The sequence below is a fragment of the Streptococcus cristatus genome (assembly GCF_003943815.1).
GTDB classification, from domain to species: Bacteria; Bacillota; Bacilli; order Lactobacillales; family Streptococcaceae; genus Streptococcus; species Streptococcus cristatus_F.
On the sequence record NZ_RJNA01000008.1, the window covers coordinates 1 to 57,671 of the forward strand.

54 protein-coding genes, 5 tRNA genes, 3 pseudogenes and 1 riboswitch (1 of these 63 running past the window's edge) are annotated in these 57,671 nt (G+C 42.0%); of the genes and pseudogenes, 48 read left to right on the forward strand and 14 right to left on the reverse strand.

Annotation, left to right across the window (positions count from 1 at the left end):
• From D8872_RS06250 to ldcB, 8 genes are all read left to right on the forward strand, one after another.
• Positions 1–62 (forward strand) — tRNA-Thr (locus D8872_RS06250).
• Positions 63–83: 21 nt separating this feature from the next.
• Positions 84–155: transfer RNA gene (locus tag D8872_RS06255), tRNA-Gly, on the forward strand.
• A 5-nt stretch (positions 156–160) separates the two neighbouring features.
• Positions 161–246: transfer RNA gene (locus D8872_RS06260), tRNA-Leu, on the forward strand.
• Between the two features lie 18 nt (positions 247–264).
• A tRNA-Arg gene (locus D8872_RS06265) sits at positions 265–338 on the forward strand.
• Positions 339–380: 42 nt separating this feature from the next.
• Positions 381–454, forward strand: a tRNA-Pro gene (locus D8872_RS06270).
• A 311-nt stretch (positions 455–765) separates the two neighbouring features.
• On the forward strand, positions 766–1,860 hold the full coding sequence (locus tag D8872_RS06275) for a DUF6574 domain-containing protein (protein ID WP_260471680.1): 1,095 nt from the start codon (positions 766–768) through the stop codon (positions 1,858–1,860).
• Between the two features lie 18 nt (positions 1,861–1,878).
• On the forward strand, positions 1,879–3,603 hold the full coding sequence (locus D8872_RS06280) for a TcaA second domain-containing protein (protein WP_125390328.1): 1,725 nt from the start codon (positions 1,879–1,881) through the stop codon (positions 3,601–3,603).
• Between the two features lie 9 nt (positions 3,604–3,612).
• Positions 3,613–4,398 carry an LD-carboxypeptidase LdcB/DacB gene (ldcB, locus tag D8872_RS06285; RefSeq protein ID WP_125390329.1) on the forward strand — a complete coding sequence of 262 codons (786 nt, stop codon included), beginning with the start codon at positions 3,613–3,615 and terminating at the stop codon, positions 4,396–4,398.
• Between the two features lie 202 nt (positions 4,399–4,600).
• Here ldcB and D8872_RS06290 read toward each other — a convergent pair whose 3' ends face one another.
• Positions 4,601–5,392: a peptidylprolyl isomerase gene (locus tag D8872_RS06290; protein WP_125390330.1), complete on the reverse strand. Its 792-nt coding sequence runs from the start codon at positions 5,390–5,392 to the stop codon at positions 4,601–4,603.
• 55 nt (positions 5,393–5,447) lie between these two features.
• The gene (locus D8872_RS06295) at positions 5,448–5,867 is read right to left on the reverse strand and encodes an NUDIX hydrolase (protein WP_125390331.1); all 420 of its coding nucleotides are present in this window, start codon (positions 5,865–5,867) and stop codon (positions 5,448–5,450) included.
• A gap of 352 nt (positions 5,868–6,219) precedes the next feature.
• Between D8872_RS06295 and D8872_RS11275 the strand changes: the two genes are divergently transcribed.
• From D8872_RS11275 to gloA2, 4 genes and pseudogenes are all read left to right on the forward strand, one after another.
• On the forward strand, positions 6,220–6,303 hold the full coding sequence (locus D8872_RS11275; protein ID WP_514133001.1) for a hypothetical protein: 84 nt from the start codon (positions 6,220–6,222) through the stop codon (positions 6,301–6,303).
• Between the two features lie 131 nt (positions 6,304–6,434).
• Positions 6,435–6,631 (forward strand): annotated as a pseudogene (locus D8872_RS06305) (PspC domain-containing protein).
• A gap of 71 nt (positions 6,632–6,702) precedes the next feature.
• Positions 6,703–9,000: a DNA translocase FtsK gene (locus D8872_RS06310; protein ID WP_125390332.1), complete on the forward strand. Its 2,298-nt coding sequence runs from the start codon at positions 6,703–6,705 to the stop codon at positions 8,998–9,000.
• A gap of 106 nt (positions 9,001–9,106) precedes the next feature.
• The gene (gene gloA2 / locus D8872_RS06315; protein WP_125390333.1) at positions 9,107–9,493 is read left to right on the forward strand and encodes an SMU1112c/YaeR family gloxylase I-like metalloprotein; all 387 of its coding nucleotides are present in this window, start codon (positions 9,107–9,109) and stop codon (positions 9,491–9,493) included.
• A gap of 103 nt (positions 9,494–9,596) precedes the next feature.
• On the opposite strand, the gene D8872_RS06320 is transcribed toward gloA2, so the two are convergent.
• The gene (locus D8872_RS06320; RefSeq protein ID WP_125390334.1) at positions 9,597–9,944 is read right to left on the reverse strand and encodes a DUF3397 domain-containing protein; all 348 of its coding nucleotides are present in this window, start codon (positions 9,942–9,944) and stop codon (positions 9,597–9,599) included.
• 149 nt (positions 9,945–10,093) lie between these two features.
• Between D8872_RS06320 and rplK the strand changes: the two genes are divergently transcribed.
• The 8 genes from rplK to D8872_RS06360 all read left to right on the forward strand — a co-directional run bounded on the left by rplK (position 10,094) and on the right by D8872_RS06360 (position 16,660).
• On the forward strand, positions 10,094–10,519 hold the full coding sequence (gene rplK, locus D8872_RS06325; RefSeq protein ID WP_001085808.1) for a 50S ribosomal protein L11: 426 nt from the start codon (positions 10,094–10,096) through the stop codon (positions 10,517–10,519).
• Positions 10,520–10,616: 97 nt separating this feature from the next.
• Positions 10,617–11,306 carry a 50S ribosomal protein L1 gene (rplA, locus tag D8872_RS06330; protein ID WP_001085675.1) on the forward strand — a complete coding sequence of 230 codons (690 nt, stop codon included), beginning with the start codon at positions 10,617–10,619 and terminating at the stop codon, positions 11,304–11,306.
• A 128-nt stretch (positions 11,307–11,434) separates the two neighbouring features.
• Positions 11,435–12,886, forward strand: coding sequence for an APC family permease (locus D8872_RS06335; protein ID WP_125390335.1), 1,452 nt, complete (start codon positions 11,435–11,437; stop codon positions 12,884–12,886).
• Between the two features lie 332 nt (positions 12,887–13,218).
• Positions 13,219–14,154, forward strand: coding sequence for a manganese-dependent inorganic pyrophosphatase (locus D8872_RS06340; RefSeq protein WP_125390336.1), 936 nt, complete (start codon positions 13,219–13,221; stop codon positions 14,152–14,154).
• A gap of 53 nt (positions 14,155–14,207) precedes the next feature.
• Complete coding sequence (locus tag D8872_RS06345) at positions 14,208–14,534, forward strand: DUF2568 domain-containing protein (protein WP_125390337.1); 327 nt, start codon at positions 14,208–14,210, stop codon at positions 14,532–14,534.
• A 122-nt stretch (positions 14,535–14,656) separates the two neighbouring features.
• The gene (locus D8872_RS06350; protein ID WP_125390338.1) at positions 14,657–15,169 is read left to right on the forward strand and encodes a YiiX/YebB-like N1pC/P60 family cysteine hydrolase; all 513 of its coding nucleotides are present in this window, start codon (positions 14,657–14,659) and stop codon (positions 15,167–15,169) included.
• Positions 15,162–15,815: a DUF1803 domain-containing protein gene (locus D8872_RS06355; protein ID WP_125390339.1), complete on the forward strand. Its 654-nt coding sequence runs from the start codon at positions 15,162–15,164 to the stop codon at positions 15,813–15,815. The genes D8872_RS06350 and D8872_RS06355 overlap by 8 nt, the downstream gene beginning before the upstream one ends.
• A 95-nt stretch (positions 15,816–15,910) precedes the next feature.
• A complete protein-coding gene (locus D8872_RS06360) occupies positions 15,911–16,660 on the forward strand; it encodes a CPBP family intramembrane glutamic endopeptidase (RefSeq protein WP_125390340.1) in 750 nt (249 codons plus the stop codon).
• 23 nt (positions 16,661–16,683) lie between these two features.
• Here D8872_RS06360 and D8872_RS06365 read toward each other — a convergent pair whose 3' ends face one another.
• Positions 16,684–18,129: a UDP-N-acetylmuramoyl-L-alanyl-D-glutamate--L-lysine ligase gene (locus tag D8872_RS06365; RefSeq protein ID WP_125390341.1), complete on the reverse strand. Its 1,446-nt coding sequence runs from the start codon at positions 18,127–18,129 to the stop codon at positions 16,684–16,686.
• 86 nt (positions 18,130–18,215) lie between these two features.
• Here D8872_RS06365 and D8872_RS06370 point away from each other — a divergent pair, with 86 nt between their 5' ends.
• From D8872_RS06370 to mgtA, 5 genes are all read left to right on the forward strand, one after another.
• Positions 18,216–19,844: a putative polysaccharide biosynthesis protein gene (locus D8872_RS06370; protein WP_125390342.1), complete on the forward strand. Its 1,629-nt coding sequence runs from the start codon at positions 18,216–18,218 to the stop codon at positions 19,842–19,844.
• A gap of 148 nt (positions 19,845–19,992) precedes the next feature.
• Positions 19,993–21,087, forward strand: a complete 1,095-nt coding sequence (locus tag D8872_RS06375; RefSeq protein ID WP_125390343.1) for a cystathionine gamma-synthase — start codon at positions 19,993–19,995, stop codon at positions 21,085–21,087.
• A 1-nt stretch (position 21,088) separates the two neighbouring features.
• Positions 21,089–22,255 (forward strand): MalY/PatB family protein, encoded by a 1,167-nt coding sequence (locus D8872_RS06380; RefSeq protein ID WP_125390344.1) that lies wholly within the window; start codon positions 21,089–21,091, stop codon positions 22,253–22,255.
• 52 nt (positions 22,256–22,307) lie between these two features.
• Positions 22,308–22,463: riboswitch (M-box (ykoK) riboswitch) on the forward strand.
• A 147-nt stretch (positions 22,464–22,610) separates the two neighbouring features.
• On the forward strand, positions 22,611–23,222 hold the full coding sequence (locus D8872_RS06385) for a glutathione S-transferase family protein (protein WP_125390345.1): 612 nt from the start codon (positions 22,611–22,613) through the stop codon (positions 23,220–23,222).
• A 157-nt stretch (positions 23,223–23,379) separates the two neighbouring features.
• Positions 23,380–26,040, forward strand: coding sequence for a magnesium-translocating P-type ATPase (gene mgtA, locus D8872_RS06390; protein WP_125390346.1), 2,661 nt, complete (start codon positions 23,380–23,382; stop codon positions 26,038–26,040).
• Between the two features lie 69 nt (positions 26,041–26,109).
• Here the strand turns inward: mgtA and zwf are convergent, their stop codons facing one another.
• From zwf to D8872_RS06415, 5 genes are all read right to left on the reverse strand, one after another.
• Entirely contained in the window at positions 26,110–27,573 is a 1,464-nt protein-coding gene (gene zwf / locus D8872_RS06395) for a glucose-6-phosphate dehydrogenase (protein WP_125390347.1), read from the reverse strand.
• A 121-nt stretch (positions 27,574–27,694) separates the two neighbouring features.
• Positions 27,695–29,059 (reverse strand): MFS transporter, encoded by a 1,365-nt coding sequence (locus D8872_RS06400; protein WP_125390348.1) that lies wholly within the window; start codon positions 29,057–29,059, stop codon positions 27,695–27,697.
• 192 nt (positions 29,060–29,251) lie between these two features.
• Positions 29,252–30,067, reverse strand: coding sequence for a TIGR03943 family putative permease subunit (locus D8872_RS06405; protein WP_125390349.1), 816 nt, complete (start codon positions 30,065–30,067; stop codon positions 29,252–29,254).
• Complete coding sequence (locus D8872_RS06410) at positions 30,064–30,969, reverse strand: permease (RefSeq protein WP_125390350.1); 906 nt, start codon at positions 30,967–30,969, stop codon at positions 30,064–30,066. Before D8872_RS06410 ends, D8872_RS06405 begins: the two co-directional genes overlap by 4 nt.
• Positions 30,966–31,103 carry an SPJ_0845 family protein gene (locus tag D8872_RS06415; protein ID WP_125390351.1) on the reverse strand — a complete coding sequence of 46 codons (138 nt, stop codon included), beginning with the start codon at positions 31,101–31,103 and terminating at the stop codon, positions 30,966–30,968. The genes D8872_RS06410 and D8872_RS06415 overlap by 4 nt, the downstream gene beginning before the upstream one ends.
• 171 nt (positions 31,104–31,274) lie before the next feature.
• Here D8872_RS06415 and D8872_RS06420 point away from each other — a divergent pair, with 171 nt between their 5' ends.
• The 9 genes from D8872_RS06420 (at position 31,275) to D8872_RS06460 (ending at position 38,494) form a co-directional block, all read left to right on the forward strand.
• Positions 31,275–33,407: a Tex family protein gene (locus D8872_RS06420; protein ID WP_125390352.1), complete on the forward strand. Its 2,133-nt coding sequence runs from the start codon at positions 31,275–31,277 to the stop codon at positions 33,405–33,407.
• A complete protein-coding gene (locus tag D8872_RS06425; protein WP_125390353.1) occupies positions 33,394–33,843 on the forward strand; it encodes a SprT family protein in 450 nt (149 codons plus the stop codon). Before D8872_RS06420 ends, D8872_RS06425 begins: the two co-directional genes overlap by 14 nt.
• Before the next feature lie 102 nt (positions 33,844–33,945).
• Positions 33,946–34,218: a PspC domain-containing protein gene (locus tag D8872_RS06430; protein ID WP_015605217.1), complete on the forward strand. Its 273-nt coding sequence runs from the start codon at positions 33,946–33,948 to the stop codon at positions 34,216–34,218.
• Positions 34,219–34,358: 140 nt separating this feature from the next.
• Positions 34,359–34,850 carry an NUDIX hydrolase gene (locus tag D8872_RS06435; protein WP_125390354.1) on the forward strand — a complete coding sequence of 164 codons (492 nt, stop codon included), beginning with the start codon at positions 34,359–34,361 and terminating at the stop codon, positions 34,848–34,850.
• A gap of 143 nt (positions 34,851–34,993) precedes the next feature.
• Complete coding sequence (gene hprK / locus D8872_RS06440; RefSeq protein WP_015605214.1) at positions 34,994–35,929, forward strand: HPr(Ser) kinase/phosphatase; 936 nt, start codon at positions 34,994–34,996, stop codon at positions 35,927–35,929.
• Positions 35,922–36,701 (forward strand): prolipoprotein diacylglyceryl transferase, encoded by a 780-nt coding sequence (lgt, locus tag D8872_RS06445; protein ID WP_061910101.1) that lies wholly within the window; start codon positions 35,922–35,924, stop codon positions 36,699–36,701. The genes hprK and lgt overlap by 8 nt, the downstream gene beginning before the upstream one ends.
• Before the next feature lie 12 nt (positions 36,702–36,713).
• A complete protein-coding gene (locus tag D8872_RS06450; RefSeq protein WP_015605212.1) occupies positions 36,714–37,109 on the forward strand; it encodes a DUF948 domain-containing protein in 396 nt (131 codons plus the stop codon).
• 15 nt (positions 37,110–37,124) lie between these two features.
• Complete coding sequence (locus D8872_RS06455) at positions 37,125–37,568, forward strand: YtxH domain-containing protein (protein WP_061423198.1); 444 nt, start codon at positions 37,125–37,127, stop codon at positions 37,566–37,568.
• Between the two features lie 83 nt (positions 37,569–37,651).
• Complete coding sequence (locus D8872_RS06460; RefSeq protein ID WP_125390355.1) at positions 37,652–38,494, forward strand: C39 family peptidase; 843 nt, start codon at positions 37,652–37,654, stop codon at positions 38,492–38,494.
• Positions 38,495–38,545: 51 nt separating this feature from the next.
• On the opposite strand, the gene D8872_RS06465 is transcribed toward D8872_RS06460, so the two are convergent.
• Positions 38,546–38,833, reverse strand: coding sequence for a DUF3270 family protein (locus D8872_RS06465; RefSeq protein WP_125390356.1), 288 nt, complete (start codon positions 38,831–38,833; stop codon positions 38,546–38,548).
• 129 nt (positions 38,834–38,962) lie between these two features.
• On the opposite strand from D8872_RS06465, the gene D8872_RS06470 reads away from it, so the two are divergent.
• A complete protein-coding gene (locus D8872_RS06470; RefSeq protein WP_125390357.1) occupies positions 38,963–39,892 on the forward strand; it encodes a peptidase U32 family protein in 930 nt (309 codons plus the stop codon).
• A 131-nt stretch (positions 39,893–40,023) separates the two neighbouring features.
• On the opposite strand, the gene D8872_RS06475 is transcribed toward D8872_RS06470, so the two are convergent.
• Positions 40,024–40,587, reverse strand: coding sequence for a TetR/AcrR family transcriptional regulator (locus D8872_RS06475; protein ID WP_045501055.1), 564 nt, complete (start codon positions 40,585–40,587; stop codon positions 40,024–40,026).
• A gap of 139 nt (positions 40,588–40,726) precedes the next feature.
• On the opposite strand from D8872_RS06475, the gene D8872_RS06480 reads away from it, so the two are divergent.
• The 8 genes from D8872_RS06480 to D8872_RS06515 all read left to right on the forward strand — a co-directional run bounded on the left by D8872_RS06480 (position 40,727) and on the right by D8872_RS06515 (position 49,379).
• Positions 40,727–41,428 (forward strand): ABC transporter ATP-binding protein, encoded by a 702-nt coding sequence (locus D8872_RS06480; protein ID WP_125390358.1) that lies wholly within the window; start codon positions 40,727–40,729, stop codon positions 41,426–41,428.
• Between the two features lies 1 nt (position 41,429).
• Entirely contained in the window at positions 41,430–44,153 is a 2,724-nt protein-coding gene (locus tag D8872_RS06485; RefSeq protein WP_125390359.1) for an ABC transporter permease, read from the forward strand.
• 99 nt (positions 44,154–44,252) lie between these two features.
• The gene (locus D8872_RS06490) at positions 44,253–45,101 is read left to right on the forward strand and encodes a metallophosphoesterase family protein (protein ID WP_125390396.1); all 849 of its coding nucleotides are present in this window, start codon (positions 44,253–44,255) and stop codon (positions 45,099–45,101) included.
• A gap of 56 nt (positions 45,102–45,157) precedes the next feature.
• Positions 45,158–45,607: an Rrf2 family transcriptional regulator gene (locus tag D8872_RS06495; protein ID WP_048763305.1), complete on the forward strand. Its 450-nt coding sequence runs from the start codon at positions 45,158–45,160 to the stop codon at positions 45,605–45,607.
• Positions 45,608–45,836: 229 nt separating this feature from the next.
• The gene (locus D8872_RS06500; protein WP_125390360.1) at positions 45,837–46,694 is read left to right on the forward strand and encodes a VOC family protein; all 858 of its coding nucleotides are present in this window, start codon (positions 45,837–45,839) and stop codon (positions 46,692–46,694) included.
• Between the two features lie 35 nt (positions 46,695–46,729).
• Positions 46,730–47,236, forward strand: a complete 507-nt coding sequence (locus D8872_RS06505; RefSeq protein WP_125390361.1) for a methylated-DNA--[protein]-cysteine S-methyltransferase — start codon at positions 46,730–46,732, stop codon at positions 47,234–47,236.
• Between the two features lie 99 nt (positions 47,237–47,335).
• Positions 47,336–48,844: a type I restriction-modification system subunit M gene (locus tag D8872_RS06510; protein WP_125390397.1), complete on the forward strand. Its 1,509-nt coding sequence runs from the start codon at positions 47,336–47,338 to the stop codon at positions 48,842–48,844.
• A complete protein-coding gene (locus tag D8872_RS06515; protein ID WP_260471681.1) occupies positions 48,831–49,379 on the forward strand; it encodes a restriction endonuclease subunit S in 549 nt (182 codons plus the stop codon). The genes D8872_RS06510 and D8872_RS06515 overlap by 14 nt, the downstream gene beginning before the upstream one ends.
• Here D8872_RS06515 and D8872_RS06520 read toward each other — a convergent pair.
• Complete coding sequence (locus tag D8872_RS06520; protein ID WP_125390363.1) at positions 49,376–50,035, reverse strand: restriction endonuclease subunit S; 660 nt, start codon at positions 50,033–50,035, stop codon at positions 49,376–49,378. The genes D8872_RS06515 and D8872_RS06520 overlap by 4 nt on opposite strands.
• 49 nt (positions 50,036–50,084) lie before the next feature.
• On the opposite strand from D8872_RS06520, the gene xerA reads away from it, so the two are divergent.
• The 5 genes and pseudogenes from xerA (at position 50,085) to D8872_RS06540 (ending at position 55,983) form a co-directional block, all read left to right on the forward strand.
• Positions 50,085–51,071 carry a site-specific tyrosine recombinase/integron integrase gene (gene xerA / locus D8872_RS06525; RefSeq protein WP_002912918.1) on the forward strand — a complete coding sequence of 329 codons (987 nt, stop codon included), beginning with the start codon at positions 50,085–50,087 and terminating at the stop codon, positions 51,069–51,071.
• Between the two features lie 13 nt (positions 51,072–51,084).
• A pseudogene (locus D8872_RS11130) lies at positions 51,085–51,618 on the forward strand (restriction endonuclease subunit S); the annotation flags it as partial.
• 15 nt (positions 51,619–51,633) lie between these two features.
• Complete coding sequence (locus tag D8872_RS11135; protein ID WP_312023921.1) at positions 51,634–52,248, forward strand: restriction endonuclease subunit S; 615 nt, start codon at positions 51,634–51,636, stop codon at positions 52,246–52,248.
• Positions 52,249–52,359: 111 nt separating this feature from the next.
• Positions 52,360–52,836: pseudogene (locus D8872_RS11240) on the forward strand (hypothetical protein).
• A 33-nt stretch (positions 52,837–52,869) separates the two neighbouring features.
• Positions 52,870–55,983, forward strand: a complete 3,114-nt coding sequence (locus D8872_RS06540; RefSeq protein WP_125390365.1) for a type I restriction endonuclease subunit R — start codon at positions 52,870–52,872, stop codon at positions 55,981–55,983.
• 148 nt (positions 55,984–56,131) lie between these two features.
• On the opposite strand, the gene D8872_RS06550 is transcribed toward D8872_RS06540, so the two are convergent.
• Together D8872_RS06550 and D8872_RS06555 are read right to left on the reverse strand one after the other, a co-directional pair.
• Positions 56,132–56,824 (reverse strand): alpha/beta hydrolase-fold protein, encoded by a 693-nt coding sequence (locus tag D8872_RS06550; RefSeq protein WP_125390366.1) that lies wholly within the window; start codon positions 56,822–56,824, stop codon positions 56,132–56,134.
• Positions 56,805–57,671, reverse strand: partial view of an ABC transporter substrate-binding protein gene (locus tag D8872_RS06555; RefSeq protein ID WP_125390367.1) — the 3' portion only. 162 nt of this gene lie beyond the right edge of the window; the window shows 867 of its 1,029 coding nt (coding positions 163–1,029); its start codon lies beyond the right edge, outside the window — the gene reads right to left on this strand; it ends in the stop codon at positions 56,805–56,807. Before D8872_RS06555 ends, D8872_RS06550 begins: the two co-directional genes overlap by 20 nt.

Sequence of the window (57,671 nt, forward strand, 5' to 3'; positions counted from 1 at the left end):
AGCTCAGTTGGTAGAGCATCTGATTTGTAATCAGAGGGTCGCGTGTTCAAGTCATGTAGCCGGCATTTTTTTTGGATAGAGATGCGAACGTAGTTCAGTGGTAGAACACCACCTTGCCAAGGTGGGGGTCGCGGGTTCGAATCCCGTCGTTCGCTTTGAGGCCGGGGTGGCGGAACTGGCAGACGCACAGGACTTAAAATCCTGCGATTGGTAACGATCGTACCGGTTCGATTCCGGTCCTCGGCATAGTGGATATGCGACAGGGCACCCTTAGCTCAACTGGATAGAGTACCTGACTACGAATCAGGCGGTTAGAGGTTCGACTCCTCTAGGGTGCATGAAGGGAAACGAGGTTCTATGACTCCGTTTTTACTTATGATCGGGAAGTAGCTCAGCTTGGTAGAGTACTTGGTTTGGGACCAAGGTGTCGCAGGTTCGAATCCTGTCTTCCCGATATGCTAATTCATAGAAGACAACGGCTATATGCTGTTGTTTTTTTATATTTTATGGGTCCTGGTTTTTTGCTTTTCTATAATGTCTCTATAATTTATAAGTTTTCGTAAATTAGATAGTATCCATATGGGATCTGGTCTTTTTACTTTTTACTAAAGTATTTTGCTTACTTCATATTTTTGGGTGTTTATGCGTGCCTATTGCCTTGATTGAATTTTTACTTAATTTTTTGTATACTAATATGTGGATAATCATTTATTGATGGGAGATTTTTATATGTTAAAGCAAGATTGACTCGAGTATTTTGAAGCTGTGAATGGCCATTCAGCAACGGATGCGGAAATTACTCAAGCTTTGCTGGCTGGTGAATTTGTGGAACCTGAGGTGACAAGTACGAACCAAGTTGGAAGTGAAACTGGCTCAATCATATCAGACTCTGTTCCAGCACAAGGAGGAGCTTCAAACGGTGAATATTATGCTCAGCAGCAAAATAGTTTTCAGGAACAGAATGGGCAAACTCCGTTCACTCAGCCAACTGGGCAGCAATATCAAGAGCTTCCTCAGCAACAGCAAAACCTAAATCAATTTGCTAATCAAACACAATCGTTTGCTCAGCAGGGCTATCCTTATCAACAGCCAAATGGTGGGCAACCTAACCAGTTTGTTAGTCAGCCTCAATCTTCTGGTTCGCAAGGCTTTAATCAGCAAGCTTATCAAAATAATCCGCAAGGCCGGTTCAATGCGCAGAATTTCCAGCAAGGTCCACAGGCCTACTATAGTCAGCAACAGCCGGCGCAACCAAGTGAATTTTCTAAAACAATGAAAGGTTTCTGGGCTTGGCTTGTTTCTGCTTGGAAGTCGCCAACTTCAGAGGTTGAAAGTAGTAAATTGAATGGCTATCTTTCCCTAGGATTGACTGTTTTCTTTGCGGCTATTGTGGTGAATTATAATTTTTATAATATTATTTCTTCGGTGAGTTTTGGCTTTTACAGTGGTCCGACTTTTGATTTTAGGCTTTTCTTGGTCTCACTGATAGCAGCAGCCCTCGTTCTTTTCTCCATTATTTTAGGAGGCTTTGCTGTAAAACGCATGGTCTATAAGGATGGAAGCTTTAGCTTTAATAAGGCATTTGACTGGTATGGCAGACTCTATGCGATTGTCTTACCTTTTGTGGCTCTTTCTGCTTTATTTAGCTTACTTGGGATTATGTCTGTTTCCCTCTTCCTAGCATGGATTGGCTTAGTGTTAATTGGGGTTGGTGCAACCTTTGCTTTGATTTATTCAAAATCTAGCACGTCTATGGATCCTTTTTATAAATATTTACTGGCAATTATTGTCAATGGTGTGATTACATTTATCTTTACTTTCATCGCTTTCTCATTACTGATGAGTCTTATGATGATGTAAAGTTCTGGGAGGTGATTTATGGTAACGAAAGAAAAGTGGGTTGAGCTTTTTGAGCAAGTGATTGGTAGAAAGCCAACCGCAGATGAGTTTTTAGAAGGAAAACGTTCTGATTTTGATCCCAGAAAGATTATTTCTATTGCGGCTCCAGCAGGACAAAGTAACGATGGGCCAGCTGAAGAGAAGCAAAGCTCGGTGACTCAGGAACAAAATTTTGGGCAAGAGGAGCAAGCTGTAGAGTTTCTCAAAGAAGAATTTGTTGAGGTTTCTCCTAAAGAAGAAAAGCAAGAGATTTCAGAATCGGATCAATACCAAGAGCAACGGGAGAATTGGCTGCAAGCTTTCGAGACGCATATTGGCAGAAAGCCGACTAAAGAGGAATTTTTAGAAGCACGAAATCAAGGTTTTGCTAATTTGCCTATTCGCTCTGAATTATTGGATTCGGAATTACCACAGAAAGCAATAAAAAAAGCAGAAAAAAGAATGTCGAAGAAGAAAGTCATGCTGATTGCTCTCCCTCTGATTTTGCTTTCTGTTTTGGTGGCAGCCTTTCTATATCTGAGCTCGGTGACAGGTGTTAAAGTTGTTACGGATGATTTTGCAAAAGCAGTTATTAAAAAGGATTATGATGGAATCGCAAACCTGCTCTCTTCTAGTTCAGATAAGTGGACACGTGCAGACGCGAGGGCTTTGGTCGAGCACTTAGAGAGTCAAGAAATCAATATTGAGACCGAGCTGGACAACATTGCTAAGTCAAAGGGTAAATCAGCCTATATTGATGACAATCAGAATAAGCTTTTAGGTGTAACTGAAAAAAGCAAGAAATTTGGGATTTTCCAGGAATATCAAATAGTGGCCTATCCAGTAGAGGTTAAGGTTAACACGGACTTAGACAATGCGAGCATCAAAGCAGGAGATAAGAAAAGCCTTACTTTGAGTAAGAATGCTGAAACGAATATTGGTAAATATCATTTTATCAAGCAGGAATTTACCCTGAAAGGGAAGACGGAAGTCGGAGAAATTGAGAGCAAGATTCAGCTTGATTTAGCAACTGCTAAGAATAATGAAATTAAATTGGATCTTAAATCTGAAAAGAAACGATTGAAGGTTATTATGCCAGCAGAAGCTTCAAATGCAACAGACCTTAAAATTGTTGTAAATGGCAAGGAAATTGGTAGTAGCTTGGATCCAGATATTCAAGTCGTACCACATCAAGAACTGGAAGTTTATGCTAAATTTGTTGTTGCTGATAACACTTTTGTAACCAACAAGGAAAGTATTGTTGTCAAGGGAGACATGCTTGATGTTGCTTTATCTTTACCTAAAGAAGTGACAGATAAGCTCAAAGAAAAGGACGAAGAAGCTAAAAAGGTAGAAGCTAACAAGGCAAAAATTACCAATTTCCTTAGCGAATATCGCACGGCTGTTTTTAGATCGGTCTCTAATCGTTCTAATTATTATGCTCAATATTATGATACTTCTAGTCCAGCATACAAGGAAATGGTTGAGTGGACTACAGGTGGTGGTGTCAAGAAGGCGAAAATTGATTATTACGATCCAGGAGCTTTGGATATCCGTGAAGTGAGAGAGGAGAACGGGTCCTATATTGTGACGACTTATGAAGACTATACAGTTCACTATATTGATAGTACTCCAAATAGTGTCAATCGAAAAAATAAAACTTACTATTTGAGGCCGACCGGAAATTCCTTTGCAATCTATAATATTGAAGTTTCAGAAAGTTAGTGGGGTACAATGAAATCTAATAAATTTATTTTTCTAGCAGTTTCAGTCTTGGTTTTAGGGGCTTGCTCAGCTGTTAAAGACAATACTGAAAGTAGTACAAACAAGCAGGCAAATAGCTCAAAGGTATCTTTGGAGAAAAAAGAGGCTGAAAAAGATCAAACATCTAGCCAAGATACCAGAAGTGAGTCGTCGGATGGCACGGAGTCTAAAAAGGAGCAAAAGCAGGAAATAACTGTCGATAAAAATGTTTCTTACAATGGGAGATACTATAGTGTTCAAGGAAAATATGACGAAATTGTCATTGCCAATAAACACTATCCCTTATCAGCTGACTACAATCCAGGTGAGGATCCGACTGCTAAAGCAGAATTACTTAGGTTAATCGCAGATATGCAGGCCAAAGGCTATCCTATCAGCGATCAATATAGCGGCTTTCGTAGTTATCAAACGCAGGTGGGGCTTTATCAGAGTTATGCTAATCGAGATGGACAAGCCGCGGCTGACCGCTACTCGGCAAGACCGGGCTACAGTGAGCACCAAACTGGTTTAGCTTTTGATTTGATTGATAATAGCGGCAATCTAGTTGAAGAAGCTGGGGCAAGTCAGTGGCTCTTGGACAATGCCTATAAATATGGTTTTGTAGTACGCTATCCTGTTGGCAAGGAGGGTTCTACTGGCTATGTGCCCGAAAGTTGGCATCTACGCTATGTAGGAAAAGAGGCCAAGGAAATTTCCGAATCTGGTCTCACACTGGAAGAATATTATCATTTTACAGGTGGTAATTATGTCCAATAAAATCTAATTGCAGACTTAGCGTCTACCTTATTCTCAAAAATTAGAAGCTACATACCTCACTTTAAAAGTGGAGTTGAGCTGCTGTATGATTAGAAAAATGCATAGTAAAACCAGTCCTCGTTTTTTGGGGACTGGTTTTTTATTTTGTTGACACTAAGACCTAACTCATAAGATGAGCAGAGCTCGAGTTGACTTTATCTTATTATTTTATAATTTCAATCTTTTCGATTTTAATATCTGTTTTGGGTTTATCTTTATCGCCAGTTTCTGTGGCAGCGATTTTGTCTACCACGTCCATTCCTTCAATGACTTGACCAAAGACAGTATAGCCACCGTCAAGACTTGGATTTCCACCATTTTTGTAAGCTTCAATGATTTTAGCTGGGAAGGTGTCAGTCGGTAATTGTTTAGATAAGTCTTTCTTGCTTTGGTTGATGAAAAATTGACTGCCGTTGGTATCTTTTCCAGCATTAGCCATGGCTAGTGCGCCGCGCAAGTTATAGAGGTAAGGGGAATATTCATTCTTGAAGCCATTTCCTGAGTCAATAGCCTCATTCTTGCCTTTCCAAATGGATTCGCCACCCGTACCATCTCCTTTAGGATCGCCGGTCTGAATCATGAAATCATTGATAACGCGGTGGAAAATCACACCGTTATAATAGCCTTCCTTTGCATGTGTCAGAAAATTTTCGACAGCTAAAGGAGCGTATTTAGGAAACAGCTTGAGGCGAATATCTCCTTGTGTTGTGATAATCTTGACTTCAGCCTCATCTTCAGCAACTTCTGTAGATAGTTGTGGGAAGTTGGCATTTTCATTGGTCATGGCATCCTTGTATTTTTCACGGAGTTTTTGAGCTTCAGCTGCCTCAGAGCTGGTATCGGTAGCAGAAGACTGCTTAGGAGCGCTGGAGGACTTGGTAGTAGAATCTTCTTTAGCAGAGCAGCCTGCCAGAGCAAGTGCAGATAAAAGACTAAAAAGAATGATTTTTTTCATAAATAACCTTTCTATGCATAAGTTTATGAACTATTGCTATTTTACTATAAGTGCTTTAGTTTTTCAAACTTTCCTGCGTCAGAAATTCCAATAGTAGCGATTTAAGGATTTCTGGACGTAGATTGTAGTTGTAAAGTTCTTGCAAGCTAACCCATTCGGGCTGGTAAATATTTTTGGGACTACTGCGCTCAAGCTCCTCGCCTTGTATGCGGGGAGTCTCGGCCGTACATAGTTCAGCGTAAAAATAATATTCCTCTTTTCTCTGATTGTTCAGGGAAAAAGCTGTGTGCAGCTGGTCAGCAGAAAAACTAAGATTGACTTCTTCTTTCATTTCCCGTAAGGCGGCTTCTAGAGGTCCTTCTCCAAGTTCGATAGTCCCACCGGGAATCACGAAATACTCTTGTTCATTCTTCCAGCGATGAATCAGCAAAATCTTGTCTAAGAAAGGATTGTAGACAATCACACCTGCTCGCATACTATTCTCCTTTCCGATGTTTTCTTCTAAATAGTCTAGCAAAAATAGCTAGGGATTACCAATCCGAGCTATAGAAACACTTTCTTGAAATTTCTGCTTGTTAGAAAAAATATATATGTTAGAATGAATGCGATACATCAGGAATGGAGCACTTGTGTCTAGAAATTTTTAGGAAGCTATGTTGTTCATCTAGTTTTATAGTGGCCTTTCAAATAGATGCTCTTTTAGTAGTACCCTTGGCCAAAGAATTGGCCGTTCGTTTTTTGAAAGATCATCATAAGCGCTAGCAAAATATTGGGGTGCATCCTTGTTAGTGGAACGTTATTTGGGAGCTTGGGGAACAAATTTTGTAATGGCGGTTTCCCTTAACTTTCTCTTGGCTGGTCCGCTCTCTCGTTTTATTCTAGGGCGTATCCAGAAACCTTTCCCTAATTAAGAAAAAGTCAAAGATTTTGAAGATGATGATGAAGTTCCGACAATTATTTGAGGAAAAATCATGGTAAAATAAGATGAGAATTATTGGTTTTGTTTGACAAAATTTATCATTCGTTTGAAGGGAGTTTAATTATGGCAAGACGTTTAACAAGAAGTGCTGACGATAAAATCATTGCTGGAGTTTGCTCCGGCTTAGCTCGGTATTTTAATCTCGGTATTTTAATATAGATCCGGTTATCATTCGTGTCATCTGGGGAGTCTCCTTTTTCGCTTATGGGATTGGACTTCTTCCCTACCTCATTTTTTGGTTGATTTTGCCAGAAGAATAAAGCAGAAACTAGTTGCAAAAGGCAGCTAGTTTTCTCTTTAGAAGATCTTAAAATATGGTATAATGAAAGTTATGGCAAATAAGAAAAATACAAGAAACGGTCGGACTACGAGAAGGCCGACAAAAGCGGAATTAGAAAGACAGAAAGCGATTCGACGGATGATAGTCACCTTTGTTTTGGCTATTGTTTTGTTGTTTGCTGCATTGAAGCTGGGCGCTTTTGGCGTCACCATTTATAATTTAATTCGGGTTCTGGTAGGGAGTCTGGCTTATGTGGCGATTCTAGCTGCCTTGTTTTATCTCTTTTTCTTTAAGTGGTTGCACAAACATGAGGGGAAGATTTCAGGCTTTATAAGCTTTTTCTTAGGACTCAGCTTAATTTTTCAAGCCTATTTTGTTCATGTTTTGCATTTGAAAGGACAGGTTTTATCTACAACGCTTACGCGAGTCCTGACAGATTTGATGGCCTTTAAAGTGTCCTCATTTGCTGGTGGTGGGCTGATTGGGGCGGCTCTTTATGCTCCGATTTCTTTTCTTTTTTCAAATATCGGCTCCTATTTCATTGGTCTGCTCCTGATTTTGCTGGGGGCTCTGCTCATGAGTCCATGGTCGCTTTATGATCTTGCTGAGAAATTTAGCGTGACTTTCCAAAACTGGAGAGAAAAAGAGGAGGAAAAACGTCAGCTTCGTTTCCTTGAGCGGGAGGAGAAAGCCGCACAGGCAGCTATGCAAGCCATTGAGGTAGAGCAGGCAGAAACTGAAGTGGATCCTCAAACGGGAGCGATTTTAGATGATGAGGATTTGTCTTACTCGCCTATGGACTTTGATGAGGCGGACTATGCTGAAGAGGGGGAGTATGATCCCCATGAGCCCCTGGACTTTGGCCGCGAAGAGGAAATAGAAGAAGCAGAGGCGGACGTAGAGGTAGATTTTACGACCAAAGAAAGTCTAGACTATAAATTACCCACTATCAATCTCTTTGCGCCTGATAAGCCTAAAAACCAGTCTAAAGAAAAGCGGATTGTCCGAGAAAACATCAAGATTTTGGAAGAAACATTTGCTAGCTTTGGGATTAAGGTTACTGTCGAACGAGCTGAAATCGGACCTTCTGTCACCAAGTACGAGGTTAAGCCAGCTGTCGGCGTTCGGGTCAATCGGATCTCTAATCTGGCGGATGACTTGGCTCTCGCTCTAGCTGCCAAGGATGTGCGAATTGAGGCACCAATTCCTGGGAAGTCTCTTGTCGGGATCGAAGTACCCAACTCTGAAGTTGCGACCGTGACTTTCCGAGAACTCTGGGACCAGTCTAAAACGGATGCTAGTAAGCTCCTAGAAATCCCACTCGGTAAAGCTGTTAATGGTTCGGTCCGTTCCTTTGACTTGGCTAAGATGCCCCATCTCCTGGTAGCGGGCTCTACTGGCTCTGGAAAATCTGTAGCGGTTAACGGTATTATCGCTAGTATTCTCATGAAGGCCAGACCGGATGAAGTCAAGTTTATGATGGTGGATCCTAAGATGGTAGAGCTGTCCGTTTATAATGACATTCCCCACTTGCTTATCCCTGTTGTGACCAATCCTCGTAAGGCCAGCCGCGCCCTCCAGAAGGTTGTAGACGAGATGGAAAACCGCTATGAACTCTTCTCCAAGGTCGGTGCCCGTAACATTGCCGGCTACAATGCTAAAGTAGCCGAGTACAATGCTCAATCAGAGTACAAGCAGGTTCCCCTGCCTTTAATCGTCGTCATTGTGGATGAGTTGGCTGACCTTATGATGGTGGCCAGCAAGGAAGTGGAAGACGCTATTATTCGTCTGGGACAAAAGGCGCGTGCGGCTGGAATTCACATGATTCTGGCTACCCAGCGTCCATCAGTAGATGTTATCTCCGGTCTGATCAAGGCCAATGTACCCTCTCGTATTGCCTTTGCTGTGTCCAGCGGGACAGACAGTCGGACTATTCTAGATGAAAATGGAGCAGAAAAGCTTTTGGGGCGTGGCGATATGCTCTTTAAGCCGATTGATGAAAACCACCCAGTTCGTCTGCAGGGCTCCTTTATCTCAGATGAAGATGTGGAGCGAATCGTAGCTTTTGTCAAGAATCAAGCTGAAGCTGACTATGACGATAGTTTTGATCCAGGCGAAGTATCTGAAAGTGATTTGGATACTGGCGGGGGCGATGATGAAGGCGATCCCCTCTTTGAGGAAGCCAAGGCCTTGGTTATCGAGACTCAGAAAGCTAGCGCTTCGATGATCCAGCGGCGACTTTCGGTCGGCTTTAATCGGGCTACTCGTCTCATGGAAGAGCTGGAAGCAGCAGGTGTCATCGGACCAGCAGAAGGAACGAAGCCGAGAAAAGTGTTGCAGACAAGTTAAACTTTTTCCCGAGTAGTTGGTTAACAAGAATAATGTCCTGTAAATAAAAATCTGCCAGCAGTTAGCCGGCAGATTTTCTCTACTGAAGAATGAAAGGAAAAAAGTTATGAAACTAGATAGCATTCACCATATTGCGATTATTGGCCATGATTATGACAAAACAAAGGATTTTTATGTGGAAAAGCTGGGCTTTGACATGCTGGATGAGCACCATCGACCCGACAAGAAGGACATTCTCTTTAATGTCCGTAAAGGAAATCTGACGCTGGAAATTTTCATCAAGGAAGAGGCTCCTAAGCGGCCAGCCCTGCCTGATCCAGAGCATACTGGGTTGCGGCATCTGGCTTTCCGAGTGACAGATGTCGAAGAAATGCTAGCGGAATTTGACCGTTTGGAGATACCTCATACCGAACTGCGCTATGATGACTTTGATGGCCGTAAGATGGCTTTCTTCTTTGATCCGGATGGCCTGCCTCTAGAGATTCATGAATAAAACTAGGAGAATCGGATGGTCTTCGTTTCTAAGTAGAAGAATAACTCATAAGATTTACATATGAAAACCCCATCGGCTCTGACCGATGGGGTTTATTTTACATTTATAAAAAGAGAGCGATGACCATGGCTAGGTACATAAAGAAGGTCAAGATAAAACCAGCCCGCCAGAAGAATTTAAAGAACTTGGGATAGTAGAAAGTCCGTTTTTTCCTGAGAAAATAGGCGGTGATGGCGATGGCTAGGCCAGACAAGACAAATAATAGGTGAGGCAAAAGACTGTGGTAGAAGGCTTTGTCTGAAATGATATACAACTCTATAGCAAAAAAAGGGAAAGCCAAATCTGCAAAATTCAAGCCAAATTTTCTTAGCCTGAAGACCTTCACCGCGATAATCGATAAGATAAGTGTTAAAAAAATAAATAATACAGAAGCAATTTTTAATAATACCATGTAACTATTTTACCATAAAAATGAGAAAATATAAGAATTTTTCTTGCATTTTGAAAAGATTAGTGTATAATAGAAAAGTATGCAAAAAGCATACTTGTGGGAGGTAAAAATCTCTAATTACCGCCAAAACCACAAAGGAGGATTTAAAAATGGCTAAAAAAGTCGAAAAACTTGTAAAATTGCAAATCCCTGCTGGTAAAGCTACTCCAGCTCCACCGGTTGGACCTGCTCTTGGTCAAGCTGGTATCAACATCATGGGATTCACAAAAGAGTTCAACGCTCGTACAGCTGATCAAGCTGGTATGATCATTCCAGTTGTTATCTCAGTATACGAAGATAAATCATTTACTTTCGTTACAAAGACACCACCAGCTGCTGTTCTTTTGAAAAAAGCTGCAGGTGTTGAAAAAGGATCAGGTACACCTAACAAAACGAAAGTTGCTACAGTTACTCGTGCACAAGTACAAGAAATTGCAGAAACTAAGATGCCAGATTTGAACGCAGCAAACATTGAGTCTGCAATGCGTATGATCGAAGGTACTGCTCGTTCTATGGGATTCACTGTTGTTGACTAATCAATAACACCCCCAATATAACCCGCAAGACTTCATCATTTCGAGGAGTGACGTGGGAGATGAAAATCGATTGAACCACTTACAAGGAGAATAGAAAATGGCTAAAAAAAGCAAACAACTTCGTGCTGCTCTTGAGAAAATCGACAGCACAAAAGCATACAGTGTAGAAGAAGCTGTAGCACTTGCAAAAGAAACTAACTTTGCAAAATTTGACGCAACTGTAGAAGTTGCTTACAACTTGAACATCGACGTTAAAAAAGCTGACCAACAAATCCGTGGCGCAATGGTATTGCCAAACGGTACTGGTAAAACTTCACGCGTTCTTGTTTTCGCACGTGGTGCAAAAGCTGAAGAAGCAAAAGCTGCTGGTGCAGACTTTGTTGGTGAAGATGACCTTGTTGCGAAAATCAACGACGGTTGGTTGGACTTCGACGTAGTTATCGCTACACCTGACATGATGGCTCTTGTTGGACGTCTTGGACGTGTCCTTGGACCACGTAACTTGATGCCAAACCCTAAAACTGGTACTGTAACAATGGATGTTGCTAAAGCAGTTGAAGAGTCTAAAGGTGGTAAGATCACTTACCGTGCTGACCGTGCAGGTAACGTTCAAGCAATCATCGGTAAAGTATCATTTGAAGCTGAAAAATTGGTTGAAAACTTCAAAGCGTTCAACGAAACAATCCAAAAAGCAAAACCAGCTACAGCTAAAGGAACTTACGTAACAAACTTGACTATCACAACTACTCAAGGTGTTGGTATCAAGGTTGACGTGAACTCACTTTAAGAATTGAACTTGAGCTACCTATGGGTAGCTCTTTTTTTTGACAAAATATGCTGAAGACGGTTACAAAAATATAAAAACATGGTATAATTTTATGGAGCTATTTATTTTATATTCAAAGGAGATGAATGATGAAAAAAGATCAGAACCAGCTGACTTGGCTGATGGTGTCCCTGATTGCCTTTAATATGGTTTGGGGTCTGGGAAATGTGGTCAACAACTACTCCCAACAAGGGATTTCGGTCGTTGTTTCTTGGATTCTTATCCTGGCCATTTACTTTATTCCTTATGCCCTCATCGTGGGACAGTTAGGATCGACTTTTAAGGAAAGCGGAGGTGGTGTCAGCGACTGGGTGGAGAAGACTTCTACCAAGCGCTTGGCTTATTTTGCGGCTTGGACTTACTGGGTGGTGCATATTCCCTACTTGGCTCAAAAACCACAGGGAGTTCTGATTCCTTTAGGTTGGGCTATCCAAGGCAATGGCGATTTTTTGAGCAGCTTGGATTTCCATTGGATTGTTATTCTTAGCTTGCTGATTTTCGGTGCCTTCCTCTACTTGTCTACAAAGGGGCTGTCTACACTTAAGGTGATTGGAGGCTTGGCTGGAAGTGCCATGTTGATTATGTCCTTCCTCTTTGTTCTCTTAGCGGTTGGCGCGCCTTTTATCAAGCCGGACATGCAGTTTGCAACGGCTAATATGGACAAGCTCAGCACCTATATTCCTAATTTTGATTTTTCATATTTTACGACTATCTCGCTCTTGGTCTTTGCAGTCGGTGGGGCTGAGAAAATCTCGCCTTACGTTAACCAAACCCGCAATCCAGCTAAGGAATTTCCAAAAGGGATGATCATCATGGCCATCATGGTTGGTGCCTCTGCGATTTTAGGTTCTCTTGCCATGGGTATGCTTTTTGACGGCAGCAATATTCCTGAAGATTTGATGCGTAATGGTGCCTACCAAGCCTTCCAAATGCTGGGTAACTACTGGGGTGTGGGCAATGTGCTAGTCGTTGTCTATGCCCTGACCAATATGGTCGGACAGATTGCTGCCTTGGCCTTCTCAATTGACGCGCCTCTACAAATCTTGCTCAATAATGCAGACGAAGAATTTGTTCCAAGCTGGCTACGCAAGCGGACATCAAAAGGTGTACTGATTAACGGTTATATCCTGACAGGGATTTTGGTAAGTTTCCTGATTGTCCTACCAATCTTTGGAATCAAGGAAATTGATGGTCTGGTTAAATGGATGACTAATCTTAACTCTATTGTTATGCCGATGCGTTATCTTTGGGTATTTGTGGCTTATATGTTGCTCAATAAAGCTTGGAAGAAATACAAGGATGCGGAATACAAACTTACTAAAAATCCGAAATTTGGCTTTATCATCGGAGCTTGGTGCTTCCTTTTCACAGCTTTTGCTTGTATTTTAGGGATGGTTCCCAAAGTAGACTATGCGGTTGATCCAGCTGGTTGGCGCTTCTCTCTGATGACAAATATCTTGACACCGATTGTCTTGATTAGTTTAGGTGTCATCTTGCCACTTTTGGCTAAACGGGAGAAGAGACAGTCGCTTAAGCAATAGTGATAAGTGCCAATATCCTTAAATTGATAAAGTTTTCAGTCCTATCTTATGATAGGGCTGTTTTTTAGGAAAAAATCCTTTCACAGGAAATAAAAATGATAAGACAAGTATTTTTATAGTTGGGTTTTATCGCAGTTCATCCGGAAACTATCTAGTTTGGAATTTCGCCTATCAGAGGTCAGCTTGGACTATTATTTTTTGACTGATCAGCGCTTGTTTCTAAGCTAATGCAACAATTTTTCTCAAGAAAATATCCTTCTCCTTTTGTGAAATACCCATAATTGTGGTAAAATAAGTGGAATAAGTATTATTAAAAACAAAGAGGTATTATCATGTCTAAGATTCTAGTATTTGGTCACCAAAATCCAGACTCAGATGCCATCGGGTCATCTGTAGCCTTTGCTTATCTTGCAAAAACAGCTTACGGTTTGGATACAGAAGCAGTAGCTCTTGGGACTCCAAATGAAGAAACAGCCTTTGTATTGAACTATTTTGGTGTAGAAGCACCACGCGTCATCACATCTGCTAAAGCGGAAGGTGCAGAGCAAGTTATCTTGACTGACCACAATGAATTCCAACAATCTGTTTCAGATATTGCTGAAGTGGAAGTTTATGGCGTTGTGGATCACCACCGTGTAGCTAATTTTGAAACTGCAAGCCCACTTTACATGCGTTTGGAGCCAGTTGGATCAGCGTCTTCTATCGTTTATCGTATGTTTAAAGAACACGGTGTGGCAGTTCCTAAAGAGCTTGCTGGTTTGATGTTATCTGGTTTGATTTCAGATACACTTCTCTTGAAATCTCCAACGACACACCCAAGTGATAAGGATATTGCTCCTGAGTTGGCTGAGTTAGCAGGTGTGAACTTGGAAGAGTACGGTCTGGCTATGCTCAAGGCTGGTACAAACTTGGCAAGCAAATCTGCTGAAGAATTGATTGACATTGATGCTAAGACTTTTGAACTCAACGGAAACAATGTCCGTGTAGCACAAGTCAACACTGTAGATATTGCTGAAGTTTTGGAACGCCAAGCAGAAATCGAAGCAGCAATGCAAGCAGCTAATGAAGCAAATGGTTATTCTGACTTTGTTTTGATGATTACAGACATCGTGAATTCAAACTCAGAAATCCTTGCGCTTGGGTCAAACATGGATAAGGTAGAAGCAGCCTTCAACTTTAAACTTGAAAACAACCATGCCTTCTTGGCTGGTGCCGTTTCACGTAAGAAACAAGTCGTGCCTCAGTTGACTGAAAGTTTTAATGGGTAATTCTTTATGATTTTTTGGAACTGTTAATTTGACTATTTGTAGAAGGTGATAGTATGATACTATTGATTGAGGGACTGCGCTTTTTGGTTGAGGTTGTAGCAATCTTTGGTTTCTTCTTCGTGTTTGTAATGCAAACTTCTTGGTTGGAAAAAATCCTGTTTTTTCTTTTAGCAGTTCTATTAATCTTATTTTGGGCGCGTTATATGGCACCAAAATCTCCACATGCTTTTAAAAAATGGCAACGACTCGTTGCTGAGATAACGATTTTTATTCTAGTTAGTGGTAGTTTTTGGTATTTGTATGGGTTGCAAATGGGAGTCCTTTACTTTGCTCTGTCATTTGGAAGTTTAGTGCTACTTTATTATTTTCAGCCAGAGTGATTCTTATAGTATAGTTAATGAATTATTTAAATGGTAGTTCTTTAACTAGCAATTGACATGAGGGAACTTTGTTTTCCTTATAGCTAAAGGAGTTTCGGCTCCTTTTTTGATAGACGAGAGAAATGAAGATTCAAGATTTACAAAATGGTGACTTGCTGTTCATAGTCGGGCAATCGGATATGGCAGCAGCAATTCGGACAGCGACGGGCTCCTATAGTCATGTGGGTATCTTCTTTGATGGTGATATTTACCATGCGACGCAGGACAAGGGAGTGAACCATCAGCCCTTGAGCCAGTTTTTGGAAGAAGAGGACATCTATCATGTCTTTGCTTATCCAGAGATAGATGTCTCTGCCGCCTTTAAAGAAGCTAAGTCCCATTTGGGCAAACCTTATAATGCCAGTTTCTATCCTGAGAGCGAGGGCTTTTACTGCTCGGAATATATTGCTAGGATTTTGCCGATTTTTGAGACCATTCCCATGCAGTTTGCTGATGGTGAAAATGCTGTTTCTACATTTTGGCAGGCTTATTATGAGGACTTGGGTGTGGCTGTACCATTAGGGCAGCCTGGTACCAATCCCAGTCAGTTGGCTCAATCAGCCAAACTCATTTTTAAAGGAGAACTCCATGATTAAAATTCTCAATCCGACTCGGCTGACGCGACAGCCTTTATTTGAAAAACTAATCACTTATCTGGATCAGCAGGATGATGTGATTTTAAGAGAAATCAAACGTGAGTTTGCGGGCTTTCCCAATCTAGATCGCTTCATGGAGGAATGTATCAAGGCGGGCTATATTCGGCGGGAAAATAAGCGCTATTATCAGCAGCTTCCACTTTTGGACAATCTAGAAAATCTATCTTTGGATCAGGAAATCTTTATTAGAGATGATAGTCCGATCTATCAGGAATTGTTGAATTTGAGCTTTGAGACTCAGCTTGCTAATCAGACTAATGCGGCTATTCTGCTGGAAAAGACCGATTTTCAGAGAGATAAACTGACCTTGTCCAATTATTTCTATAAAATGCAGCGACAGTATCCGCTGTCTGAGGAGCAGAAGCCTCTTTATGCTATCTTGGGAGATGTGAATCCAGAGTATGCCCTGAAATATATGACGACTTTCCTCCTCAAGTATGTCCGAAAAAATGAGCTCCTGCAGAAGCGTCGCGATATTTTTGTTGATAGTCTGGTGATTCTAGGTTACATTTGTCAGAATGAGGCTGGTAAGTATGAGTTGAAGGCTAGCTTTGACAAGGAACGCCTAGTGTTCCAATTGGACTGATAGTTTTTTGAATAAAGAAAAATTAGACAGACCCACCTGTCATTTTGCCATATTCTGTGCTATAGTAGTATATAGAAGTTGGGAAAGGAATTAGAATGACAATGTTGAAAAAAATCTATCCCGAGCAACCACTGGAGAACCTTAGATGGTTCGATATGTTGATTTTAGCAATTATTATGTTTGGTCAATTTATTTATTCCTCAACAATAAATTGGCTGACTATGTCCAGCTCTGTAGGACAAGCAATCGTGCCCAGACCAGAGGATGAAAATTTTGCCTTGCTGAGCAATTTGAAATTGCAAGTTTTCCTGCTGGTGTTGGCACTTATCTATCTAGGCATCCGCCATTATGATTTCAAACATTTGAAACTACGCTTGTCTTGGTCTATTCTTTGGGCGCCCTTGATTTTTGGGGTTGTCGGTCTGACTTCTGATGTAATAGCGGCCTTAGTCGGTTCCTATAATTATTTTGACTTAGAAATCTTGCAGCATATCGACTGGACCTTTGTCGAAGTTTTTCGTAAACTAGCTGCACTGGGACCTGTCGTCATTCTTTATTCTCTCTTCAATGGTGTTTATGAGGAATTCTTTTTCTTAGGCTTGCTCACATCGGTGAAAGAAGAGAGCAAATGGTGGGTTTTAGCCTTTTCAACGCTGGTTCGCTTTTCTGTCCATACCTATCAGGGGCTAGTCTCTGCTTTTTTGATTGGCGTGGTCTTCGGTCTGTTCTATTATTTCTTTTACAAATACAAGGTTAAAAACTTGCTGCCTTTCTTTTTGGCACATGCCTTTGCGGATATGGTAGGTAGCAGCTTGCTCTACGTCTTAGTGATGTGGAATGGATAATAAAAAGGACTCGAAAGTCCTTTTTATATGTATTTTTCTGCCAGTGCATAATCACCGGGATAAGGAACCTTTTGGTCATTGATGATTTGGTAGGCATCCGCTCCCTTGCCAGCCAGGATGACGGCATCGCCTTTAGCATTGGTTAGGCTGAGGGCTTTTTTGATAGCTTCCTCGCGGTCGGCAATCATGTCCACCTCAAAGGAGATGTAGCTAGCAATTTCTTTCGCGATAGCAATTGGATCTTCGCGATTTGGATCATCTGCGGTCAAAATAATTTTGATTTCAGGATGCTGGTTGAGTAGGAGACCAAAGTCCTTGCGTCGACTTTCTCCCTTATTGCCAGTAGCTCCTAGTACAAGAACGGTCCGCCCTTTTTGATGTTCTTGTACGACGGACAGCAACTTAGCCAGACTGTCGCCGTTGTGGGCGTAGTCCACGAAAACCTTGGCACCGTTTGACTGGGTCAAGACCTCCATGCGGCCCGGCACTCGTGTCTGGGCAATACCAGCTTGAATATCCTCCAAAGAAGCTCCAAGTCGTAGGCAGGCTAGGCCAGTAGCGATGGCATTTTCTTGATTGAAGCGACCAATCAGCTGGATATCGTAGGAACCAGCCAATTTCCCTTGTGCTTCAAAGGAGAAAGCTTGCGATTGCTGGATGCTATTGGCGGAGTCTGGTCCATAGAAGTCGTGGTCATAGTTGGCCACTTGCTCAGCCAAAACTTGAAAGTGATCCATGCCACTATTGACGACAACAGCTCGGCTATTGTCCATCAAGAGTCTCTTATGGTAGAAGTAGTCTTCAAAAGTCGGATGCTCAATCGGTCCGATATGGTCAGGGCTGATATTGAGGAAGACACCCACATCAAAGGTCAGACCATAAACCCGCTTTTTAAGATAGGCTTGGCTGGAGACTTCCATGATGAGATGGGTACGACCATTGGCTACAGCTTGAGCCATCATCTCAAAGAGGTCTAAGCTTTCAGGAGTGGTCAGAGTTGATTTAAAGAAAGTTTCGCCGTCCAGAGTGGTATTCATAGTAGAAAGCAAGGCTGGTTTGTGGCTTTGTTTTAAAATATTAAAAGCGAAATAAGCCGATGTGGTCTTGCCCTTGGTACCAGTGAAGGCCAAAAGTTTGAGTTTTTGCTCTGGATGACCGTAAAATTTCATAGCAATGAGGCTCATGGCTTGTTTAATATCATTGACCAAGAGTACTGGAATTCCGACTTCGAAGTCAGTTTCACTCAGGTAAAAGCCTAGTCCAGCTACTACAGCTTTTTCTAAAAATTCCCGCTTGAAATGCTCGCCCTTGACAAAAAAGAGGGTTCTATTATCTGCCTTGCGACTATCATAGCTAATCTTGTCAAAGGTCAAGCCCTGATAGTTGAAGTAGTAGTCTCCATCAGCGATGATTTCACGAAAATTTTGGTCTTTTTTTAAAATATCTAGTATTGTTTCAATTTTTATCATATCTCTATTGTAAACCGAAAGGCTATGTTTTACAAGAGGCAAGGAAAAGTTTATAATAAAAGAAGAACAAATAGAAGAGGTTTTCTATGAGCCAAGAAACAACAAGCCAGCAGCAGAAAATGCTAAGAGGGACTGCCTGGCTGACTGCTAGTAATTTTATCAGCCGCCTTCTCGGGGCTGTCTATATCATTCCTTGGTACATCTGGATGGGACAGCACGGAGCAGAGGCCAATGGTCTCTTTACTATGGGCTATAATATATATGCTTGGTTCCTTTTGGTTTCCACAGCAGGAGTACCGGTAGCTGTTGCCAAGCAAGTTGCTAAGTATAATACGATTGACAAGGAGGAACACAGCTTTGCTCTCATTCGAGAGTTCCTCAAGTTCATGCTGGGATTGGGACTGATCTTTGCAGTCATCATGTACTTGATGGCACCGGTTTTTGCCTCAATGTCTGGTGGCGGGGCTGACCTGATTCCAGTTATGCAGAGTTTGTCTTGGGCTGTGCTCATTTTTCCGTCTATGAGTGTCATTCGAGGCTTCTTCCAAGGGTTTAATAATCTGAAACCGTATGCCATCAGCCAGATTTCGGAGCAGGTGATTCGGGTTATCTGGATGCTACTGACAGCTTATTTCATTATGAAAATCGGTTCAGGTGACTATGTTGAAGCCGTGACCCAGTCTACCTTTGCCGCCTTTGTCGGGATGCTAGCAAGTATGCTTGTTTTGCTTTTCTATCTAGCAAAAACGGGTATGCTGCGCTCTATCCTGAGAAAGCCTAAAAAGTCTGCGGGAATTAGTGGTCGCTCCCTTCTCTGGGATACGATACGAGAAGCCATTCCCTTCATCATTACAGGCTCAGCTATTCAGCTTTTCCAGATTATTGACCAGGCGACCTTTATCAACATTATGACCCAGATTAGCGATTATACGAAATCAGAGCTCCTAGTGCAATTTGCCTACTTCTCAGCTAATCCAAATAAAATCACCATGATTTTAATTGCGGTGGCAACTTCTATCGGTGGTGTCGGGATTCCTCTCTTGACCGAGAATTATGTCAAGGGTGACTTTCGCTCGGCTGCCCGCCTAGTGCAAGATAATCTTAGTATGTTGCTCTTCTTTATCTTTCCGTCAACAGTGGGAGCAGTTCTGGTGGCTAGTCCGCTCTATACCGTTTTCTATGGTAAGCCAGATAGTCTAGCACTGGGGCTTTTCATCTGCGCTATGTTGCAGACGATCATTCTCAGCACCTATACAGTTCTCGCTCCGATGATTCAAGCTCTGTTCCAAAACAAGAAAGCCATTCTCTATTTCTTTTATGGGGTTCTTGTCAAGCTCAGTCTGCAGGTGCCGATGATCAATCTCTTCCATGCTTATGGTCCCTTGATTTCAACGACTGTCGGCCTTTTACTGCCAATCTTCTTCATGTTTAGAGAAATTCGCAAGGTTGTTGGTTTGAATCCTAAGAATCTCTTGAAGCGTCTGCTGTTGAGTATGATTCTCACAATCGCCATGGTGATCTTGGTTCTGCTTGTCGAGTATCTACTAAGCTTTATCTTCCAGCCAACTAATCGGATGTACAGCTTTATCTATGTCGCTGCCGTTGGAGGAGTCGGAATGCTCGTCTATATCGTACTGTCTCTCAAAGTTCGGCTCATAGACCGTTTTATCGGACAAAAGGCAGATAGTTTACGCCAACGATTAAGAATGAAATAAGAAACGAAGAGTCGTTCAGCGACTCTTTTTTTGGATTGTTACTCTATAGTTTCAGACTATAGCTAGCTCTTGAAAAGAAAAAAGCCCAAGACTTTCTTAAGATGTTACAATAGAAAGGTAGAATATTTTAAAAAAGAGGAACGGTTAAATGGAGAGAGAACGGAAATTAAATACCTTGTTGGCCCAAGCGGGAGTAAAAACAGACACAACAACGGGTGCCTTAACAACCCCCTTGCATTTTTCAACGACTTACCAGCATCCAGAGTTTGGCCAGTCCACAGGATATGACTATACTCGAACCAAGAACCCTACACGGGCTAGCTTGGAAGAGACTCTAGCTGCTATCGAAAGTGCAGATTATGCCCTAGCGACTAGCTCTGGTATGTCGGCTATTGTGCTGGCCTTTAGCGCCTTTCCAGTCGGCAGTAAGGTTTTGGCTGTTCGGGATCTCTATGGTGGCTCTTTCCGCTGGTTTGCTCAGGTCGAAGCGGAAGGACGCTTTAGCTTTACCTATGCTAATACGGAAGAAGAACTCCTGAACAAGCTAACAGAGGATATAGATATTGTCTATATCGAGACACCGACCAATCCTCTTATGGTAGAGTTTGACATTGCCCGCATTTCCAAAGCGGCTCACGAGCGAGGAGCAGCTGTCATTGTGGACAATACCTTCTACAGTCCTATTTACCAAAGACCGCTGGAGGATGGAGCTGACCTTGTCCTACACTCTGCGACCAAATATTTGGGTGGGCACAATGATGTCTTGGCTGGAGCTATCATGACCAATGATACTGCCATCTATGACAAGCTGTTCTATAATCTCAATACAACTGGAGCAGTCCTGTCTCCATTTGATAGCTATCTGCTCTTGCGTGGTCTCAAAACGCTAGCTCTTCGTATGGAGCGCTCTACTCAGAATGCGCAAGAAGTAGTTGCATTTCTGGAGTCATCTCCTGCAGTAAAAGAAGTTCTCTATCCAGGTAAAGGCGGCATGATTTCCTTTAAAGTTGTCGATGAAAGCAAGATTCCTCATCTCCTAAATAGCCTGAAAGTCTTTACCTTTGCGGAAAGTTTAGGAGGAGTGGAGAGCCTGATTACCTATCCAACGACCCAGACTCATGCAGATATTCCTGTTGAAGTGCGCCATTCCTATGGCTTGACTGATGATTTGCTGCGCCTGTCGATTGGCATTGAGGATAGTCGAGATTTGGTAGACGATTTACGAGCAGCCTTGGAGGACTAATATGAGAAGTTATAACTTTGAAACAGCACCCAATCGGATTGGCCAGCATACTTATAAATGGAAAGAGGCGGAGAAAGACAGTCAAGTCCTGCCAGCCTGGATTGCAGATATGGACTTTGAAGTCCTGCCTGAAATCCAGCAAACTGTGCATGATTACGCTGATCAGTTAGTCTATGGCTATACCTATGCTAGTGAGGAGTTGATCAATGCCGTTCTAGCTTGGGAGCGGGATGAGCATGGCTACACATTTGACCAGGCAGCCTTGGTCTTTATAGAGGGAGTTGTACCTGCTATTTCGACGGCTATCCAAGCCTTTACCAAGGAAGGTGATGCTGTTCTAATCAATACTCCTGTATACCCTCCTTTTGCCCGCAGTGTCAAGCTTAATAATCGTCGGTTGATTACTAATTCTTTGATAGAGCAGGACGGTCTTTTTCAGATTGACTTTGAACAGTTGGAGCAGGACATCGTAGACAATGAAGTCAAGATTTACGTGCTTTGCAATCCGCATAATCCTGGCGGTCGAGTTTGGGAAGAGGAAGTGTTAGAGAAAATTGGTCGTCTCTGCCAAAAGTACGGTGTTCTCGTGGTTTCAGATGAGATTCACCAAGACTTGACGCTGTTTGGACATAAACACCAGTCTTTCAATACTGTTTCACCTGACTTTAAGGACTTTAGCTTGATTTTAGCCAGTGCGACTAAAACTTTTAATATTGCTGGAACTAAAAATTCCTATGCTGTGATTGAGAATCCTAGCTTGCGACAAAAGTTTCAAAAGCGCCAACTGGCCAATAATCAGCATGAAATTTCGGGTCTTGGTTTTCTAGCGACAGAAGCTGCCTATCGCTATGGCAAAGCTTGGTTGACTGAGCTCAAGGCTGTCTTAGAAGAAAATATTGATTTTGTTGTCAATTATTTTGCTAAGGAAGCGCCACGTCTGCGGGTCATGAAGCCTCAAGGGACTTATCTGGTTTGGCTGGACTTTTCAGATTATGGACTGACAGATGATCAGCTCTTCCACTTGCTTCGAGAAGAGGCTAAGGTTGTCCTGAATCGGGGAAGTGATTTTGGCCAAGAAGGCAAAGGACATGCCCGTCTCAATACAGCTGCGCCAAAGACTATGATCAAAGAGATTTGTCGACGGATTGCGGAAGTTTTACCAAAATAAAATAAAAATAGCTCTCTTTATTGACAATCTTTCTAAAGAGGAGTATAGTAATAGTGTCAATCGGTAGGTGAGGCTACCATAAGGATACGGATGACTACCGCAAAGCAGTGGAGACACTACTCGTTGGTCAACAGTCCTGATCGCAAAGGTCAAGACTAAGCTCATTTCATCGCCTTATGGAGTTAAAGCTTGAACGGTGAATGCTTGTTTTATCTATGTTTAAAACAATGAAGCGAACAACCTGACATGCAAACAACCCTGCCCAAAATTGGCAGGGTCTTCTTTTTGCTGAAAATATTTCAAGAGTAGAAATAGTTGATTGCCTGCCTCTTAAGAAAAAGAAGGAGGAATAGTAATGAAATTATGGTATTCTAGTACCAGTCCTTTTGCGCGTAAAGTCTATGCTATAATTTTACACCATCATTTAGAGGAGCAAGTGGATATTCAGAAAGTTCAGGTGGCTTTCGACAAAAATTCACCGCATAATCAAGATAATCCTTTGGGTAGAATTCCTGCTTTTCAAGCTTCCAATGGAGAATGGTTGTATGGTAGTGATTTAATTTCCCAATATTTAGACGAGCTAGGTCAGGAAACTCCGCTTTTTCCTAATGGAATAGAGAAGTGGCACGTTTTAAATATACTGTCCGTTGCTGAAGGGATTTTGGAAAACACAATGCCGATGGTTGCGGAAAAAATTTTTCATGAAAAAGACCATTGGTGGAAAGACAGACATCAGCAAATTGAAGAGAGAAATATACGGAGTTTGTCTTTGTTAGAGAAACTGGCTACTGAGCAAGGGCTCTCTTTAAATATTGCAACAATCCAAATAGTTGCTCTTGTAGATTGGTGGAATTTACGTGAAGAAGTTATTGGATTTTCTTTGAAAGAAAATTTTCCCAACTTGCAAGAATGGACCCAGAAGATGAATGCTACTTTTGATGTCTTGCAGGCATCTTGGGATTATTAACTACATTTATAAAATAAGAAAGGAGAAGTACGATGCAAATTGACGATCATCCGGAACCGCACATACACAGCCAATCGCTGATTTGTGTCGTTCCGTCCTTATAAAGTGATTGGTCCCTGTGTATGAAATTTATCAATCATACATAAAGGAGAAACCAATGAAAACAGTAAAAGAAAGATTAGTTGCTGCTCTGCAGCTTCCTGTACAAGAAACCCTAGCATTCTACAAAAGTGCCTTTCGTGGTCTGACAGAAGAGCAGGTCGAAGAAAATCGTGACCTCTATGGTGAAAATGTCATCACAAAGGGTCAGGAAGACTCCATTTTCAAGAAGATTTACGAGTCTATCATTAACCCCTTTACAGTCATCTTATTAGTGATTGCTTTAGTCTCTTTGGTGACTAATGTCTGGCTGGCTAAGCCTGGTGAGGAAGATCCGACGACTTCCATCATTATTGTCGTTCTGGTGCTGATTTCCGGCGGCATTCGTTTTATTCAGGAACTGCGGAGTGACCGCGCTGCTAGCAATCTGTCTCGTTTGATTGTCAACACGGCTACGGTTATCCGTGAAGGAGCAGAGCAGGAACTTCCGATTGATGAGCTTGTTGTAGGAGACATCATCAAGCTTAGTGCTGGAGACATGATTCCTGCAGATGTGCTGCTGCTGGACTCGCGTGATTTCTTTGTTCAGCAGTCCGGCCTGACAGGCGAAAGCGATGCAGTAGAAAAGGTCTGCCTGGCCAAGTCGGATGGGCAAAATCTCGATAGCCTTTTAGAAACAGAGTCGCTGGCCTTTATGGGAACCAACGTTATTTCCGGAAGAGCTACGGCTCTGGTGCTGGTTGTTGGTGATGAGACCATGATGGGAGCCATTGAGCAGACGCTTAATACCTATGATGAGCCGACCTCCTTTGAGCGCGAGATGAATAGCATTTCCTGGCTCTTGATTCGTTTGATGCTTGTCATGGTTCCGGTCGTGTTCTTCATCAACGGTTTGACAGACGGCGACTGGCTGGAAGCAGGTGTCTTTGCTCTCAGTGTTGGAGTCGGCCTGACGCCAGAAATGCTGCCTATGATTATCACGGCCAGCTTGGCTAAAGGTTCCATTATCATGGCTAAGGAAAAGGTCGTGATTAAGAAGCTGAACGCTATTCAGGATCTAGGAGCTATTGATATCCTTTGTACGGATAAGACGGGGACACTGACCCAAGACGAGATTGTGTTAGAATACCCGCTGGATATTCATGGTGATTTGGACTTGGCAGTGCTCCGCCGGGCCTTTCTCAATTCCTATTATCAGACAGGCCTTAAAAATCTCATGGATCGGGCTATTATCAATCGGACGGAGAAAGAAGCCGAAAAGCATGAGATTGTTCGTGACTTAGACCAAACCTTTAAGAAAATTGATGAACTGCCTTTTGACTTTGAACGCCGTCGCATGAGCGTCATCGTCAAGGATGATGAGGATGTTATCAGCATGGTAACCAAGGGGGCCTTGGAGGAAATGCTGGCCATCTCTAGCTATGTAGAGTATAAAAATCGTATTACAGAACTGACTGAGGAGATTCGTCAGGAAATCCTTGCGGAAGTGGCTCAACTCAATGAGCAGGGGCTGCGCGTGCTTGGTGTTAGCTACAAGTCAGACTTAGAAGAAGATTATGAGTATGAAGTGAAGGATGAGTCCGATATGATTTTGACGGGCTATCTGGCCTTTCTAGATCCACCTAAGTCATCTGCGGCTCCAGCTATTGAAACCTTGGCTGAATACGGTGTTGCCACTAAGATTTTGACGGGTGATAATGATAAGGTAACCCAAGCAGTCTGTGAAAAGGTTGGCTTAGATGTAGACAATATCTTGCTAGGTGTAGAGGTAGATGCTCTATCTAATGAGGAATTGAGTCAGGCCGTGGAGAACACAACAGTCTTTGCTAAGCTCTCACCTGACCAAAAAGCTCGGATTATCCTCCAACTCAAGGCCAATGGTCACAAGGTTGGCTACATGGGTGATGGCATCAATGATGCGCCTTCTATGAAGGTAGCAGATGTTGGTATTTCTGTTGATACAGCTGTCGATATTGCCAAGGAAACAGCAGATGTCATTTTGCTGGACAAGGATCTCATGGTTCTGGAGAAAGGGCTGGTAGAAGGTCGCAAGGTCTATGCCAACATGACCAAGTATATCAAGATGACGGTCAGTTCCAATTTTGGGAATATCTTTTCTCTTCTCTTTGCCAGCATTTTTCTGCCTTTTCTGCCTATGGCACCAGTTCATTTGATTGTCCTCAATCTGGTTTATGACTTGTCTTGTATCGCTTTGCCGTTTGATAATGTAGATAGTGAATTTCTTAAGAAGCCTCATATCTGGTCAGCTAGCTCCATTACCCGTTTTATGGCTTGGATCGGGCCTATCTCATCCGTTTTTGATGTTTTGACTTATCTGGTGCTTTACTTTATCATCGTGCCTATGATCTCAGGAGGCAGCTATCAAGCTGGTACTGAACAGGCAGTGACCTTTATCACTCTTTTCCAAACAGGCTGGTTTATTGAGTCTATGTGGACCCAGACCATGGTTATTTATATGCTACGCTCCCCTAAGCTACCTTTTGTGCAAAGCCGTCCTGCTCTTTCCGTCATTGTGACGACCATGGCGGCAGCGCTCTTTGTCACTTCCTTGCCATATAGCCTCTTTGCGTCAGTTCTGAAGACAGCTCCGCTGAATGGCACCTATTTCCTTTGCCTTTTCTTGATTATCGTGCTTTATATGGTTAGCGTAACCCTTGTGAAAGGCCTTTATATCAAGCGTTACAAGGAATGGCTGTAATAGAAGGGCTAGCAGATGTTTAAGAATTATAAAAAAGATTGGAAAATTTTCCAATCTTTTTTGTATGTATTATTCTTTATCAGGTTGCCATTGCCAGCTTGCTCCAAATTGGGCGAGTAACTCGAAGGAGGCTTCTGGTCCCATAGATCCGACAGGATATTCATGGAGTGGCACTTGATTTTGGCTCCAGAGTTCTTCGATGCGATCGATGAGCTCCCAGCTGGCTCTTACTTCATCCCAATGGCTGAAATTAGTTGAGTCGTTATTGAGGACATCAAAAATTAATTTTTCATAAGGGTCTGGAGAGGCTCCTGACGCTGTAGCATCTGTCCGATAATCCAAGGAGATGGGAGCTAGATTAAAGAGTTCTCCAACTTCCTTGCCATTGAGGCTGAGTGAAATCCCCTCGGTTGGCTGGATATAGATGGTTAGGACATTTGGTTTGAGAGGCTCACCAAAGATGGAGTCCATTTGCTTGAAGACGATATTGACATGGGTGCCTTTTTTGGTGAGGCGCTTCCCTGTTCGGAAGAAGAAAGGAACGTCACGGAAGCGGTCGCTATCAATGAAGAAAGCACCAGAGGCAAAGGTCTCAGTAGTAGACTCAGGATTGACATTTGGTTCGCTACGGTAAGAAATGTATTTTCTACCGTTGATTTTGCCAGACTTGTACTGACCGCGAATGAAGAAACGTTTCAAATCTTCCTCGCTTGGCTGAACGAGGCGCTCAAATACCTTGGCCTTTTCTGCTCGGATATCGTCTTTGGTAAAGCTTTTTGGCTTATCCATGGCTAATAAGGAGAGGAGTTGCAAGGTGTGGTTTTGCACCATATCACGAAGGGCACCGGATTGATCATAGTATCCACCGCGTTCTTCAACGCCTAGCTTTTCAGCAAAGGTAATCTGCACATTATCAATGTATTGGCGGTTCCAGACATTTTNAAACAGCAGATTAGCAAAGCGGATGGCAAAAATCTTTTGAATCATTTCCTTGCCCAGATAGTGGTCAATGCGGAAAATCTGTTCTTCGTCAAAAGTGGCCAGTAGATCTTCGTTAAGTTTGCTGGCAGTTGCCAAATCTGTTCCGAAAGGTTTTTCGACAATCAGGCGTTCAAATCCTTTTCCATCAACGATCTGCTCAGACTTGAGATGTTTAGCAATGGTTCCGAAAAATTGTGGCGCCATAGAAAGGAAGAAGAGTTTATTATTTTCTGCCTGATATTGCTCGTTGAGCTTGTTTTGCAGCTTGCGCAATTCGATATAATGCTCGGTATCTTGCACATCATGGCTTTGATAATAAAAGTGGCTGGCGAACTCTTGAGCCTGCTCTGCATTGTCGGCTAGGTCTGAGATAGACTCGACAACGACAGACTCGAAATATTCCTTACTCCAAGGTCTGCGGGCAGTACCGATAACGGCAAAATGTTGCGAAAGATTGCCAGATTTATAAAGTCGAAAGAGGGAAGGATAAAGTTTTCTTTGAGCCAAGTCTCCGCTGGCACCGAAAATTGTAATAATAACTTTTGAAGACATGATATTTATTACCTATCTAAATGTGATTGTCTCTATTTTATCACAATTTTCAGAAAAATTGTATTTGAAAAATCTGGATTTGACCAAAGAAAATATCCCGAGGGAAAGTCGGGATAGAAATTTAGGCTTCTTTCTTCTGATGAATCGCTCGAAATAGGAAATAGTAGAAAATAAAGTTGCCTATTGCGAGAAGGAGAAGTAGGCTAAAGACATTGTGGGCGCCGCTTGTCGTATCGGATGCTTGATTGAGCAGGACAGCTGCAATTGCCGTTCCCAAGGCACCAGCAAAGGTTTGCGCTAGTTGAAAGAGGGCAGTCACATCCGCTGTTTTATCTCTGCTGACTTGAGAAGCGGATAAAGCCATAGTATTGTTGAAGGCCATGTTGCGGCCCAGAGTAAAGAGGATATAAAATCCTAAGATTAAAGGAAGATTGAGCCAGCTTGTAAAAAAGCTAAAGACAATCATGACCAGAAAGACTAGGCTATTGCCGCCCAGCAGAGATAGTTTTGGGCCTTTGCTATCGTACAATTTTCCCAGAAAAGGCGACATAAAAGCTCCGATCATGGTTCCGGGAAGCAGGGAAAATCCAGCTTGGGCAGTGGAGACATTCTTGACCAGTACGAGAAAGTTGGGAATGAGAAAGTTGCTGGATAGGTTGGAGAATTGGAAAATTAAAAAGGGTAGAATTCCAAAGAAAATCGTTGGTTCTTTTAAGATACGGATGTCCAGAAACGGATCTTGAACAGTCAGACTCCGCCAGATGAAAAAGGCAAAGGAAAGGAGGAAAATAGCTAGATAGAGCCAATTGACACTATCGCCACCTTCCAAACTGGAGATGGTCATCAGAGAAAAGGAAAGAGCTGTGGCGAGCGAGAGAAAGCCCAGCACATCAAAGGGCCGCTTGCTTTTGCCAGCCGAATTTTCTAAGTTAACATAAGCCAGTAAAAAAGAGAGAATGGGAACGGGCATGATAAAGCTATAGATCATGTGCCAGTCGAAGGAGCCAATCATGAATCCTCCGTAGGTCGGTCCGATGGCTGGTGCTATGCTGATGACTAGGCCGCTCAGCCCCATATAAAATCCGATTTTCTGCCGAGGGACCCGCTCCACGATGAGATTAAACATAAGTGGAATAGCAATCCCAGTCGCTCCACCCTGAAGGATCCGTCCCAGCATAAGGAAAGTAAAGTCTGGGGCAATCATAGAAAGCAGATTCCCAAGGGTAAAGATGGAAAGCGAGGTAAAGAGGATACGGCGTTCCGTCCAGTTGTGGGACAGAGTTGCGCCTAAAGTTATGGTAATAGCGGCAGCCAGTAGATAGCCAGTGGTAATCCATTGTAGTACCCCTAGGCTTAGGCCAAAGACCTGACTCAGGTGGGGGAAGGTCACATTCATACTGGTCTCTGAAAGAATTCCAGCAAAGGTGATTAAGGCTACAGCTAGAATAGAAAGCAAATCTCGCTTCCTTACTTTTTCTTGCTTCATAAAAAGAACTCCTTTTCAAATGAGATAGTATTATTGTAGCATGATTTTTCAAGATAAGAGAGAAAAAATTAAAGAGCGAGCTCATCAAGCCTCTTCTAATTTATAAAAGTCGGTCAGAGCAACTGAGTAAAGGGTAGAGAGTGGCATATAAAAGAAACACCCATGAAAATGGATTTTCATAGGTGTTTGGATTTAAAAGACTCGATAGACATAAGGATTGTCCGGTTTTTCTACCTTATCAAAGCTTTTAACTTCTAGAGTTGGCAGGCTTTGTCCCAGACTTTTATGGTAGTGCATGGCAAGTTTTCCCTTGGCATGAATCCAGGTATTATTCTCGAAACGCTGGGTATTTCCAGTAGTCAAGAGACCATAGACACCTGAGTCGGCGATACAATGGATAATACCGAAGCGAAAGAGAAATTGGCTCTTATGGTCGCTAGGGTCGTTGTAGACAAAGCCGGTGAATTCCAGCGTTTTGCCTACAAACTCGTCGGGATAGTCATAGATGACCTCCATGATTTCCATGTAGTTCTCAGTCGTGACCTGAATGGTATCTTGCTTGACATATTTCTTAGCGGCTGCCCGCATTTCTTTTTCGTAAGCACCTTTTGTGAAGTAGGTGCTGGTGTCCGGCTTCAGGTATTGGCTGGTAGTGCCTTCGTCCTGCTGGACGGCTGCAGAAGTTCCTTCAGCCAGTGGGAAATGAAATCCTTTAGCCGAAACTGTTGTCGAATCCAAGGTGACAGTTGGAAAGAAAATTCCCACAAAAAGCGGAATGACAAGGAGTAGCACGCTGCCTAACTTAGCCCAGCAAGAGGTCAAATGACTATGAACCTCCATCTTCTTCATCCAGATGATCAGCTGCACGACTGCCAAGATAAAGGACAAAATCATAGACAAGTAGGCCAGATAGGAGTAGTGGAGATTGATGTATTGGTTTAGCTTGCCTGTCAGCTGCAGATACATGGTAATCTCAAAGTAGCCGACTAAGATTAAAAATCGAATCATAGCACTACCCCCACAAGCCAAGAGTAAAGAAAGACGACGACGGTAATCAGGCTGATAAATTGCCAGATAAAGCGTGTCTTAAAGTAGTTTTTCATCATCAGCAGATTCTTGACATCTAGCATAGGCCCAATGACCAAGAAAGCTAAGACTGGCGATAAGCCGAAGCTAGCAATCAAAGAGCTTCCGATGAAAGCATCAGCTTCGCTGCAAAGTGAGAGCAGGAAGGATAGCAGCATGAGCAGGAGAATAGCAACAGCTGGTGTTGAGCTGATAGAGGTCAGGATTCTGGTTGGCACATAGACTTGTACGATGCTGGCGAAGAGACAGCCAAAGACCAGATAGCGGCCTGTATCGAAAAATTCGTCAATGGCCTGCACAAAGACCTGAAAAAGCTTTTGTCCCTTACTGAGATGTGAAAAGTCATGCTCATGCACAGCCTTGCGATTTTCTTTTTGAATATTGCTGTCTGCAAAGAAGCCCAGAAAAATACCTAAAAGAATAGCCACGACCATAGAACCTAAAGCACGAAGCAGAGCCATTCGGAAGGAGTTTCCAAAGGCTGAGTAGGTCGCAAAGAGCACGATGGGGTTGATGACTGGAGCCGTTACCAGAAAAGGTACAGCCGTGTAACTGGGAACTTTCTTTTCCAGAAATCGATTTATAATAGGAACGATTCCGCACTCACAGGACGGAAAGACTATACCGATCAAGCTCCCAAAGAAAATCCGAGCCCATTTGTTCTTGGGCAGGAAGTGATAAACCCTGTCTGGCGTGACATACACCTCGATAAAGCCGGAAATAATACTTCCAATCAAAACAAAAGGCAAGGCTTCAATGATGATGGAGAGAAAGATGGCACCAGCCTGTAAGACGCTGGAAGGAAGGTTAGAAAAGAAACTCATGCTTTTTTAGCCTTTTCTTGCGCTTCTTTTTTCTTTTTGTCATCTGGAAATTCTACTTTTTCAAGATTGGGCAGAGTGGCAAACTCCTCGAACATCTTGTCTAAATCGTCTGTTTTAGTAAATTTAACAGCCATAAAAGCACCTCATTTCTAAAATAATAATTCTATTATACTACCAAAAGAAAAAAAATGATATTTTCAGCCATGATGGATCAGAGACAGCGGACTCACCCTAGCAAGAAAAAGATGGATTAAACTAGTCTTTATAGATTTTTCAGCTTCATATTATGATATAATAGAAGCGTTATGGAAAATTTAAATATTGAAAAAATTGCCCAGAAATTGGGCCTTAAAGAAAAACAAGTATCACAGGTCTTAGAACTGACCGCTGAAGGGAATACCATTCCTTTTATTGCTCGTTATCGTAAGGAAATGACAGGAAATCTGGATGAGGTCGAGATTAAGGCGATCATTGACTTAGATAAGAGCATGACTGCCTTGGCAGAGCGTAAAGCAACGGTTTTAGCCAAGATTGAGGAGCAGGGCAAACTTACGGATGCGCTGCGCTCTGAGATTGAAGCTGCTGAAAAGCTGGCTGATGTGGAAGAATTGTATCTGCCCTACAAGGAGAAGCGCCGTACCAAGGCTACCATTGCGCGTGAAGCAGGTCTCTTTCCTTTGGCCCGCTTAATCTTACAGGATGCGGCTAATCTGAAGGAAGAAGCTGAGAAACTGACTAGTGAAGCCTTTCCAACAGCAGAAGCTGCTCTAGCTGGAGCAGTGGATATTCTGACTGAAGCAATTTCCGAAGATACTAAGCTGCGGGCTTGGACCTACCACGAGATACAGACCAATTCTTCTATCGTATCCAGTCTCAAAGACGGCGACTTGGATGAAAAGCAGGTCTTCCAGATTTATTATGATTTTTCTGAAAAAGTAGCGACTATGCAAGGCTACCGGACCCTTGCTCTTAATCGTGGTGAGAAGCTAGGTGTTCTCAAGGTTGGCTTTGAGCACAATCTTGAGAAAATCCTGCGCTTCTTTGAAGTGCGTTTCAAGGTGAAAAATGCCTATATTATCGAAGCTATCCAGCAAGCAGTTAAAAAGAAAATCGTTCCAGCTATGGAGCGCCGTATTCGGACCGAGCTGACTGAAGCTGCTGAGGATGGAGCGATTCAGCTCTTCTCAGAGAACCTCCGTCATCTCCTCCTAATTGCCCCTCTCAAAGGTCGCGTAGTACTGGGCTTTGACCCAGCCTTCAGGACAGGAGCCAAGCTAGCCGTTGTGGATCCAACAGGTAAGATGCTGACGACTCATGTTATCTATCCCGTGCCACCAGCAAAACCAGCTCAGATTGAAGCTTCTAAGAAGGAGTTATCAGAGCTGATTGAGCGGTTTGGCGTGGAAATCATTGCCATCGGAAACGGCACTGCTAGCCGAGAAAGCGAAGCCTTTGTAGCTGAAGTCTTGAAATCTCATCCAAATGTCAGCTATGTCATCGTCAATGAGAGCGGAGCATCTGTCTACTCAGCTAGTGAACTAGCTCGTCATGAATTTCCAGATTTGACTGTTGAAAAGCGCTCAGCTATTTCCATCGCTCGCCGTCTGCAAGATCCATTGGCAGAGCTGGTCAAGATTGATCCTAAGTCCATCGGGGTTGGTCAGTACCAGCATGATGTCAGCCAGAAAAAACTGTCGGAAAGTCTGGACTTTGTTGTGGATACTGTGGTCAACCAAGTTGGGGTCAATATCAACACCGCCAGTCCTGCCCTGCTGGCCCATGTAGCTGGTCTTAATAAAACGATTTCGGAAAATATCGTCAAGTATCGGGAAACGGAAGGCTTGATCCGGTCTCGCGAGGCCATCAAGAAAGTGCCACGTCTGGGTGCAAAGGCTTTTGAACAGGCAGCAGGCTTCCTGCGTATTCCCGAAAGTGATAACCTGCTAGACAATACAGGTGTTCACCCAGAGTCCTATAAGGCTGTAGAAGAGCTCTTTAAGCGTCTGGAAATCAGCAGTTTGGATGAAACAGCCCAAGCCAAATTAAAGGCTGTTCAGGTTGCTAGTTTGGCTGCAGAGCTGAGCTTGGGAGAAGAAACCCTCAAAGATATTATTGCTGATTTGCTCAAGCCTGGTCGGGACTTGCGTGATTCCTTTGACGCACCAGTTCTGCGGCAGGATGTCTTGGATATCAAAGATCTGCGTATCGGTCAAAAACTGGAGGGCGTTGTCCGCAATGTCGTCGATTTCGGAGCCTTTGTAGATATCGGCATCCACGAAGATGGCCTTATCCATATTTCTAAAATCAGTAAAAACTTCATTAAACACCCTAGTCAAGTCTTATCAGTCGGTGATTTGGTCACTGTCTGGGTGGATAAATTGGATGTGGAACGGGAGAAGGTTAACCTCTCTCTGATAGCGCCAAATGAATCTAACTAACTACGTCAAGCAGGTGTCGCTAGAAGATTTTGGCTGGGAATTTCGCCACCAAGCTTATTGGAACAAGCGTCTCCGCACGACTGGCGGACGCTTCTTTCCTAAAGATGGCCATCTGGATTTCAACCCAAAAATCTATGAAATTTTTGGGCTGGAGACCTTCCGAAAAATTGTTCGTCATGAGCTCGTCCACTATCACCTCTATTATCAGGGCAAGGGTTACCGCCATGGAGATAGAGACTTTAAAGACCTGCTCAAGCAAGTTGACGGCTTGCGTTATGCTCCATCCTTGTCCAACTCGCAAACCTTTCTCATTTATGGATGCCTGAGCTGCGGAGCATTTATCCGTCGCAGACGCAGAGTCAATCTTCAAAAATACCGTTGCGGTCGCTGTAGAGGAAAACTGTCCTTCCTACAAGAGAAAACGAACAGAGGCTAAGCGAACTAAAAACGGATAGATGCAGAATCAGCCTTCGGGCTGATTTTTTTGTTCGACCACTATGATAAAATAAAGGAAAGAATGAGAGTTGAGGTCATCATCATGAAAACTAAGTTTTATAAATTAAGAAGAAACCGAGTGATTTCAGGGGTTTTGTCGGGACTGGCTGATAAATTTAACTTTGATCTTGGCTTGTTACGCTTTTTATTCATCATCTTTACAGTTTTCAATTTTGGTTTGGGCATTTTGATTTATATTTTGTTGGCTGTCGTGATGCCTTACAAGGAAGATGTGGAAGCGGAAATGTATGGGACTGGGCCTCGTAAAATGAAAGATGCTGAGCCAATCAATGACAATGACGGTTGGTTTTGGTAAAATAACAAATATAAAATTCGGGAGTGTTCCCGAATTTTTGCTGGATGTAGAGGAAACGAAAAGAGAGAATCTAGGGAAGCGTAGCTGACTGAATCTGGAAGCTATTGCCGAAAGATGAATGACTTATCCAAGGAGGAAATATGACAGAGGTTTGGAATGCCTATGACTTGAATCGAAATCAGCTCCCGCATCTCCTAGTTCGAGGAGAAAACATTCCTGAAGGGCAGTTTCATCTCTGTGTCAATGTCTTGGTTCGCCATCAGGATGGCGATATTCTCTTTATGCGGCGGTCAGCAAATAAAAGTCTCTATCCTGGCTACTATGAGTTTGGAGCGGGAGGCAGTGTATTGGCTGGAGAGGATAGCCAGACAGCCGCCCTACGGGAATTGGAAGAAGAAACCGGCCTGGTTCCCGACAGTATCAGACTGTTGGAGCAGGTGTGCTCTGTCGAAGACCAGTGCCACTTTGATTTCTATGAAGCGGTGGTGTCTAGTGACAAGAATCAAGTTCGCTATCAGGTAGGCGAAACCGATGCTCATCTCTGGCTACCTCTAAGTGAAATACCAGCCTTTATCGAGAGCCGTCCTTGCTTTCAAAATCAAAAAAGAGTTCTTAAAAAATGGATTGGCTAGTTATTTTGACTGGCCTTTTTGATGGCTGGCAGATATTTTTACAAGCATCTAGGGAAAAATCCTGCTTAATTTCCAATCTTAAAAACTCTTTTAGGGTAAAAATTTGCTATAATAGAGAAAGATAAATTTGAAGGGAGCAGGGAATGTCTGTAAAGGTCAAAGATTTGATTGAAAAAGTCCGTTTACGCATCGTTTACGGCAGTGATGACCTCTTAGAAAAGGAGATTTCGACATCGGATATTTCGCGGCCGGGCCTTGAAATGACCGGTTATTTTGACTACTATACGCCAGAACGGATTCAGCTGATTGGGATGAAGGAGTGGTCTTATCTGATGAAGATGACGTCCCACAACCGTCATCAAGTCCTTCTGAAAATGTTTCAGCCAGAAACGCCAGTTGTCATTGTGGCGCGCAATTTGGAGATTCCTGAAGAAATGCGGCGAGCAGCTGAAGAAAAGCAAATCGCGATTCTCACCAGCCGCACATCAACCAGCCGTCTATCAGGGGAAATTTCTAGTTTCCTTGATTCACGTTTGGCGGTCAGAACCAGTGTTCATGGCGTATTGATGGACATCTACGGGATGGGAGTGCTGATTCAAGGGGACAGCGGTATTGGTAAAAGTGAAACAGGCCTTGAGTTAGTCAAGCGTGGCCATCGTTTAGTGGCGGATGACCGTGTCGATATCTTTGCCAAGGATGAAATGACCCTCTGGGGAGAGCCTGCTGAGATTCTTCGTCATCTCTTGGAAATTCGCGGTGTCGGCATTATTGATGTGATGAGCCTTTACGGAGCTAGTGCGGTTAAGGATTCTTCACAGGTACAGATTGCCGTCTATCTGGAAAATTATGATACCAATAAGACTTTTGACCGTCTGGGCAATAATGCAGAAGAACTGGAAGTTTCCGGTGTCAGAATTCCTCGGATCCGCATCCCAGTTAAGACAGGACGCAACATCTCTGTGGTAATCGAAGCCGCAGCTATGAACTATCGGGCTAAGGAAATGGGCTTTGATGCCACCAAGATTTTTGAAGAACGACTGACTAATCTGATTAGCCAGAATGAGGTGAAAGATGCTTGATCCAGTAGCTTTTTCAGTCGGTCCCTTTAGTATTCGTTGGTATGCGATTTGCATTGTCACTGGCTTGATTTTAGCCGTTTACTTGGCTATGAAGGAAGCGCCACGCAAAAAGATGATTCCAGATGATATTCTTGATTTCATTCTGATTGCCTTTCCCTTGGCCATCCTTGGAGCGCGGCTCTACTATGTGATTTTTGAATGGTCTTATTATGGCAAGCACTCTCTGATTGAGATTTTTCAGATTTGGAATGGTGGTTTAGCCATTTACGGTGGTTTGATCACCGGTGCCCTTGTCCTCTATTTCTTTTCACAGAGAAGGCTGATCAATCCTGTTGATTTCTTGGATATTGCAGCGCCTAGCGTCTTGATTGCTCAAAGCATTGGCCGTTGGGGCAATTTCTTTAACCAAGAAGCCTATGGAGCAGTGGTCAAAAATCTTAATTATCTGCCGTCCTTCATCCGTAACAATATGTACATAGATGGTGCTTATCGCCAGCCAACCTTCTTATACGAATCCCTTTGGAATTTACTTGGCTTTGCCCTATTGCTGATTTTACGACGCCGCCCTAAATTCTTCCGTCAGGGGGAATTGGCAGCCTTTTACTTGATTTGGTACGGTTTTGGCCGGATGATTATCGAGGGTATGCGGACCGACAGTCTCATGTTCTTGGGTGTGCGTGTATCTCAGTGGCTGTCTGCAGCTCTGATTTTACTAGGTATCGGCATTATGATTTACCAAAGAAAAAAACAAGCCCCCTATTATCAAGAATGAGAGGAGAATATTATGCTTGAAATTGCTTATACTTTAGTTGCTGTCGCTTTGATTGTTTTTCTAATCTACATGACCATCACCGTCAAAACTCTCGGTGATAAGGCTGCAAAAATGCTGGATGAGACAGAAAATACGATCAAAGTTTTAACTTCTGATGTCAATGTCACCCTGCATCAAACCAATGATTTGATTGCCAAAGTCAATGTCTTGACAGATGATATCAACCACAAAGTAGCAACGATTGATCCACTTTTCAATGCGGTGGCAGACCTATCCGAATCAGTCTCTGATTTAAACGATCAGGCGCGTGTTTTAGGAAAAAAAGCAGTCGCAGCAGGAAGCACGACAGCGAAAACAACAGCAGGTCTAACGGCCCTTCGTTTTGTTGGCAAATTATTTAAAAAATAAGAAAGTAGGTTTATTATGGGAAAAATTTCATCACTTTTATTAGGTGCTGTGTCTGGTGCAGCTGCAGCGTACTTTCTAACCAGTAAAAAAGGCAAAGAAATTACTGAAAAAGTTCAAGACTTTGTTGTCGACTATCGTGAAGATCCAGATAAGACTCACGAAGCAGTTGTCCAATCAGTAAAGGACTTTTCAGATCAGGCTGTCAAAGCCATCAACCAAACCAAGGAAAAGGTTGAAAATGGCGAAATTACAGCAGAAACAGTATTGGAGTCTGTCAAGGATACGACAAAGTCAGTAGTAGACTATTCGCAGGATAAATTCCAAGAAATCAAAGAAAAGTTTGAAAAAGAAGAGGAAATTCTTGAAGAAGAAATTTCTGATATCGTGGTGGAAGAAGGAGAAAAAGCCCCTTCAGAAGAAATCATCATTGATTTAGAAACAGAAGAACTTGAAAAATAAAAAGAAATTAGGCTAGCATTTGCTAGCCTATCTTGATTTTCGACCTAGAAAGCGTTATCATATAAATAAAAGGGGGTGTTGGTATGAAAAATCTAAAAGTACTTGCCTTGCTTGGTTTAGGCTGCTGCTTACTAGCTTGTTCTCGGCAGAAAGCTTCAGAGTCCCCTCAGTCTAGAAGCTCTGACTCTTTTTCTAAGGCTTCGAGCACGAGTCAAGCTCGCTCGAAAACAGCTAGCAGTAGTCAATCTAGTGCAAATAAATCCAGCCCTAGTCAGAGTTCTGCTTCTGCGGAGTCAGAAAGCTCCAGTCAGACAACTGAAAAGATCAGAGAGGAGGGGACGCAGCCTTCTAGCAAAGAAGCGCCTTCTCCAATCCGAAAACGCCTGGAAGTTCCTATGCAGATCCAGCGAGCTTGGAATACCTGTGCACCGACCTCTGTCAGTATGATTTTGGCTTATAGGGGTGTCCAGGCTAGTCAGGAAGAATTGGCACGAGCGATGGGCACAGATGAGACCTTCGGCACCCATAATGTCAATGCAATCCGTGTCTTAAATCAATATTTATTTGGTTATGCGGAAGTGCCGGCAGGCCAAGCGGGCTACCATCTTGCTACAGTGACTAGTAGCGCCCCGAATTCTGAAGATATGCGTCTTTTTAAGGAGCGCCTGCGCAAGAATATTGATGATGACTATCCGCTCTACTATACGATTGATAATGCCTCCATCTACCCAGGCCACAAGGGTGAACACAATGTTGTGGGGACGGGCTATGAATTATCAGCAGACGGCAGTGATGTCCTTGCAGTTTATTACATTGATCCATCCTATACCGTTCAGGATCCAGTCTATGGAGGGCTGAAAAAGGTAACTCCAGAAGAATTATTGGCAGCTATGTGTGCTTGTCAGGAACCAAATTACGCTTGGTAAAGAAAAGAAAAACGAGATCTTTCGATCTCGTTTGATTTAATTCGTAGATAATCAATGTTTCTTTCTTCGAACAGTGCGATATCCTTGAATAATCATAAGACTTAGGACAATAGCAAGTGTGAAAGATAGAAAGGTGCTCATTTTTGCAGACAAAAAAATAAAGCTAAAAAAGACTGTCAAAATACAGAATAAAGCGATATTTATAAAGAAAAATAGCTCACGTAATTGTGATGCTGATTCTGCTTGGGGCAGGTATTCTTGATAGGATATTTCCTTAGTTTGTTCTGTCGAATCATGCAGTGGCGCTGATTCAAACTGTTTAAAATCTCTTACAGCCATTGTCTCTCTCCTAGTAGTACCTTATCATTCTATCATGTTTCTATGATTAGATATATTACAAGATAGTTACAAAACGAATAAAATCGAATTAAGAAATCATAATTCCTATTTTTTTGGTATAATAATGATATGAAAAAGATAATTATTACAGCAACAGCTGAAAGTATAGAACAAGTTCAAGCCTTATTGGAAGCAGGAGTAGATCGTATTTATGTCGGTGAGGAAAGCTACGGTCTTCGTTTACCACATAACTTCACTTATGACGAATTAAATCGTATCTCACAAATAGTTCATCAGGCAGGAAAAGAAATGACCGTTGCCGTCAATGCTTTGATGCATCAGGACATGATGGACCAGATCAAGCCTTATTTGGATTTTCTTCAGGAGATTGAAGTGGACTATATCACTGTTGGGGATGCAGGTGTATTCTACGTCTTGCAGCGGGATGGTTATAAGTTGAAAACGATTTATGATGCTTCAACCATGGTTACTAGCAGCCGCCAAATTAATTTTTGGGGCAAGAATGCTGGGGTGTCAGAAGCTGTTTTGGCGCGGGAAATTCCATCGGCAGAACTCTTTAAAATGCCGGAAATCCTTGAAATTCCAGCAGAAGTCCTAGTTTATGGTGCGAGCGTTATCCACCACTCTAAACGTCCGCTTTTGCAAAATTATTATAACTTTACACACATTGATGATGCGAAATCAAGAGAGAGGGATCTCTTTCTTGCGGAACCGAGCGATCCTCAGAGCCATTATTCGATCTTTGAGGACAAGCATGGGACTCACATTTTTGCCAATAATGACTTAGACTTGATGACCAAGTTGACAGAATTGGTTGACCACGGCTTTACGCATTGGAAGTTGGAAGGGCTCTACACTCATGGTCAGAATTTTGTTGAGATTGCTAAGCTCTTTGTTCAGGCAAGGGACTTGATTGAAAAAGGTGAATTTAGCCATGATCAAGCTTTCTTGTTAGATGAGTTGATTCACAAACTGCATCCGAAGAATCGTTTCCTTGATACAGGATTTTATGATTACGATCCAGACATGGTGAAATAGGACAGGATTTTGTTGCCTTTATCTAAGTGGGCATCACCAAAAAAACTATTTGCTCACCAGAAACGTTTTAAGAAAAGGCACAGATTGCTCTGCGCCTTTTTGAGTTTTCATCTATAAAAATGGAGTGCTGGTCATGATTTCCAATAATCATAATTGTAGGTAGCTAGGATCATTTGAGTAATTTCTTCGGGCTTCTCCTGAGCTCCGCCGGCTATCCAAAGAGAAATAATCCCCTCAACACTGGATAGGAAGATTTCCAAGGCGTATTTCTGAGGGATATGAAAGTTCTCCTCTAAAAAACGCTGGGTAGCAGCTTTTTGCTTATCGCTCAGAATGATACTGGTTATAAACTCTCGAATAGCCCCGCGAAAGTCAATATAATGGCTTCTGGTCAGGGCATTGATCAGACGTTCATTAGCACGCAGTATATGAAATTTGGCTATCATGAACCGTTTGGAATATTCGCCTTCTTCTTCAAAAAGACTATAACTATAAAGTTGGGAAATGATGTCGCTTTTTAGACTTTCAACCATCTGATATTTATCTTGGTAGTGGAGGTAGAAGGTGCCGCGATTAATCCCTGCCCGTTTGCAGAGTTTGCTGATGGAGATATTATCAAACCTTTCCTCTGATAGTAGCTGAATCAAGGCTTCTTTGATGTCTTCCTTAGTACTAGTTTTTCGTTTCTGGACCATTTTTCTTCCTTTTTTTAAATCAACACTTTGTTGATTTTTGATTATTGCTTTTTGTCTAAGCTCATTATATAATATCTGTGATTTAGAATCAACACCTTGTCTATTTAAGGAGATGGGGTTTGAAAAGGAGAGAAGCGATATGGTTTATATTGAAATGAAACATAGCTTTAAACGTTATCAGGTAGGTGACACAGAAATTGTCGCTAACAATGATATTTCTTTTGACATTGAAAAGGGGGAGCTGGTCATTATCCTAGGGGCTTCTGGTGCCGGTAAGTCAACGGTTCTCAATATTCTCGGTGGTATGGATACCAATGATGAGGGAGAAGTCTTGATCGATGGACAGAATATCGCGGCCTATGATGCTCATCAACTGACCGAGTATCGTCGTAATGACGTGGGCTTTGTTTTTCAGTTTTACAATCTGGTACCCAACCTGACGGCCAAGGAAAATGTGGAGTTGGCTTCTGAGATTGTCAAGGATGCCCAAGATCCAGTGGCTGCTTTGAGCGCGGTTGGTCTGGAAAATCGCCTCAATAATTTTCCAGCCCAGCTATCAGGAGGGGAGCAGCAGCGGGTGTCTATCGCTCGGGCTGTGGCTAAGAAGCCCAAGATTTTGCTCTGCGATGAGCCGACAGGAGCTTTGGACTACAATACTGGTAAGCAAGTGCTGCAAATTTTACAGGACATGTCACGCAATCTAGGGGCGACGGTGATTATCGTAACCCACAATGCTGCCTTGGCTCCCATTGCTGACCGGGTTATCCGTATGCACGACGCGAGGGTCAAGAGTGTTACAATCAATGAAGAGCCTCAGGATATAAGTACATTGGAGTATTGATATGAAGAGAAAGATTTATTGGAAAGATATTCTGCGCTCCTTCACTAGCTCTAAAGGACGTTTCCTATCTATTTTAATCCTCATGATGCTGGGCTCTTTAGCTCTCGTAGGGCTTAAGGTCGCTCCACCCAATATGCGCAGAACAGCAACAGATTATTTGAAAGAGCAACGAACCATGGACTTGGCTGTTATGGCGGACTATGGTTTGGATAAGGCTGATCAGAAAGAGCTGGAAGCTATCAAGGAGGCTGATGTCGAGTTTGGCTATCTGACAGATGTTACCGTAGACGAGGAGGCTCTCCGAGTATTCTCAGATACCAAGGATATTTCAAACTTTCAAGTGACCTCTGGTCGTCTTCCTCAGAATGAGCAAGAAATTGCCCTGGCTAGCTTTTGGTCTAAGAAATATAAAATTGGCCAGGAGATTGATCTGACCGAAAAAGCCGGCAGCCGGTCAGTTTTAAAAAACAAGACCTATAAGGTCGTGGGATTTGTCAACTCAGCAGAGCTTTGGTCTGATAGAAATCTGGGCAATGCGACTAGTGGCAGCGGGGCTTTATCTGCCTATGCTGTAGTCAGCCCTAAGGCCTTTGATGCAGATGTTTACAGTATTGCCCGCCTGCGCTATCATGATTTAGAAAAGCTGGCTCCCTTCTCTGAAAGCTATCAGGAGCGTTTGGAGCAGCACCAGACTGCTTTGGACAAGAGCCTGGAAGATAACGGAGTGGCTCGCTTTAAGCGATTAGAGGCAGATGCCAAAAGCACCATTCAGAAGGGCCAAGATAAGATTGCTCAGGCTGAGAGCGAGCTGACCCAAGGTAAAAATCAATTAGAGCAAGCTCAGAATCAGCTGGACCAGCAAAAAAGCCAGCTAGCGGCAGCTCAAGCTGCTTCTATCCTCCCTCCTGCACAGCTCAGCCAGAGCCAGCAGCAGATTCAGGAAGCTGAGACCCAGCTAAATCAGAAAAAATCTGAGCTGGCACAGGCAGAGAAAGACTTATCAGCTAGTAAGGACAAGCTAGCTGACGCTCAGGCAAACCTGAGTCGTTTGAAAGAGCCGGCCTATCATAGCTATGACCGCAAGTCCCTACCGGGTGGGAATGGCTATCATATGTATAAAAACTCCATGAATAGTATTGCGTTGATTGGTAATATTTTCCCAGTGGTGCTCTATTTGGTGGCAGCTATAGTGACCTTTACCACCATGACTCGCTTTGTCGATGAGGAGCGAACAAATGCAGGCGTCTTCAAGGCTCTAGGCTATCATAGCCGAGATATCATTCGCAAGTTTGCCCTTTACGGTTTGGTGGCGGGGAGTCTAGGTACCCTCGTAGGGATTCTACTGGGACATTATTTCTTGTCTGGAGTGATTTCTTCTATTATTACCAGAGGGATGGTGCTCTCTGCCCCTCATGCATATTTTTATATTTCCTATAGTTTACTGGCCCTTGAGCTTTCCCTTCTTTCCAGCGTTCTCCCTGCCTATTTGGTGGCAAGAAGGGAGCTGATAGAGGAAGCAGCTCACTTACTTTTGCCCAAGCCACCGGTCAAGGGCTCCAAGATTTTCTTGGAAAGACTGCCCTTTATCTGGCGACGTCTTAGCTTTACTCAGAAGGTCACAGCTCGCAATATCTTTCGCTATAAGCAGCGGATGTTTATGACTATCTTTGGTGTGGCGGGTTCGGTTGCCCTGCTCTTTGCCGGCCTAGGACTTCAGTCTTCTATTGGTGGTATTCCCAAACGTCAGTTTGAGGAGATTCTGCGATACGACTTGATTGTCGCTGCCAATCCTGGAGAAAATCAAGCTGAGCAAGACAAGCTGAAAAAGCTGCTGGCAGATGGCTCGATTGCTGCCTATCAGGAAATACACAGTGAAACCCTAACAGAGAAATACAAAGGGAAAAATGAAACAGAGTCAGTCACTTTGATGGTTACGGACAAGGAAAATTTTGAACCTTTTATTTCGCTGGAAAGTCCTGACAAGCAGCAGAAGCTGACTCTGAATGACGGTGTGGTCGTCTCGGATAAATTGGCCCGCATAGCTGGAGTTAGCCCCGGTGGCAGTATAGAGCTGGGTGGCAAGCCTGTCAAGCTCGCAGCAGTCAATGAGAATCATTTTGGACATTTTGCCTTTATGAAGGCAACTGACTACCAGAAGATTTACGGAAAAAAGCCCGAGAAAAATGCTTACCTAGTGCGACTCAAGGATTCTTCCAGCAAAAATATTGTGGACAAAGCCAATGAATTTATGAGCCTCAAGTCTGTCAAGAGTGTTTCGCAAAATGCTAGCATGGTGAAGCAGTTCAACGTTCTAGCTGATTCTCTTAATAATACGATGCTGGTTTTAGTCCTGATTTCCATTCTTTTAGCAGTCGTCATTCTCTACAACCTGACCAATATCAATGTGGCCGAGCGGATTCGCGAGCTGTCTACCATCAAGGTTCTGGGCTTCCATAATAAAGAAGTAACCCTCTATATCTATCGAGAGACTATTATTCTGTCAGTAATTGGGATGGCAGTTGGGCTTCTAGGCGGTTTCCTCCTGCATCGTTTTTTGATTGAGAAAGTTGCGCCTAGCATTATCAGCTTAACCCCTCAAGTAAGTCCCTCAGTCTATCTGTTTCCTCTAACAGCAGTGACTCTTATCTTGACCTTGCTTGGCTTCTTTGTCAACTACCGCCTCAGAAGGGTGGATATGCTGGAAGCGCTCAAGTCTGTTGATTAATTTTTAAAAAAACATTTCAAAACTTTCACTCACTTGATGGGTGGAAGTTTTTTTGAACTTTGATATAATATTCCTTGTAAAGAAAGAGAAAGACACATGATGACACGAAAAATTGCCTTATTATCCGATGTGCATGGGAATAGCACAGCTTTGGAAGCAGTACTGGCGGATGCGGAAAGCCAGCAGGTGACAGACTATTGGTTTTTGGGAGACTTGCTCCTGCCAGGAACCGGTCGCAGAAATATCTTAGATAGGATGGAGCAGCTGTCCATCAGCCTTCAGGTCAGAGGAAATTGGGAAGACAGTCTCTGGCATGCCCTGCACCAAAAGCTGGATTTGGATCGTCCCAGCCATCTCTACCTGACCCGGCTCTGCCATTTTGTCCTAGAGGAAATCCGTCCTGAAGAGATTGACCGCATGCAAGAACTTCCTCTGCAGGTCTTGACAGAAGTAGAGGGATTGAAGATTGCGGTCAGCCACCATCTGCCAGATAAGAATTGGGGGCGGGAGCTGATTCATATTGGCGAGCAGAGCAATTTCGACCGCCTTTTTGAGGGGAATGACTGCGCTGTCGCTGTTTATGGCCACATTCACCAACAGTTTCTCCGTTATGGGACTAAGGGTCAGCTGATTATCAATCCCGGCTCTATTGGCCAGCCATTCTTTCTAGATTCGACTTTGCGTCAGGACTTGCGAGCCCAGTATGCCATTTTAGAGATAGATGAGACTGGTCTGAAAAATATTGATATGCGTCGTGTGGCTTACGATGTGGAGCAGGAGCTACGATTGGCGCGGGAGCTCCACTTGCCTTACTATGAGATTTATCGGGAGAGTTTGGTCAATGGTATCCACCATACCCATAACCACGACCTGCTGCGGGAAATCAGTGAGCGGGAAGGCTATGCAGATGAGATTGCAGCTTTCTTAAAGTCTAGTCGTAACTCTTGAAGTTACACCCTTTTTGGGATATAATAGTGAGAGAAAATGATGAGGGAGGAGAAGAGATGCAGATTTCTAGCCGTTTCACCATTGCCACTCATATGCTGATTGTTCTGGCTTTGGAGGGAAAAAAACGAAAACTGACGAGTGATATCCTTGCTGGCAGTGTCGGAGTTAATCCAGTTATTATTCGCAAGACCCTGTCCCAGCTCAAGAATGCCGGGATGATTACCGTTGCTCGTGGGACTGGAGGAGCAGAGATTGCCAAAGATTTGAAAGACATTAGCCTGTTGGACGTCTATAGCGCAGTTGAATGTCTGGGCAAGAGCGGCCAGCTTTTTAGCTTTCATGACAAGCCCAATCCAGACTGTCCTATCGGCAAGAACATTCACAATGTCTTAGATGACCGTTTGGCTGCTATTCAGGCAGCCATGGAAGCTGAATTAGCTCAGACCAGCCTCGACGAGGTTGTTGCAGCAACCGAAAAAGAAATTAAAGAACAATCTGTTTCCTAGTGAGCAGATTGTTTTTTTTTTAAGAATTTTCTGAGATGTAATTATTGACATTACATTAAGATGTGCTATACTAATAGATGTAACAAAAACAATTACAATCTGAATAATTCTTCGGAGCAAATAGAGATGTGGAAGGCTGCATTAAGAAACGTATTTCTGTTTTGGGAAAATAAAAAAAGATTGGGCAGGAGCTCTGCTGAAATTTTAAATTTAAGAGAGGAGAAAGAACATGACTTTTGAATATCAAAGCAAGATTTATCTGGGAGAGGTGGCACTTTATGTGGCTGATTTAGCAAGACAAAAGGACTTTTATCAGCGTGTTTTAGGACTGAAGCTTTTGGAAGAGCAGGACGGACAGGTGGCTTTGGGTCGGGATGGACAAGTGCTGGTTAGGTTCTTAGCGACCGGTGACCGTCAGACAGTCAAGTCGGCTTACGGTCTTTATCATCTGGCACTTTTTCTTCCAAGTCGTCAAGCTTTGGCGGATATCCTGAAGCATTTATCAGAAAATAAAGTTCCTATGGTTGGAGGAGCGGATCACGGTTATAGTGAAGCCATTTATCTGGAGGACCCAGAAGGCAACGGCATTGAACTTTATCGGGACAAGCCTCAGGCTGATTGGGATATCCGAGAAGATGGCCGCATTATCGGAGTGACGGAAGCGCTCGCGGCTCAAGAAATCTATGAACTAGGTCAGGAAGTCCAGCCGTTTAGTATTGCTGAAGGTACTCGTATGGGCCATGTCCACCTGTCTGTGAAAAATAGCAGAGCAGCCAGTCATTTTTACCAAAAACTTCTAGACTTGGAGGATAAATTTTCTGTACCTTCTGCTAGCTGGTTGGCATCCGGAAACTATCATCATCATTTAGCCGTTAATGAATGGGGAAGTTCTCACTTGAATCATCGCCAACCCAAGCAAATGGGACTGGCCTATTTTGAGGCGCAAGTAGAAGGAAAAGAAGACCTAGTAGCTATTTATGAAAATGCTCTGGATTTGCAGGCGCCAGTCCGATGGATTAGCTCCCAAGAGCTGGAAGTCACAGACCCAGATGGGATTGTGGCAAAAGTTAAGATAAGAGTGGTATAATAAGGCATATCAAGAAGTTAAAAGAAAGAAAAAATATGTACAAGACTTATTATACATCGCCGATTGGCCGTATTCTCATCTTGACAGATGCACATGCCTTGTTGGGACTTTGGCTTGAGGGACAGAAATATTTTGGGGCAGGCTATGATTTAGAGCAAGCACAGGAGAGTGAGACAGCTGTTAGCCGACTTGTATCTGCTTGGCTCGACGCTTATTTTAAGGGAGAAAATCTCGCAACAAATGAAATTCCATTGGCACCCCAAGTGACTGAGTTTAGAAGCAAGGTTCTGACAGTGTTGCAGAAGATTCCCTATGGACAAACGGCTACCTATTCAGATATTTTGCGGGAATTGCAGGCTGAGTATGGGAAAATTGGCTCTGCTAGAGCAGTTGGTGGCGCCATTGGTCATAATCCCATTTCCCTTCTGATTCCTTGTCATCGGATTGTTGGAAGCGACGGCAAACTGACTGGCTATGCTGGTGGCCTTGATAAAAAAGCCTTTCTGTTGAAACTAGAGGCGGGGGAGAAAACAACAGGATAAATAAAACTATTGATAAGCTAAAAAAGCACCAATCGGTGCTTTTTAACTTACTTTAAATATGGTAAAATGGATGTGATTAAAATGGGAAAAGAGTATAAAATGGTGAAAAAATCAAACGCAAATATTGGATTTGAAAAGGAACTATGGGATGCTGCGGATTCACTTCGGGGGCACATTTCAGCGTCAGAGTACAGAAAAGTTATTGTTGGTCTAATCTTTTTAAAATATGTATCAGATGCTTTTGAAGAAAAATACCAACAATTACTTGCAGAGGGTGACGGATTTGAGAATGATCCTGATGCATATTCAGAGGAGAATATTTTCTTCGTCCCTGAAATAGCTAGATGGCAATTTATTGCGAGTCATGCCCATTCTTCGGAAATTGGCACAGTCTTGGATAAAGCCATGCGTGAAATTGAAGAGGATAATCCTAGTCTAGAGAATGTCCTTCCTCAGATCTATGCCAGTCCAGATTTAGATAAGCGAGTTTTAGGGGAAGTTGTAGACATTTTCACTAATATTCAAATGTATGAAGGTGAGAATGAAAAAGATTTACTTGGGCGTGCTTATGAATATTGTATTGAACAGTTTGCGGCATATGAAGGAAAACGAGGCGGTGAATTTTATACTCCGACCAGTATCGTAAAAACGATTGTAGAAATATTAAAGCCTTATAGAGGCCGTGTTTATGATCCTGCTTGTGGTTCAGGCGGTATGTTTGTTCAGTCAGCTAAGTTTATAGAGAATCATAGTGGGAATATTAATAATTTATCTGTTTTTGGTCAAGAATCTAATGCAGATACTTGGAAGATGGCCAAGATGAACATGGTTATCCGAGGTATTGATGCGGATTTTGGTGAGCACCAGGCGAACAGCTTTTTCAATGATTTACATCCAACACTAAAAGCTAACTATATCATGGCTAATCCACCCTTTAATATTTCCAACTGGGGAGCAGATAAACTGCAAGATGATATTCGATGGAAATACGGAACGCCACCTAATAGCAATGCAAACTATGCTTGGATTCAGCACATGATTCATCACATGGATCCTAGTAATGGCAAGGTTGGCTTGGTTCTGGCCAATGGCTCACTCTCATCGACTCAGAGCGGTGAAGGGGACATTCGTAAAAAAATTATCGAAGATGACTTAATTGAGGGAATTATAGCTCTTCCAGCTAATCTCTTTTACAGTGTAACTATTCCAGCCTGTCTCTGGTTTATCAGTAAAAATAAAAAACAAAAAGGAAAGACGCTGTTTATCGATGCTCGAAATATGGGAGAAATGATTGACCGTAAGCATCGCGACTTTAGCGACGAAGACATTAAGAAGTTAGCAGATACCTTTGAAGCCTTTCAAAATGGAAACCTTGAAGATGTTAAAGGATTTTGTGCGTCTGTTGAAACAGCAGAAATTGCAAAGCAAGATTTTATTCTTACGCCAGGTCGTTATGTTGGTATTGAGGAAAAAGAAGATGACGGAGAACCATTTGAAGAGAAGATGGACCGACTGACGACAGAACTATCAGAACTTTTTATTAAATCCCATAAATTAGAAGATGAGATTCGAGAAAGATTGGGGGAGATTGGGTTTGAAATTAAGTGATTGGAAGAAAGTAAAATTAAGTGAGCTAGGAACAATCGTTGGAGGTGGAACCCCATCTACTAAAAAAGAAGAATATTATGGGGGTAATATTCCTTGGATAACACCGAAAGATTTAGCAAATTTTGGTGAAAGATATATTGAACATGGGAATAGAAATATAACTTTGACGGGCTTGGAAAATAGTTCTGCTAAGATATTACCAGCAGGCTCAATCCTATTTAGTTCAAGAGCTCCCATTGGATATATAGCAATAGCGGCTAATAACGTCTCAACTAACCAAGGTTTTAAGAGTATTATCCCCAATTCAGATGTAGATTCCTTATTCTTATATTATCTATTGAAATTTAACAAGGATAAAATTGAAAATATGGGAAGCGGAACCACCTTTAAGGAGGTTTCTGCTAGCATTATGAAATCAATTGAGGTTTTTATTCCGACTGAAATAGTAGAACAAAGAAAAATTTCTGCTATTTTAGGTGCTATTGATGATAAAATTGAGAATAATAAAAAGATAAATCATCATTTAGTGGCTTAGTTTACTGATATTTCACCAGATAAAAGTTTTGGGAGAAGAGCTTTTTGTAGTGTTATCAATTTTCTATTTTCGTTAGCATTTTTAGCAATTTGATGCATGACTGGTGCTATAGTACTTTCGAATTTAGTAATCATTTCTGTTTTTGGAAGTAGTATAGGTAATGTTTTTACCTCAGTTTGATTTAATCCAGGTTGAGCTGCTTTACTAGAGGCACGAGAAAATAAGGCTTGTTTGTTTTTATCGTGCAGAAGTAAGAAATATAAGAAAAATGAACTTGGAGCTAACTCGTTTGGCCTTAATATAAAAATGTGTTCATTAATAGCACATTGTGCATGTGGAAAGTCATCCAAAGCCATTGAAACTTTCCCTGTATAAGCCCCATCTTTATATAATAAAACATCTCCAGAGTGTACAATACCACGTTTAAGTTTTTGGAAATATTCTAGACTTATAAATTTTTCTTTAGTGTAGTCATATTGGCCAAAACGCTCAATATTTTCTGCACCAATACTCGGTATACCATCGGTTTCAGCTCCTCCTTTGGGACGTGAGCCACTCTCTAGAGTACTTATAATATCACCAAGTTGAGCAGAGGAGCCATCATAGTAGATTTCTTCAAATAGTTCTTGGCCAATCTGCTCTAAATGATGATTTATCTTTTTAAGCTACCCATGGAGTATAATAAAAACGAAAGGTAGGTAGCTTATGAAAAATAAACTAATCACGCAAATTACAACAGATATGATCAAGCATTTAAGCGATCAACAATTAGAAAATCTGCAAAAGGTACTAACGGCAGCTTTTGTCAATGTAGAAGTTGCAGAGATTAAATCAGCTAATGAACAGAAGAGCAATAGTAAATTACTTGAGCTATTTATTTCAGCCAAACGGATTGAAGGCTGCAGTGAGAAGTCTTTGAAATACTATAAAATAGTTATTGAAAACATGCTTACCAGTCTTAAAACAGCTATAAGAGATTTGACTACCGGCGATTTGCGAACTTATCTTGCGCATTACCAGCAGGAGCGAAAATCAAGCAAGGTGACGATTGACAACATGCGTCGGATCTTTAGTAGCTTTTTTGGATGGTTGGAAGACGAGGACTATATTTTAAAGAGTCCTGTTCGTAGGATTCACAAGATAAAGACAGATAAAACAATCAAAGAGACTTTTTCTGACGAAGGGTTGGAGCTTCTAAGAGATGCTTGCGATGAGATTCGTGATTTGGCCATGATTGATTTATTGGCTTCAACTGGAATGCGGGTAGGTGAACTAGTAAGATTGAATAGAGAGGATATTAATTTTTATGAAAGAGAATGTCTTGTCTTTGGTAAAGGGAATAGTGAGCGAATCGTCTACTTCGACGCTAGAACAAAGATTCACTTGATAAACTATTTGGACAATCGTCAGGATGATAATCCAGCTCTGTTTGTTTCTTTATCTTTTCCATATAATAGACTATTAATCGGAGGGGTAGAAACAAGATTGAGACAAATCGGTGAAAAAGCAGATTTAAATAAGGTCCATCCACATAAATTCAGAAGAACATTGGCAACACGCGCCATAGATAAAGGCATGCCCATCGAACAAGTCCAGCACTTGCTTGGTCATGTCAAAATAGATACAACCATGCACTACGCTATGGTCAATCAAGCGAATGTAAAAAATTCGCATAGGAAATATATAGGGTGAGGAGAAGTAGAAATTGAATAATTGGAAGAAAGTGAAACTTTCGGATATTATAGAATTTAATCCCCGAGAAACTTTGTCAAAGGGAGCTATTGCTAAAAAAATAGCGATGGAAAAATTAGAACCTTTTACGCGCGATATTCCCGAGTTTGAGTATTTAGAATTTAGAGGTGGTACCAAATTCAGAAATGGGGATACTTTAATGGCTCGTATTACTCCAAGTCTTGAAAATGGAAAAACGTCTAAGGTAAATTTATTAGACGAAGATGAAGTAGGGTTTGGGTCTACTGAGTTTATTGTTGTAAGAGCTAAAGAAAATATTAGTGATGAAAATTTCGTTTATTATTTGATGATTGCTCCAAATATCAGAGAAGTTGCTATTAAATCAATGGTAGGAACGTCAGGCAGACAAAGAGTTCAACTAGATGTTGTCAAAAATCACGAAATTCTATGTCCTCCGTTAAAAGAACAAATTAGAATTGGTAAAATACTTAAGGCGTTAGATGATAAAATTGAGAATAATAAAAAGATAAATCATCATTTAGCGGCTATTAGTAAGAATTATTTGAAGATTTTCTATTCAAGTAATTCTATTAAATTAGGAGATATATTTGAATTAAAATCAGGCTATGCGTTTAAGAGTAAAGACTGGGTTGACGAAGGTAAACCAGTAATCAAAATAAAAGATATAGATGGGATAACTGTTGATATTACTAATCTAAATTATGTAAAAAATAAGTCTCAATTATCAAAGGCTTCAAACTTTGAGGTGTTTGGAAAAGAAATTGTAATGGCTCTAACGGGGGCGACTACTGGAAAAATCGGCGTTATTCCAAAAAATTTTAAGGGATATGTAAATCAGCGTGTTGGTTTATTTTATGCTAAAACAGAACTTTCTTATGCAGTCCTTTGGTCTATTTTGCAACAGCAAAATATAATTACAGACTTAATTAAACTTTCTAGCGGTTCTGCACAAGCAAACTTGAGTCCATTTTCAGTGAATAGTTATGACTTGAATGTAACATTTAAAGATTTAATTGAGTTAGACAAAGTACTCTCTCCTCTTTATGAGTTATTTTGTTTCAACCTTTCAGAAATTCAAAGGTTATCTAAACTAAGAGATACTCTCCTACCCAAACTTTTATCTGGTGAACTCTCTGTCAATCAAGCTATTAAATGATGATTTATCTGACGACTTTTGGGTTATGACTATTAACTAGCTTTAATAGCAAACTGGAAATGATGATTGTTTATAAACTATTCCTCAAAAAGTAACATAGTAGGATGAAATATGGAAGTTATAATTGATTTAGGAAATATTTGGGAATCGCTTTCAGCAATTGGTACGATTGGCGCAGTTGTTGTATCACTGTATCTTTCACGTAAAGATTCTATAAACGAAGTACGGGTGAGTACATAAGCAGCTTTATTGATAGGCTCTCTAGATAAAAAAGTCTATACGAATGTAACGGTTACTAATGTTGGAAGGNAGGAGGTAGTCATTACTAAGGTTGGAGTGACTCATTCAAAATGTGAAAAAATAAAATTTGCGTTTGCGTTCATGAAAAGTATTGGAATTTTTAATAATATACTGCCTACTAATTTAAGAACTGGTGAGTTTAATAATTTCGGATGTGTTGAGGAAGAGTTGAAACAACAGTTTATTCAGAACCGTTTAAGTGGGAAAAAGGCTTATGGCTATGCTATTGACTCGTTAGGGAAAGTATTTTTTTCAAAACAGTTTTTATTATTTGATGAGATAGTATAAGTATTGTTTACTATTTATAGAATGGAGAAATTTATGGGATTCACTGAGGACAACTACGAACATGCAGTCATTGAACTTTTTCGTGATAGTTTGGGCTATTCATATGTCTATGGTCCAGATGTAGAGCGTGATTATAGAACACCTTTATACTTGGATGAGCTTTATCCTGCTTTAGAAAGGATCAATGCTAAGCTACCGACTGTTGCAATTCAAGAGGCAATTGAAAAGCTACAGCGCTTTGAAACAGGTTCCTTGCTTCAAAAAAATAAGATTTTTACAAATTATCTTCAAAACGGTATAGAAGTTTCCTATTTTCATCAAGGAAGGAAACAATCTAATCTCGTTTATTTAGTTGATTTCGATAATGTAAATAATAATTCTTTTACTGTAATTAATCAATGGACAATTGTAGAGAAGAGTAATAAACGTCCGGATATTATAGTGTTTTTGAATGGTTTGCCAGTAGTTGTTTTTGAGTTGAAAAGTCCTTCTCGCCAAGAAACAGATGCTTCTGATGCCTATCGTCAGCTTAAAACATATCAGAAAGAAATTCCAAATTTATTTAACTATAATGCTTTTTGCGTAATGACGGATCTAGCCACTTCAAAGGCGGGGACAATTACTGCTGGTGAAGACCGCTTTATGGAGTGGAAGACTACTGATGGTAGTTTTGAAGATACTCAGTATGCTAATTTTACCACGTTCATTGAAGGTATTTTTGATAAGACTAGATTTCTGGATATTTTAAGGAATTTTATCTGCTTTTCTGAGGATGCCAAGATTTTAGCGGCTTATCATCAGTATTTTGCAGTGAATAAGGCTGCTGTATCTACTTTGAAGGCAACTAAAAGCGATGGACGGGGAGGTGTTTTCTGGCATACGCAAGGGAGTGGGAAATCCCTATCCATGGTTTTCTATGCTCATCTGCTGCAGAAAGTTTTAGACTCGCCAACTATTGTCGTTTTGACTGATCGAAATGATTTGGACGAACAGTTATATGGACAGTTTTCCAAATGCCAAGATTTTCTGAGACAGACACCGATTCGGGCAGAGAGCCGTTTGCATCTGAAAGAACTATTGACTGGTCGCCAAGCCAATGGCATTATATTTACAACTATGCAGAAGTTTTCAGAGTCAGATGAGGCGCTTTCTGATAGAAGAAACATTGTTGTCATGGCTGATGAGGCTCATCGTGGACAGTATGGACTTGAAGAAAAGATTAAAATTACCAAAGGAAAAGATGGAGAAAGAGAAGCGAAACTAGTCGTCGGAGCAGCCAGGTTGATTAGAGATAGCTTGCCTAATGCGACTTATATTGGATTTACTGGAACGCCTATTTCTACTAAAGATAAGTCTACAACAGAGGTTTTTGGTAATTATATTGATGTTTACGATATGACACAGGCGGTTGAAGATGGCGCTACTCGGCCCGTCTATTATGAAAGCCGTGTCATGCATTTAAAACTAGATGAAAATATCTTGCGTTTGATTGACACAGAGTATGACTTGATGGCACAAAGCGCTGAATCACATGCGATTGATAGAAGCAAAAAGGAATTGGGTCGTCTCGATAGTATTTTAGGGGCTGATCAAACTATTATTGCCTTGTGTGAAGATATCATTACCCATTATGAAGAAAATCGTGCGCAGGAATTAACTGGAAAAGCAATGATTGTTGCTTATTCTCGTCCGATTGCGATGAAAATTTACCGTACCTTACTTGAAAAGCGTCCGAATTGGACGGAAAAAATTGGAGTTGTCATGACTTCTAGTAATAATGATCCGGAAGAATGGCATGATATAGTAGGGAATAAGCGCCATAAAGAAGAGATGGCTAAAAGGTTTAAAGACAATGAAAGCCCATTTAAGATTGCTATCGTCGTTGATATGTGGCTGACTGGATTTGATGTTCCTAGCCTTGCAACCATGTATGTATATAAGCCAATGCAAGGTCATAATCTTATGCAGGCAATCGCTCGTGTTAACCGAGTATACAAAAATAAAGAGGGTGGACTTGTAGTTGATTATATCGGTATTGCAAGTGCTTTAAAGCAAGCCATGAACGATTATACAAATCGAGACAAAGGTAACTTTGGGGACACTGATATAGCTAAGACAGCTTTACCAAAGTTTGTTGAAAAACTAGAGGTCTGTCGTGATTTGTTTTATGGGTTTGACTATTCAGAATTCACGCTCTCTAAATCAAGTGATTTAATCAGAGCTAAAACAATTAGTAGTGGGGTAAACTTCTTGTCAAGTGTAGACAAGGAGAAGAAGAAAGAGCTCTTCATAAAAGAATCGTTACTCTTACGCCAAGCGTTATCACTTTGTCGTTCTTTGCTTACTCCTGAGCAACGTTTTGAAGCAGCTTATTTTGAAGCAGTCAGAACATTGCTGACACGAATAACTGGGGAGGGTAAAAAGCTTTCTCTGAAAGATATTAATGATCGTATCAATGAGTTACTAAAAGCTTCTATCAAGAGTGAAGGTGTCATTAATTTATTCTCAGATATTGATACAGGATTTTCGTTATTTGATCCTAAATTTTTAGATGAAATCTCTAAAATGAAGGAAAAAAACATAGCGGTAGAACTCTTAAAAAAATTATTACAAGAGCAGATTACCTTATATCAAAGAACAAATTTAGTCAAATCCGAAAAGTTCTCTGAAATTCTTTCGCGAGCGATGAGAGCATATCTGAATGGCATGCTTTCGAATGAAGAAGTTATTGCTGAATTAATGAAAATGGCCAAAGAAATGGCGAAAGCTCACGAAGAGGGGGATTCTTTAGGTCTTACCGATGAAGAATTAGCTTTCTATGATGCTTTGACGCAACCACAAGCAGTCAAAGATTTTTATGAAAATGATGAGCTTGTTGCAATGACTCATGAATTAACGGAGACATTGCGCAAAAGCAAAACTATTGATTGGCAGAAAAAACATTCTGCGCGTGCTCGTATGCGCATGCTTGTTAAACGGCTCCTTAGGAAATACAAATATCCACCGGATGGTGTCGAAGATGCCATTGTGACTGTTATCAAGCAATGTGAAATGTGGACGGATAATCCTGATAATAATTATGAGTCCTATTCATTTTCTGACCAACTGATGGCTGCTGAAAGTAGTGTAGAATTTGAATCGAAGTAAAATTTGACTGGCTATGCCGGTGGCCTTGATAAAAAAGCCTTTCTGTTGAAACTAGAGGCGGGGGAGAAAACGGAATAAATTTTTTTACTTACAGCAATAAACTAAAAATCCCTTTGTCAGCTACTGTGAGTGACAAAGGGGATTTTCATTAGTTGATATGCCATTGTGTGGCCAGCCAGTCGGCAAAGGCAGCATAGCGCTCTTTGAGGGCTTCATGATGCCCGTAAGGGTCAAAGACGGAGTAGGTGGTAAGGATTTCTTTCTGAATCAAGCGATGAATTTCTTCAGCATAGAAAGGAGCCTTGGAAAGTCGGTTCGAGTGATTCGCGCCTTCAGTCCTTCCATTCTGCAAATAGACTAGACAGTCCTTGTTTTTCAAGTCCTGTGTCCGACAATAGTCGGTAAAACCTGGGTACCAAAAGGAACCGCAGATAGAAAAAATACAAGGAATCTTACAGCCGTTATAGAGACTGTATACAGCCGCTAGTCCACCGAGAGAGTAGCCACCATAGGCAATTCTCTTGTCATCCAGTCGGTAGTGCTGTCTGATTTCGGCTAATATACCGTTGAATAGTTTCTGATGGTAGCTATCTGCTCTGCCGCCAAAATCGGGATTGCCAGGCTTTAGAGCATTGGCTTTCCAGGGTGTATAATCGTCCAGCCTGTTGTTTGATATCAGTCCGATTAAGATTACCGATGGAGAAAGCTTGCTTAGGTAGTTTATCTGTCCATCGTTTAGCAAGACAGCAGGATAAGGTCGTGATTTGTCATAATCTTGGGGCAGGGCAATGTTGACAGTGATACCCTCCCAGACAAAAGTCTTATTTATTGACAAAGTCATTGATTTTCTCGAGTGAGTCGATTACAGCAGGACCATAATCCATGAACTCATCATAGGAGATGGTCATGATTTTCTGATTTTTGACCGCTGGAACATCTTCCAGAACGGGATTAGCTTTCATTAGATCAACTGCTTGTTCATCCATGGCCTTGTTGCGGTCGCTGGTTACATAGATGATGACTTCTGGATCCATAGAGACCAGATTTTCCAAGGTCAAGTCAGAGGTTCCGGTCGCTACATTGGTATAGCCGAGCTGGTTAAGCAGGCTCTCCTGTAGAGCAGATTTATAGGCACCGAAAGTCTCATCGTTGTAGGCACACATGATGAGCGCTTTTTTCTTTTCGCCTTGGCTGGCCTTATTGGCCTTCTTGACAGTGTCAATTCTTGCCTGCAGTTGATCAGCATATTGATTGGCCTTGTCTTGGACGTTAAAGATGGTTCCTATATTTTTAACATCTTCAACGATATTGCCTAGGTCTTGTTTAGTATTGGACAGGGAAGCCTTCTGTGTATAGACAGGGATTTTGTTTTCATTCCAGGCACTGACTGTCCCCAGAGACTTCTCGGAAAACATCATGTTTCGGCCAAGAAGAGCGTCTGGCTCATAAGATAGCACAGTTTCCTGTGATACGGTTTTCTTGTCGCCGACTTGCGGAATGGTGGCAATATCAGCCTTGTATTTATCTGTGACATCGTTGTCTGGATTGAGCATACCGGCGATCTTGTCTTTCAATCCTAGTTCAATCAGGACTTCGGTCGTCGAAAGGTTGTTGGTGATGACCTTTTCCGGTGCCTTTTCAAAGACCTGATCAATCTCTTTGCCTTCGGCATCGTAAGTTTTGATTGT

Bases quoted from the DNA above. Each gene is read 5' to 3' on its own strand.
- D8872_RS06280 (WP_125390328.1), top strand. From the start codon at position 1,879: ATGGTAACGAAAGAAAAGTGGGTTGAGCTTTTTGAGCAAGTGATTGGT.
- ldcB (WP_125390329.1), top strand. From the start codon at position 3,613: ATGAAATCTAATAAATTTATTTTTCTAGCAGTTTCAGTCTTGGTTTTA.
- D8872_RS06290 (WP_125390330.1), bottom strand. From the start codon at position 5,392: ATGAAAAAAATCATTCTTTTTAGTCTTTTATCTGCACTTGCTCTGGCA.
- D8872_RS06295 (WP_125390331.1), bottom strand. From the start codon at position 5,867: ATGCGAGCAGGTGTGATTGTCTACAATCCTTTCTTAGACAAGATTTTG.
- D8872_RS11275 (WP_514133001.1), top strand. From the start codon at position 6,220: ATGGCGGTTTCCCTTAACTTTCTCTTGGCTGGTCCGCTCTCTCGTTTT.
- D8872_RS06310 (WP_125390332.1), top strand. From the start codon at position 6,703: ATGGCAAATAAGAAAAATACAAGAAACGGTCGGACTACGAGAAGGCCG.
- gloA2 (WP_125390333.1), top strand. From the start codon at position 9,107: ATGAAACTAGATAGCATTCACCATATTGCGATTATTGGCCATGATTAT.
- D8872_RS06320 (WP_125390334.1), bottom strand. From the start codon at position 9,944: ATGGTATTATTAAAAATTGCTTCTGTATTATTTATTTTTTTAACACTT.
- rplK (WP_001085808.1), top strand. From the start codon at position 10,094: ATGGCTAAAAAAGTCGAAAAACTTGTAAAATTGCAAATCCCTGCTGGT.
- rplA (WP_001085675.1), top strand. From the start codon at position 10,617: ATGGCTAAAAAAAGCAAACAACTTCGTGCTGCTCTTGAGAAAATCGAC.
- D8872_RS06335 (WP_125390335.1), top strand. From the start codon at position 11,435: ATGAAAAAAGATCAGAACCAGCTGACTTGGCTGATGGTGTCCCTGATT.
- D8872_RS06340 (WP_125390336.1), top strand. From the start codon at position 13,219: ATGTCTAAGATTCTAGTATTTGGTCACCAAAATCCAGACTCAGATGCC.
- D8872_RS06345 (WP_125390337.1), top strand. From the start codon at position 14,208: ATGATACTATTGATTGAGGGACTGCGCTTTTTGGTTGAGGTTGTAGCA.
- D8872_RS06350 (WP_125390338.1), top strand. From the start codon at position 14,657: ATGAAGATTCAAGATTTACAAAATGGTGACTTGCTGTTCATAGTCGGG.
- D8872_RS06355 (WP_125390339.1), top strand. From the start codon at position 15,162: ATGATTAAAATTCTCAATCCGACTCGGCTGACGCGACAGCCTTTATTT.
- D8872_RS06360 (WP_125390340.1), top strand. From the start codon at position 15,911: ATGACAATGTTGAAAAAAATCTATCCCGAGCAACCACTGGAGAACCTT.
- D8872_RS06365 (WP_125390341.1), bottom strand. From the start codon at position 18,129: ATGATAAAAATTGAAACAATACTAGATATTTTAAAAAAAGACCAAAAT.
- D8872_RS06370 (WP_125390342.1), top strand. From the start codon at position 18,216: ATGAGCCAAGAAACAACAAGCCAGCAGCAGAAAATGCTAAGAGGGACT.
- D8872_RS06375 (WP_125390343.1), top strand. From the start codon at position 19,993: ATGGAGAGAGAACGGAAATTAAATACCTTGTTGGCCCAAGCGGGAGTA.
- D8872_RS06380 (WP_125390344.1), top strand. From the start codon at position 21,089: ATGAGAAGTTATAACTTTGAAACAGCACCCAATCGGATTGGCCAGCAT.
- D8872_RS06385 (WP_125390345.1), top strand. From the start codon at position 22,611: ATGAAATTATGGTATTCTAGTACCAGTCCTTTTGCGCGTAAAGTCTAT.
- mgtA (WP_125390346.1), top strand. From the start codon at position 23,380: ATGAAAACAGTAAAAGAAAGATTAGTTGCTGCTCTGCAGCTTCCTGTA.
- D8872_RS06400 (WP_125390348.1), bottom strand. From the start codon at position 29,059: ATGAAGCAAGAAAAAGTAAGGAAGCGAGATTTGCTTTCTATTCTAGCT.
- D8872_RS06405 (WP_125390349.1), bottom strand. From the start codon at position 30,067: ATGATTCGATTTTTAATCTTAGTCGGCTACTTTGAGATTACCATGTAT.
- D8872_RS06410 (WP_125390350.1), bottom strand. From the start codon at position 30,969: ATGAGTTTCTTTTCTAACCTTCCTTCCAGCGTCTTACAGGCTGGTGCC.
- D8872_RS06415 (WP_125390351.1), bottom strand. From the start codon at position 31,103: ATGGCTGTTAAATTTACTAAAACAGACGATTTAGACAAGATGTTCGAG.
- D8872_RS06420 (WP_125390352.1), top strand. From the start codon at position 31,275: ATGGAAAATTTAAATATTGAAAAAATTGCCCAGAAATTGGGCCTTAAA.
- D8872_RS06425 (WP_125390353.1), top strand. From the start codon at position 33,394: ATGAATCTAACTAACTACGTCAAGCAGGTGTCGCTAGAAGATTTTGGC.
- D8872_RS06430 (WP_015605217.1), top strand. From the start codon at position 33,946: ATGAAAACTAAGTTTTATAAATTAAGAAGAAACCGAGTGATTTCAGGG.
- D8872_RS06435 (WP_125390354.1), top strand. From the start codon at position 34,359: ATGACAGAGGTTTGGAATGCCTATGACTTGAATCGAAATCAGCTCCCG.
- hprK (WP_015605214.1), top strand. From the start codon at position 34,994: ATGTCTGTAAAGGTCAAAGATTTGATTGAAAAAGTCCGTTTACGCATC.
- lgt (WP_061910101.1), top strand. From the start codon at position 35,922: ATGCTTGATCCAGTAGCTTTTTCAGTCGGTCCCTTTAGTATTCGTTGG.
- D8872_RS06450 (WP_015605212.1), top strand. From the start codon at position 36,714: ATGCTTGAAATTGCTTATACTTTAGTTGCTGTCGCTTTGATTGTTTTT.
- D8872_RS06455 (WP_061423198.1), top strand. From the start codon at position 37,125: ATGGGAAAAATTTCATCACTTTTATTAGGTGCTGTGTCTGGTGCAGCT.
- D8872_RS06460 (WP_125390355.1), top strand. From the start codon at position 37,652: ATGAAAAATCTAAAAGTACTTGCCTTGCTTGGTTTAGGCTGCTGCTTA.
- D8872_RS06465 (WP_125390356.1), bottom strand. From the start codon at position 38,833: ATGGCTGTAAGAGATTTTAAACAGTTTGAATCAGCGCCACTGCATGAT.
- D8872_RS06470 (WP_125390357.1), top strand. From the start codon at position 38,963: ATGAAAAAGATAATTATTACAGCAACAGCTGAAAGTATAGAACAAGTT.
- D8872_RS06475 (WP_045501055.1), bottom strand. From the start codon at position 40,587: ATGGTCCAGAAACGAAAAACTAGTACTAAGGAAGACATCAAAGAAGCC.
- D8872_RS06480 (WP_125390358.1), top strand. From the start codon at position 40,727: ATGGTTTATATTGAAATGAAACATAGCTTTAAACGTTATCAGGTAGGT.
- D8872_RS06485 (WP_125390359.1), top strand. From the start codon at position 41,430: ATGAAGAGAAAGATTTATTGGAAAGATATTCTGCGCTCCTTCACTAGC.
- D8872_RS06490 (WP_125390396.1), top strand. From the start codon at position 44,253: ATGACACGAAAAATTGCCTTATTATCCGATGTGCATGGGAATAGCACA.
- D8872_RS06495 (WP_048763305.1), top strand. From the start codon at position 45,158: ATGCAGATTTCTAGCCGTTTCACCATTGCCACTCATATGCTGATTGTT.
- D8872_RS06500 (WP_125390360.1), top strand. From the start codon at position 45,837: ATGACTTTTGAATATCAAAGCAAGATTTATCTGGGAGAGGTGGCACTT.
- D8872_RS06505 (WP_125390361.1), top strand. From the start codon at position 46,730: ATGTACAAGACTTATTATACATCGCCGATTGGCCGTATTCTCATCTTG.
- D8872_RS06510 (WP_125390397.1), top strand. From the start codon at position 47,336: ATGGTGAAAAAATCAAACGCAAATATTGGATTTGAAAAGGAACTATGG.
- xerA (WP_002912918.1), top strand. From the start codon at position 50,085: ATGAAAAATAAACTAATCACGCAAATTACAACAGATATGATCAAGCAT.
- D8872_RS06540 (WP_125390365.1), top strand. From the start codon at position 52,870: ATGGGATTCACTGAGGACAACTACGAACATGCAGTCATTGAACTTTTT.
- D8872_RS06550 (WP_125390366.1), bottom strand. From the start codon at position 56,824: ATGACTTTGTCAATAAATAAGACTTTTGTCTGGGAGGGTATCACTGTC.